The organism is Glutamicibacter sp. NPDC087661, assembly GCF_044743275.1.
In the GTDB taxonomy this organism is placed as follows: domain Bacteria; phylum Actinomycetota; class Actinomycetes; order Actinomycetales; family Micrococcaceae; genus Glutamicibacter.
The window spans coordinates 275,870-331,795 of record NZ_JBIUWE010000001.1 but is presented as its reverse complement, the minus strand read 5'-3'; the positions used below and the strand labels follow the sequence as shown (position 1 = coordinate 331,795).

The 55,926-nt window shown below is 58.7% G+C and carries 61 protein-coding genes and 1 tRNA gene (2 of these 62 only partly in view); 16 read left to right on the top strand and 46 right to left on the bottom strand.

Features of this window, described 5'->3' with window-relative positions:
- The 14 genes from map to ACIOTN_RS01555 all read right to left on the bottom strand — a co-directional run.
- Positions 1–21: the beginning of a type I methionyl aminopeptidase gene (gene map / locus ACIOTN_RS01620; protein ID WP_105657649.1), read on the bottom strand. Its footprint begins 813 nt before the window's first position; only the first 21 of its 834 coding nucleotides appear in the window; its start codon is at positions 19–21; its stop codon lies beyond the left edge, outside the window.
- Between the two features lie 145 nt (positions 22–166).
- Positions 167–739 carry an adenylate kinase gene (locus ACIOTN_RS01615; RefSeq protein WP_105657650.1) on the bottom strand — a complete coding sequence of 191 codons (573 nt, stop codon included), beginning with the start codon at positions 737–739 and terminating at the stop codon, positions 167–169.
- Positions 736–2,040: a preprotein translocase subunit SecY gene (gene secY, locus ACIOTN_RS01610; protein ID WP_105657651.1), complete on the bottom strand. Its 1,305-nt coding sequence runs from the start codon at positions 2,038–2,040 to the stop codon at positions 736–738. The genes ACIOTN_RS01615 and secY overlap by 4 nt, the downstream gene beginning before the upstream one ends.
- 256 nt (positions 2,041–2,296) lie before the next feature.
- Positions 2,297–2,749 (bottom strand): 50S ribosomal protein L15, encoded by a 453-nt coding sequence (gene rplO / locus ACIOTN_RS01605; RefSeq protein WP_105657652.1) that lies wholly within the window; start codon positions 2,747–2,749, stop codon positions 2,297–2,299.
- Positions 2,750–2,751: 2 nt separating this feature from the next.
- Positions 2,752–2,958 (bottom strand): 50S ribosomal protein L30, encoded by a 207-nt coding sequence (gene rpmD, locus ACIOTN_RS01600; protein ID WP_073705901.1) that lies wholly within the window; start codon positions 2,956–2,958, stop codon positions 2,752–2,754.
- A gap of 3 nt (positions 2,959–2,961) precedes the next feature.
- On the bottom strand, positions 2,962–3,639 hold the full coding sequence (gene rpsE, locus ACIOTN_RS01595; protein WP_181148849.1) for a 30S ribosomal protein S5: 678 nt from the start codon (positions 3,637–3,639) through the stop codon (positions 2,962–2,964).
- Between the two features lie 29 nt (positions 3,640–3,668).
- On the bottom strand, positions 3,669–4,040 hold the full coding sequence (gene rplR / locus ACIOTN_RS01590; RefSeq protein ID WP_105657654.1) for a 50S ribosomal protein L18: 372 nt from the start codon (positions 4,038–4,040) through the stop codon (positions 3,669–3,671).
- A 2-nt stretch (positions 4,041–4,042) separates the two neighbouring features.
- Positions 4,043–4,579 (bottom strand): 50S ribosomal protein L6, encoded by a 537-nt coding sequence (gene rplF, locus ACIOTN_RS01585; protein ID WP_105657655.1) that lies wholly within the window; start codon positions 4,577–4,579, stop codon positions 4,043–4,045.
- A gap of 20 nt (positions 4,580–4,599) precedes the next feature.
- A complete protein-coding gene (gene rpsH, locus ACIOTN_RS01580) occupies positions 4,600–4,998 on the bottom strand; it encodes a 30S ribosomal protein S8 (RefSeq protein WP_013349671.1) in 399 nt (132 codons plus the stop codon).
- A 57-nt stretch (positions 4,999–5,055) separates the two neighbouring features.
- On the bottom strand, positions 5,056–5,625 hold the full coding sequence (rplE, locus tag ACIOTN_RS01575; protein WP_038992189.1) for a 50S ribosomal protein L5: 570 nt from the start codon (positions 5,623–5,625) through the stop codon (positions 5,056–5,058).
- Entirely contained in the window at positions 5,625–5,969 is a 345-nt protein-coding gene (rplX, locus tag ACIOTN_RS01570) for a 50S ribosomal protein L24 (RefSeq protein WP_013349673.1), read from the bottom strand. The genes rplE and rplX overlap by 1 nt, the downstream gene beginning before the upstream one ends.
- 2 nt (positions 5,970–5,971) lie before the next feature.
- Positions 5,972–6,343, bottom strand: coding sequence for a 50S ribosomal protein L14 (gene rplN / locus ACIOTN_RS01565; protein ID WP_013349674.1), 372 nt, complete (start codon positions 6,341–6,343; stop codon positions 5,972–5,974).
- 512 nt (positions 6,344–6,855) lie between these two features.
- Positions 6,856–7,773 carry an endonuclease/exonuclease/phosphatase family protein gene (locus tag ACIOTN_RS01560; protein WP_181148850.1) on the bottom strand — a complete coding sequence of 306 codons (918 nt, stop codon included), beginning with the start codon at positions 7,771–7,773 and terminating at the stop codon, positions 6,856–6,858.
- A 145-nt stretch (positions 7,774–7,918) separates the two neighbouring features.
- Positions 7,919–8,383: a VOC family protein gene (locus ACIOTN_RS01555; RefSeq protein ID WP_402734721.1), complete on the bottom strand. Its 465-nt coding sequence runs from the start codon at positions 8,381–8,383 to the stop codon at positions 7,919–7,921.
- Between the two features lie 110 nt (positions 8,384–8,493).
- On the opposite strand from ACIOTN_RS01555, the gene ACIOTN_RS01550 reads away from it, so the two are divergent.
- Positions 8,494–9,282 carry a helix-turn-helix domain-containing protein gene (locus ACIOTN_RS01550; protein ID WP_402734720.1) on the top strand — a complete coding sequence of 263 codons (789 nt, stop codon included), beginning with the start codon at positions 8,494–8,496 and terminating at the stop codon, positions 9,280–9,282.
- Here ACIOTN_RS01550 and ACIOTN_RS01545 read toward each other — a convergent pair.
- The 19 genes from ACIOTN_RS01545 to ACIOTN_RS01455 form a co-directional block, all read right to left on the bottom strand.
- Positions 9,279–9,698 (bottom strand): RidA family protein, encoded by a 420-nt coding sequence (locus tag ACIOTN_RS01545; RefSeq protein WP_402734719.1) that lies wholly within the window; start codon positions 9,696–9,698, stop codon positions 9,279–9,281. The genes ACIOTN_RS01550 and ACIOTN_RS01545 overlap by 4 nt on opposite strands.
- Before the next feature lie 99 nt (positions 9,699–9,797).
- Complete coding sequence (gene rpsQ / locus ACIOTN_RS01540; RefSeq protein ID WP_105657660.1) at positions 9,798–10,085, bottom strand: 30S ribosomal protein S17; 288 nt, start codon at positions 10,083–10,085, stop codon at positions 9,798–9,800.
- A complete protein-coding gene (gene rpmC / locus ACIOTN_RS01535; protein WP_105657661.1) occupies positions 10,085–10,348 on the bottom strand; it encodes a 50S ribosomal protein L29 in 264 nt (87 codons plus the stop codon). The genes rpsQ and rpmC overlap by 1 nt, the downstream gene beginning before the upstream one ends.
- Positions 10,349–10,350: 2 nt before the next feature.
- Positions 10,351–10,767 (bottom strand): 50S ribosomal protein L16, encoded by a 417-nt coding sequence (rplP, locus tag ACIOTN_RS01530; protein ID WP_105657662.1) that lies wholly within the window; start codon positions 10,765–10,767, stop codon positions 10,351–10,353.
- Entirely contained in the window at positions 10,768–11,550 is a 783-nt protein-coding gene (rpsC, locus tag ACIOTN_RS01525) for a 30S ribosomal protein S3 (RefSeq protein ID WP_013349682.1), read from the bottom strand.
- Positions 11,551–11,916 carry a 50S ribosomal protein L22 gene (gene rplV / locus ACIOTN_RS01520; RefSeq protein ID WP_013349683.1) on the bottom strand — a complete coding sequence of 122 codons (366 nt, stop codon included), beginning with the start codon at positions 11,914–11,916 and terminating at the stop codon, positions 11,551–11,553.
- A 59-nt stretch (positions 11,917–11,975) separates the two neighbouring features.
- On the bottom strand, positions 11,976–12,257 hold the full coding sequence (gene rpsS, locus ACIOTN_RS01515; protein WP_013349684.1) for a 30S ribosomal protein S19: 282 nt from the start codon (positions 12,255–12,257) through the stop codon (positions 11,976–11,978).
- A gap of 12 nt (positions 12,258–12,269) precedes the next feature.
- Positions 12,270–13,109, bottom strand: a complete 840-nt coding sequence (gene rplB / locus ACIOTN_RS01510) for a 50S ribosomal protein L2 (RefSeq protein WP_402734718.1) — start codon at positions 13,107–13,109, stop codon at positions 12,270–12,272.
- A gap of 31 nt (positions 13,110–13,140) precedes the next feature.
- Complete coding sequence (gene rplW / locus ACIOTN_RS01505; RefSeq protein WP_013349686.1) at positions 13,141–13,443, bottom strand: 50S ribosomal protein L23; 303 nt, start codon at positions 13,441–13,443, stop codon at positions 13,141–13,143.
- Positions 13,440–14,042 carry a 50S ribosomal protein L4 gene (gene rplD / locus ACIOTN_RS01500; protein WP_105657664.1) on the bottom strand — a complete coding sequence of 201 codons (603 nt, stop codon included), beginning with the start codon at positions 14,040–14,042 and terminating at the stop codon, positions 13,440–13,442. The genes rplW and rplD overlap by 4 nt, the downstream gene beginning before the upstream one ends.
- Positions 14,043–14,046: 4 nt before the next feature.
- On the bottom strand, positions 14,047–14,697 hold the full coding sequence (gene rplC / locus ACIOTN_RS01495; RefSeq protein ID WP_013349688.1) for a 50S ribosomal protein L3: 651 nt from the start codon (positions 14,695–14,697) through the stop codon (positions 14,047–14,049).
- A 20-nt stretch (positions 14,698–14,717) separates the two neighbouring features.
- Entirely contained in the window at positions 14,718–15,026 is a 309-nt protein-coding gene (gene rpsJ / locus ACIOTN_RS01490; protein WP_013349689.1) for a 30S ribosomal protein S10, read from the bottom strand.
- Positions 15,027–15,424: 398 nt separating this feature from the next.
- Positions 15,425–19,171 (bottom strand): hypothetical protein, encoded by a 3,747-nt coding sequence (locus ACIOTN_RS01485; protein WP_402734717.1) that lies wholly within the window; start codon positions 19,169–19,171, stop codon positions 15,425–15,427.
- A gap of 154 nt (positions 19,172–19,325) precedes the next feature.
- The gene (gene tuf / locus ACIOTN_RS01480) at positions 19,326–20,516 is read right to left on the bottom strand and encodes an elongation factor Tu (protein ID WP_105657666.1); all 1,191 of its coding nucleotides are present in this window, start codon (positions 20,514–20,516) and stop codon (positions 19,326–19,328) included.
- A 242-nt stretch (positions 20,517–20,758) separates the two neighbouring features.
- Positions 20,759–22,873 carry an elongation factor G gene (gene fusA, locus ACIOTN_RS01475; RefSeq protein ID WP_105657667.1) on the bottom strand — a complete coding sequence of 705 codons (2,115 nt, stop codon included), beginning with the start codon at positions 22,871–22,873 and terminating at the stop codon, positions 20,759–20,761.
- Between the two features lie 69 nt (positions 22,874–22,942).
- Positions 22,943–23,413, bottom strand: coding sequence for a 30S ribosomal protein S7 (gene rpsG / locus ACIOTN_RS01470; protein WP_096256908.1), 471 nt, complete (start codon positions 23,411–23,413; stop codon positions 22,943–22,945).
- On the bottom strand, positions 23,413–23,787 hold the full coding sequence (rpsL, locus tag ACIOTN_RS01465) for a 30S ribosomal protein S12 (protein ID WP_013349694.1): 375 nt from the start codon (positions 23,785–23,787) through the stop codon (positions 23,413–23,415). Before rpsL ends, rpsG begins: the two co-directional genes overlap by 1 nt.
- Before the next feature lie 592 nt (positions 23,788–24,379).
- A complete protein-coding gene (locus ACIOTN_RS01460; RefSeq protein WP_105657668.1) occupies positions 24,380–28,270 on the bottom strand; it encodes a DNA-directed RNA polymerase subunit beta' in 3,891 nt (1,296 codons plus the stop codon).
- 97 nt (positions 28,271–28,367) lie between these two features.
- A complete protein-coding gene (locus ACIOTN_RS01455) occupies positions 28,368–31,874 on the bottom strand; it encodes a DNA-directed RNA polymerase subunit beta (RefSeq protein WP_105657689.1) in 3,507 nt (1,168 codons plus the stop codon).
- Positions 31,875–32,488: 614 nt separating this feature from the next.
- Between ACIOTN_RS01455 and ACIOTN_RS01450 the strand changes: the two genes are divergently transcribed.
- Positions 32,489–32,986 carry an aminoacyl-tRNA deacylase gene (locus tag ACIOTN_RS01450; RefSeq protein WP_105657669.1) on the top strand — a complete coding sequence of 166 codons (498 nt, stop codon included), beginning with the start codon at positions 32,489–32,491 and terminating at the stop codon, positions 32,984–32,986.
- Here the strand turns inward: ACIOTN_RS01450 and ACIOTN_RS01445 are convergent.
- The 8 genes from ACIOTN_RS01445 to ACIOTN_RS01410 all read right to left on the bottom strand — a co-directional run bounded on the left by ACIOTN_RS01445 (position 32,940) and on the right by ACIOTN_RS01410 (position 38,551).
- Positions 32,940–34,046, bottom strand: coding sequence for an acyltransferase family protein (locus ACIOTN_RS01445; protein WP_402734716.1), 1,107 nt, complete (start codon positions 34,044–34,046; stop codon positions 32,940–32,942). The two genes, ACIOTN_RS01450 and ACIOTN_RS01445, sit on opposite strands and share 47 nt — an antisense overlap.
- Positions 34,047–34,256: 210 nt before the next feature.
- On the bottom strand, positions 34,257–34,631 hold the full coding sequence (rplL, locus tag ACIOTN_RS01440; RefSeq protein WP_105657671.1) for a 50S ribosomal protein L7/L12: 375 nt from the start codon (positions 34,629–34,631) through the stop codon (positions 34,257–34,259).
- 73 nt (positions 34,632–34,704) lie between these two features.
- On the bottom strand, positions 34,705–35,226 hold the full coding sequence (gene rplJ / locus ACIOTN_RS01435; protein ID WP_105657672.1) for a 50S ribosomal protein L10: 522 nt from the start codon (positions 35,224–35,226) through the stop codon (positions 34,705–34,707).
- 557 nt (positions 35,227–35,783) lie between these two features.
- On the bottom strand, positions 35,784–36,488 hold the full coding sequence (gene rplA / locus ACIOTN_RS01430) for a 50S ribosomal protein L1 (RefSeq protein ID WP_105661540.1): 705 nt from the start codon (positions 36,486–36,488) through the stop codon (positions 35,784–35,786).
- A gap of 135 nt (positions 36,489–36,623) precedes the next feature.
- Positions 36,624–37,055 (bottom strand): 50S ribosomal protein L11, encoded by a 432-nt coding sequence (rplK, locus tag ACIOTN_RS01425; RefSeq protein WP_105657674.1) that lies wholly within the window; start codon positions 37,053–37,055, stop codon positions 36,624–36,626.
- Positions 37,056–37,185: 130 nt separating this feature from the next.
- Complete coding sequence (nusG, locus tag ACIOTN_RS01420; protein WP_332498267.1) at positions 37,186–38,043, bottom strand: transcription termination/antitermination protein NusG; 858 nt, start codon at positions 38,041–38,043, stop codon at positions 37,186–37,188.
- Positions 38,044–38,115: 72 nt separating this feature from the next.
- On the bottom strand, positions 38,116–38,364 hold the full coding sequence (secE, locus tag ACIOTN_RS01415; protein ID WP_038992215.1) for a preprotein translocase subunit SecE: 249 nt from the start codon (positions 38,362–38,364) through the stop codon (positions 38,116–38,118).
- A gap of 114 nt (positions 38,365–38,478) precedes the next feature.
- Positions 38,479–38,551 (bottom strand) — tRNA-Trp (locus ACIOTN_RS01410).
- A 268-nt stretch (positions 38,552–38,819) separates the two neighbouring features.
- Between ACIOTN_RS01410 and ACIOTN_RS01405 the strand changes: the two genes are divergently transcribed.
- Positions 38,820–40,019 (top strand): pyridoxal phosphate-dependent aminotransferase, encoded by a 1,200-nt coding sequence (locus ACIOTN_RS01405; RefSeq protein WP_332728387.1) that lies wholly within the window; start codon positions 38,820–38,822, stop codon positions 40,017–40,019.
- A gap of 75 nt (positions 40,020–40,094) precedes the next feature.
- On the opposite strand, the gene ACIOTN_RS01400 is transcribed toward ACIOTN_RS01405, so the two are convergent.
- Positions 40,095–40,763, bottom strand: coding sequence for a response regulator transcription factor (locus tag ACIOTN_RS01400; RefSeq protein ID WP_105656867.1), 669 nt, complete (start codon positions 40,761–40,763; stop codon positions 40,095–40,097).
- A 4-nt stretch (positions 40,764–40,767) separates the two neighbouring features.
- Positions 40,768–42,021 carry a PspC domain-containing protein gene (locus ACIOTN_RS01395; protein WP_332487095.1) on the bottom strand — a complete coding sequence of 418 codons (1,254 nt, stop codon included), beginning with the start codon at positions 42,019–42,021 and terminating at the stop codon, positions 40,768–40,770.
- Positions 42,022–42,147: 126 nt separating this feature from the next.
- Here ACIOTN_RS01395 and ACIOTN_RS01390 point away from each other — a divergent pair, with 126 nt between their 5' ends.
- The 4 genes from ACIOTN_RS01390 (at position 42,148) to ACIOTN_RS01375 (ending at position 45,292) form a co-directional block, all read left to right on the top strand.
- Entirely contained in the window at positions 42,148–43,470 is a 1,323-nt protein-coding gene (locus ACIOTN_RS01390) for a PspC domain-containing protein (RefSeq protein ID WP_402734715.1), read from the top strand.
- A gap of 12 nt (positions 43,471–43,482) precedes the next feature.
- The gene (locus ACIOTN_RS01385; RefSeq protein ID WP_133833616.1) at positions 43,483–43,731 is read left to right on the top strand and encodes a hypothetical protein; all 249 of its coding nucleotides are present in this window, start codon (positions 43,483–43,485) and stop codon (positions 43,729–43,731) included.
- A gap of 35 nt (positions 43,732–43,766) precedes the next feature.
- Positions 43,767–44,009 (top strand): PspC domain-containing protein, encoded by a 243-nt coding sequence (locus ACIOTN_RS01380; RefSeq protein WP_105656871.1) that lies wholly within the window; start codon positions 43,767–43,769, stop codon positions 44,007–44,009.
- 254 nt (positions 44,010–44,263) lie between these two features.
- Positions 44,264–45,292, top strand: a complete 1,029-nt coding sequence (locus tag ACIOTN_RS01375) for a 6-phosphofructokinase (protein ID WP_402734714.1) — start codon at positions 44,264–44,266, stop codon at positions 45,290–45,292.
- A 74-nt stretch (positions 45,293–45,366) separates the two neighbouring features.
- Here the strand turns inward: ACIOTN_RS01375 and ACIOTN_RS01370 are convergent, their stop codons facing one another.
- The 3 genes from ACIOTN_RS01370 to ACIOTN_RS01360 form a co-directional block, all read right to left on the bottom strand.
- Positions 45,367–46,449 carry a YgfZ/GcvT domain-containing protein gene (locus ACIOTN_RS01370; RefSeq protein WP_402734713.1) on the bottom strand — a complete coding sequence of 361 codons (1,083 nt, stop codon included), beginning with the start codon at positions 46,447–46,449 and terminating at the stop codon, positions 45,367–45,369.
- A 2-nt stretch (positions 46,450–46,451) separates the two neighbouring features.
- Positions 46,452–47,066 (bottom strand): FABP family protein, encoded by a 615-nt coding sequence (locus tag ACIOTN_RS01365; protein ID WP_402734712.1) that lies wholly within the window; start codon positions 47,064–47,066, stop codon positions 46,452–46,454.
- Positions 47,067–47,332: 266 nt separating this feature from the next.
- Entirely contained in the window at positions 47,333–48,073 is a 741-nt protein-coding gene (locus ACIOTN_RS01360; RefSeq protein WP_105656875.1) for a hypothetical protein, read from the bottom strand.
- Between the two features lie 126 nt (positions 48,074–48,199).
- Here ACIOTN_RS01360 and ACIOTN_RS01355 point away from each other — a divergent pair, with 126 nt between their 5' ends.
- The 9 genes from ACIOTN_RS01355 to asd all read left to right on the top strand — a co-directional run.
- Positions 48,200–48,868, top strand: a complete 669-nt coding sequence (locus tag ACIOTN_RS01355; protein ID WP_105656876.1) for a response regulator transcription factor — start codon at positions 48,200–48,202, stop codon at positions 48,866–48,868.
- A gap of 52 nt (positions 48,869–48,920) precedes the next feature.
- A complete protein-coding gene (gene mshD / locus ACIOTN_RS01350; RefSeq protein WP_133833613.1) occupies positions 48,921–49,877 on the top strand; it encodes a mycothiol synthase in 957 nt (318 codons plus the stop codon).
- Between the two features lie 84 nt (positions 49,878–49,961).
- On the top strand, positions 49,962–52,178 hold the full coding sequence (locus tag ACIOTN_RS01345) for an RNA degradosome polyphosphate kinase (RefSeq protein ID WP_105656878.1): 2,217 nt from the start codon (positions 49,962–49,964) through the stop codon (positions 52,176–52,178).
- Entirely contained in the window at positions 52,178–53,185 is a 1,008-nt protein-coding gene (locus ACIOTN_RS01340; protein ID WP_402734711.1) for an NUDIX domain-containing protein, read from the top strand. Before ACIOTN_RS01345 ends, ACIOTN_RS01340 begins: the two co-directional genes overlap by 1 nt.
- A 139-nt stretch (positions 53,186–53,324) precedes the next feature.
- The gene (locus ACIOTN_RS01335) at positions 53,325–53,654 is read left to right on the top strand and encodes a GNAT family N-acetyltransferase (protein ID WP_105656880.1); all 330 of its coding nucleotides are present in this window, start codon (positions 53,325–53,327) and stop codon (positions 53,652–53,654) included.
- A 109-nt stretch (positions 53,655–53,763) separates the two neighbouring features.
- The gene (locus tag ACIOTN_RS01330; RefSeq protein WP_105657074.1) at positions 53,764–54,573 is read left to right on the top strand and encodes a thymidylate synthase; all 810 of its coding nucleotides are present in this window, start codon (positions 53,764–53,766) and stop codon (positions 54,571–54,573) included.
- Complete coding sequence (locus tag ACIOTN_RS01325; protein ID WP_332487075.1) at positions 54,570–55,145, top strand: dihydrofolate reductase; 576 nt, start codon at positions 54,570–54,572, stop codon at positions 55,143–55,145. Before ACIOTN_RS01330 ends, ACIOTN_RS01325 begins: the two co-directional genes overlap by 4 nt.
- 7 nt (positions 55,146–55,152) lie before the next feature.
- Positions 55,153–55,380: an NF038396 family protein gene (locus ACIOTN_RS01320; protein WP_105656882.1), complete on the top strand. Its 228-nt coding sequence runs from the start codon at positions 55,153–55,155 to the stop codon at positions 55,378–55,380.
- Between the two features lie 112 nt (positions 55,381–55,492).
- Positions 55,493–55,926, top strand: partial view of an aspartate-semialdehyde dehydrogenase gene (gene asd, locus ACIOTN_RS01315; protein WP_400342041.1) — the 5' end (the start) only. It continues 685 nt past the right edge of the window; 434 of the gene's 1,119 nt are visible here — the first part of the coding sequence; the start codon lies at positions 55,493–55,495; its stop codon lies off the right edge, out of view.

Here is a 55,926-nt window from a genome sequence, read left to right as displayed (position 1 = left end):
TTTCGGCTGTCCTAAAGCCAATGCGATTCCCCTGCCTCAAAGTGTGATGTCCTTGCCGCGTGCCGCTGCCGGCAACCGCAAGGTCCATCAATGCAAAAAGTGCGCAGGGACCGGGCTGCAACATCCATTGTTGCTGCACGGTCCCTGCGCGATGTAACGCTTGTGTCTAGGCGTTGACGTTCAACGCTGCAAGAACACGCTCGGTGACTTCGTCGATAGCGCCCAGGCCGTCGACCTTGCGCACGATGCCGCGTTCCTCGTAGCGCTCCACAACGACGCGAGTCTCGTCGTTGTACAGGCCCAGGCGGTGGCGGATGACCTCTTCGGTGTCATCGGCGCGGCCTTCGATCTGCGCACGCTTCAGCAGACGGGCTACCAGCTCGTCGTCATCAGCGGTCAGCTGCAGCACTGCGTCCAGGGCAATGCCCTTGTTGGCCAGCATCGCATCCAGCGCGTCCACCTGCGCACTGGTGCGCGGGTAGCCATCGAGCAGGAAGCCCTTGGCGACATCGTCCTGGTTCAGGCGGTCTTCAACCATGTTGTTGGTGACCGAATCAGGTACAAAGTCTCCGTTGTCAATGTACTTGCTGGCTTCGAGACCCAGCGGGGTGCCGCCCTTGACGTTGGCACGGAAGATGTCGCCGGTCGAGATGGCGACAATGTCCAAGCGCTCGGAGATCTTTACGGCCTGGGTGCCTTTGCCGGCACCGGGTGGTCCAATAATAAGCAGTCGACTCATCGCAGAAGCCCTTCATAGTTCCGTTGCTGCATTTGAGCATTGATTTGCTTGACGGTTTCCAAACCCACACCAACCATAATCAGGATCGATGTACCGCCAAATGGGAAGCTTTGGTCAGCGTTGAACAGCACGAAGGCAATCAGCGGGATCAACGCAACGAACGCAAGGTACAACGCGCCCGGGAAGGTAATACGGGAAATCACGTACTGCAGGTAATCGGCGGTCGGACGACCAGCACGAATGCCCGGAATGAATCCGCCGTACTTCTTCATGTTGTCGGCGACCTCTTCAGGGTTGAAGGTAATCGCAACATAGAAGTAGGTGAAGCCGATGATCATCAAGGTGTACACCAGCATGTACCACGGCGATGAAGTCGCCGAGTGCTCCTGCAGCCACATCGCCCACTGGGGCAAGGTGCCATCATCGTTCTGGTTGAACTGAACGATCATCTGCGGCAAAGCCAGGATGGAGCTGGCGAAGATCACTGGGATCACGTTCGCCATATTCAGCTTCAAAGGAATATAGGTGGAGGTGCCGCCCACGGTGCGGCGTCCCACGGTGCGCTTGGCGTACTGCACCGGAACACGTCGCTGGGACTGCTCGACGAAGACCACCAGAGCAACAATCAACAAGCCCACCAGCAGCACGCCAATGAAGGTCATGATGCCCTGCGCCTGGAAGATGGCGCCCATCGAGGATGGGAAACCCGAAGCGATGGAGATGAAGATCAGGATGGACATGCCGTTGCCGATGCCGCGCTCGGTGATCAACTCGCCCATCCACATGATCAGGCCGGTGCCTGCGGTAAGGGTGATGATCATCAGCAGGATGACAATCAACGAGTCATCCGGGACCAGCGGAAGGGTACAGCTTGGGAACAGGCTGCCGGTACGGGCCAGGGTGACCAAGGTGGTTCCCTGAAGCAGTGCCAAGGCGATGGTCAGGTAACGCGTGTACTGCGTCATCTTGGCCTGGCCGGCCTGGCCTTCCTTGTGCAGGGCCTCGAAGTGCGGGATCACCACACGCAGCAACTGGACGATAATTGCCGCAGTAATGTACGGCATGATTCCCATTGCGAAAACCGAGACCTGCAACAGGGCGCCGCCGCTGAACAGGTTCACGAATGAATAAAGTCCACCGGTGGTTTCACCCATTGCCAGACACTGCTGAACGTTGCTGTAATCAATGCCCGGAGCGGGAATGAATACACCGACACGATAGATCGCAATGATCCCAAGCGTGAACAGCAACTTGTTGCGCAGATCAGGCGTCCGAAAAACTCGGGCTATGGCGCTGAACAAGCGTCCTCCTGAAGTAAGTGCTTGAGCCTGAGGAAGAGATTCTTCCCAGACCTAACGATTCTAGCGGTCTGTTAGGCAATCCTGCCAAATGCGCCACACGAAATGCACACAAATGTTTGCAGGAATGATCCTAAACCGACTAATCAGCCAAGCAATTATAAGAAATCTTAGAATGTTTCGCCGAGAGAAAAAGAAAGTCCCGGTTCACGTTGATTGCTCAACGCGAACCGGGACCATTCAAAGGCTTGACCCTGTATTAGAGGGTGTTTGCCGAGCCGCCAGCAGCAGCGATCTTCTCGGAAGCGGAAGTCGAGAAGGCGTTAACCTTCACGTCAACCTTAACCGTGATGTCGCCGGTGCCCAGCACCTTGACAGGCTGGTTCTTGCGAACGGCGCCCTTGGCAACCAGTGCCTCGACGGTGACTTCGCCACCTTCTGGGAACAGTTCCGAGATCTTGTCCAGGTTTACAACCTGGAACTCGACGCGGAATGGGTTCTTGAAGCCGCGCAGCTTTGGCAGACGCATGTGCAGCGGAAGCTGACCACCTGCGAAGCCTGCCTTCACCTGGTAACGAGCCTTGGTACCCTTGGTACCGCGACCTGCGGTCTTACCCTTGGAGCCCTCACCGCGACCCACGCGGGTCTTAGCGGTCTTGGCACCCTCAGCTGGGCGCAGGTGGTGAACCTTAAGTGCTTTTTCTTCAGCCATCTCTACTTCGCCTCCTCGACCTTCAGCAGGTGTGGGACCTTGTTGACCATGCCAACAGTCACAGGATCGGCGGTGCGAACAACGGTGTGACCGATGCGCTTCAGACCCAGCGAGCGAACAACGTCGCGCTGGCTCTGGTTTCCACCAATGATGGACTTGACCTGGGTGATTGCCAGCTTGGCATCGCTTGGAACAATGTTCTTAGCCATTGATTAAGCACCTGCCTTCTGGGCCTGGATGTGACGCAGCATTGCTGCTGGTGCAACCTCGTCCAGCGGAAGACCGCGGCGAGCTGCAACAGCTTCAGGCTCTTCCAGAGCCTTCAGTGCAGCAATGGTGCCCTGAACGATGTTGATCTGGTTCTGCGAACCCATCGACTTCGACAGGATGTCGTGGATGCCTGCGCATTCCAACACGGCGCGCACTGGGCCACCGGCGATAACACCGGTACCAGGAGCTGCTGGACGGAGCAAGACAACGCCAGCGGCGGCCTCACCCTTGACCAGGTGTGGAATGGTGGTGCCAACGCGTGGAACGCGGAAGAAGGACTTCTTGGCCTCTTCTACGCCCTTTGCGATAGCAGCAGGAACTTCCTTGGCCTTACCGTAGCCAACGCCGACCATACCGTTGCCGTCGCCAACGACCACAAGTGCGGTGAAGCTGAAGCGACGACCACCCTTGACGACCTTGGAGACGCGGTTGATAGCTACAACGCGCTCAAGGAACTTGTCCTTGTCTTCGTTGCGGCTATCCTTCTGGTCACGACCACGACCGCGGCCTTCGCCACGTCCACGGCCTTCACCACGACCGCGGCCTTCGCCGCGACGGGATCCTGCGTTCTCGGTAGCGGGAGCCGATGCAGTCTCGACTGCTTCAGTAGCTTCAGACACCTGAGTTTCCTTCTTGTTAGTTGCTTCGCTCACAGTGCCAGCCCACCTTCACGTGCGCCGTCAGCAACAGCAGCCACGCGACCGTGGTACTTGTTGCCACCGCGGTCGAAGACAACTGCTTCGATGCCAGCAGCCTTGGCGCGCTCTGCAACGAGCTCACCAATGCGCTTGGACTTTGCGGTCTTGTCGGCATCGCTTGCGCGAAGATCTGCTTCCATGGTCGATGCGCTGGCCAGGGTGATACCCTGCGAGTCGTCTACGATCTGTACGAAGATGTGACGAGCCGAGCGGTTGACAACCAGGCGTGGACGAACGGAGGTACCAACGATGTGCTTGCGCAAACGCTGATGACGACGACCGCGCTGAGCGGACTTGCTCTTGCCCTTGATTCCGATAGCCATGATTACTTACCAGCCTTTCCGACCTTGCGGCGGATGATCTCGCCAGCGTAGCGAATGCCCTTGCCCTTGTAAGGCTCGGTCTTGCGCAGCTTGCGGATGTTAGCGGCAACTTCACCGACGTGCTGCTTGTCGATACCGGCAACGGTGATCTTGTTGTTGCCCTCGACCGAGAAGGTGATGCCCTCAACGGCAGCAACCTTCACTGGGTGCGAGTAGCCCAGAGCAAGCTCCAGCTCGGCACCCTTAGCCTGTACGCGGTAACCGGTACCGTGGATTTCGAGCTTCTTCTCGTAACCATCGGTTACACCAGTGATCATGTTGCTGATCAAGGTACGGGTCAGACCGTGCAGCGAACGAGCCTCGCGGGAGTCGTTCGGGCGGCTGACGGTAACAGTGTTCTCGTCCTTGGCAACGGTGATTGGAGCCTTAACGGTGATCGAAAGTTCACCCTTAGGACCCTTGACGGCGACCAGCTGGCCGTCGACGTTCAACTCAACGTTGGCAGGTACGGAAATCGGAAGACGTCCAATACGTGACATTGTATGTTTCCCCTTTCCCGTTACCAGACGTAGGCGAGGACTTCCCCACCCACGCCCTTCTTTGCAGCCTGACGGTCAGTAAGCAGACCGGAGGAGGTGGACAGGATAGCGATACCAAGACCACCGAGCACGTGAGGCAGGTTGGTGGACTTTGCGTAAACGCGAAGACCTGGCTTGGAGATACGGCGTACGCCAGCGATCGAACGCTCGCGCGATGGGCCGTACTTCAAAGTGATAGTCAGAGTCTTGCCGACTTCTGCTGCTACTTCCTCGAACGAGGCGATGTAGCCCTGTTCCTTGAGGATGTTAGCAATGCGCACTTTCAGCTTGCTCGACGGCATCGACACAGTGTCGTGGTAAGCCGAGTTGGCGTTGCGCAGACGAGTCAGCATATCTGCGACTGGATCTGTCATAGACATGTGGGCTTCAGCCCTTCCTCGTTACGGTTTCCTTAGCGGACCTGTAACGTAGTGAGATTAGTTGTTGGTCTTGAATGGGAAGCCCAGAGCCTTAAGCAAGGCACGGCCTTCGTCATCAGTCTTGGCGGTGGTAACGACAGTGATGTCCATACCACGTACGCGGTCAACCTTGTCCACATCGATTTCATGGAACATCGACTGTTCGGTCAGACCGAAAGTGTAGTTGCCATTGCCATCGAACTGGCGGTCGCTCAAGCCGCGGAAGTCGCGGATACGAGGCAGTGCCAGGGTGATCAGGCGGTCGACGAATTCCCACATGCGATCGTTACGCAGGGTGGTGTGGGTACCGATTGGCATGCCTTCGCGCAGCTTGAACTGTGCGATCGACTTGCGGGCCTTGGTAACCACTGGCTTCTGACCGGTAATTGCGGTCAGGTCGCGTACGGCGCCTTCAATGAGCTTCGAGTCCTTGGCTGCTTCGCCAACACCCATGTTCACGACAACCTTGGTCAGGGATGGTACCTGCATTGGGTTGGCGTAGTTGAACTGCTCCTGCAGGGCAGGGCGGATGTCAGCTGCGTACTTAGCCTTCAGACGTGGCTGGATCTTGGTGGCTGCTTCAGTCATTACAGATCCTTTCCGGAAGCCTTGGCGTAACGAACGCGTACAGTCTTGGACACGCCGTTCTTTTCTACGGTTTCCTCGCGGAAGCCGACGCGGGTTGGCTTCTTGGTCTCTGGGTCAACCACTGCAACGTTGGAAACGTGCACTGGAGCCTCGACAACCTCGATGCCGCCGGTGGTCGAACCGGATTCGGTCTGACCTGCCTTGGTGTGCTTGGTGACGCGGTTAACGCCTTCGACCAGCACGCGGTTGGACTCGGTAATGACCTTCAGGACCTTGCCCTGCAAGCCACGTTCCTTGCCAGCGATGACCTGAACCAGGTCACCCTTCTTGATCTTTGCGCCCATGGTTACAGCACCTCCGGAGCCAGCGAAACGATCTTCATGAACTTCTTGTCACGAAGCTCGCGGCCCACTGGGCCGAAAATACGAGTACCACGAGGATCGGCAGCGTCACCCTTGAGGATAACTGCAGCGTTCTCGTCGAACTTGATGTAGGAACCGTCTGCACGACGGATTTCCTTCTTGGTGCGAACGACGACTGCCTTTACGACGTCGCCCTTCTTTACGTTGCCGCCAGGAATTGCATCCTTGACGGTAGCGACAATGGTGTCGCCAATGCTTGCGTAGCGACGCTTCGAGCCACCAAGAACACGAATGGTAAGGATTTCCTTAGCACCAGTGTTATCGGCAACCTTAAGTCGCGACTCCTGCTGAATCACTTCTTACTCCTGTCGTCTCGCTGGTTCTCATGAATGAGCCTTGCGGAACGGATATGGTCTCCACGATACGTATCGCTTACCCCCACTGGCGCGGGCGCACCGAATGCTGATCCCAAATGCCGGCAGGGCCGAGGCGTAAAATATCGAGGCTGCACTTGCGCGGCCAAACGGATTTGGACCGCACTGCATTATGTCGAAGGTGGATAGTCCCCGGGCATGATGCGCACAGATTCTTAAGTCTAGCCTAGAGTGGCGCGAATCCGAAATGGTGTGGTAAGAGAAAAGCGAGCGTCGTTCGTCACACCAAGGACACCGCAGATTCGCTGAATTTCGGGGTTTTGGTACTGCCATCCAGCTGGGCAACTGGTCGCTTGCGGTGGCATCAGAGTGTCATTCGAGGTAGCCCATGCGCCACAGAAGATAAAAAGCGGCTGAATCGCCAAAAGTGAAATTATTTTTCGGTCAGCCCTGGGCAGCTCCAGCATCCGGCCGTCACCGGCAGGAATCATTGCTCAGCGACGGAATTCGACCGTGGCGCTCACCGCAAGATGATCCGAGCCGTCGATGATGTGAGAAGAAGAGCCCGTGATGGACAGGCCCTTCGCCACGATATGGTCAATGCCGATCAATAGCGGGAAGCTCCGGCTGGCTGGCCAGGTCGCGCGGGGCCAGATTCCATCAGCCTGCGCATACCCGTCCCCCAGGGCACGGAATCCTGGATGGGAGCGAACTGAGTTGAAGTCGCCAGCAAGGATAACGGGATGATCACGCTGCTGATTCGACCAGTCGATGACTGCTTCCAAGCCCTGGCTCCATCGTTGCGCAACGCCAACCGGCGGATAGACATGGATGCCGGCCACCCGCACGATCCCACCGGGTGCCTGCACATCGGCAACCGGCAAGGAGTACCAACCGGTGTCCGCTGAATCCAGATCGGTGGAGCGTTCCTGCAATGGGTACTTTGAGAAAATCACGGTATCCCGTTCTCCCCCGGCGGGTGCCTCTTGGCTCCGATAGCCAAATCCATCCAGCGCGTCCAGCCCTGCGAGTTGCTGGTGCATTGGTTCGCTGGTTTCAACAAGGACGAGAATCTGCGGATCCGTGTCCCTGATCAGTTCAGCGAGCTGCGCCGGATTCGCTCCTGCCTTCAGGGCATTGAACGATAGGAGAACCAGCTCGGAGCTGCCGTTTCCGGTCTGGCCAGCGGGAGAGCTCCATTGCACGTTGGGCAGTGTACCGCAGAGCAGGAACACCAGCACGAACCCGCTGATGAGCCATTGCTTGCGCAGTAGCCCGATAACCAGAACCACTGCCGGGAAGAGCAACAGATATGGCTGGAATGCCTGAAGCTTGGGAATCAATCCTGCACCGGGGAAACCCAGATACGGGAGTATGCCAATAGCTAGGGAAGCAACAAGAAGCGTACCCATAGGCCATCCCAGGGAAGGTTTTCGGGCACGCGTCATCGTCATCATCATCCGAGCCTATTCGAAGCAGATGACAATTCCGGCAAGGACACTTCCGCCTAGGTACGATAGCGGCTCGATGCGATTGCGACTGCCCTTGGCTTCTTCATCACTGCTGCGAGGCCCACTGCGCGACGCGCTGGGCGCTCTCTTCCAGCGACAGGTCTTCCACCCTGGACATGATGGACCAGCGCACACCGAAGGGATCCAGAATCGAAGCGAAGCGGTCACCCGAGACGAAGTTGCCCAGTGGTTCTCGGATACTGGAACCGGCAGCCTCGGCCCTGGCCACCACCTCATCTGCGTTTTCGCAGTAGAAACCCAAGGAATAGCAGGCATTCGGCGCAGCTGGCGGGCTGACTAGTCCGTAGGCCGGCGAAGGTTCCCCGATCTGCAAACGGCCATTGCCGAATGCAATTTCTGCATGCACGACAACGCCTCCCATTTCGGTGGAATCTACCACTGTCGCACCGAATACTTCTTCATAGAACCCCAGCGCTGCCCTTGCGTTGGGCACAGCCAAGAATGGCGTCAGACTGGTGAATCCATGAGGGACACCGGCAGTTGTATGCATTCCCGTCACACCTTGCGTGACTTCATCTTGATTTTCCATGTCCCTAGGCTAGTCTGTGTGGCACGCTGGTTCTTGTAGATATGCGACAACCTGCACGGGTGGTAGAGGCCATGGAATCAGCACCGGATCCGCGAGGCGTTCTCTATCCTGCCCGGCTACCGGCAATCGAGCGATTCTCCCCCGGTCCAGGACTGCAGGAATTGGTCTCCTGGTTTTGGCTGGTGGATTGGAACATCGCGCCCGGACGTACCTCACGGCAAGAACTCCTACCCTTTCCGCAAATGAATCTGGTCATTGAGCCAGAAGGCATTACGCTATCCGGCCCGGCCAGCGGCGCTTCGCACCGCGACCTGGCCGGGAGCAGTTGGGCAGTCTCCGCCATGTTGCGCCCAGCGGCTACGCAGGCTCTCAATGTGTCCCCCGCAGAGTTGCTGGACCAGGAAATCCAGTTCAGCGCACCTGGGCTGCTGGCCTCGATAACAAGGATGAAGACTCAACCCGGCCACGGGAACTCCGGTTCGGCCTGTGCCGAGCTCTTCGATTCGTGGCTCACCGCTCACCTTCCAGCAGCCACAAGTTCTGGCCTCCAAGCTAATAAGCTGCTCGACACCGTCGCAGCGGAGCGCGGAATCGTAAGGGTCTCCCAACTGGCCCATCGCTTGTCGCTCAGTACACGCAGTCTGCAACGGATTTCGGAAAGGTATTTGGGACTGGCTCCGCTGGCGGTGATTCGGCGGTACCGTTTGCAAGAGGCTGCTCATCGGCTGCGCGCAGACACTGCAGTTTCTATCGCTGGCATCGCAGCGGAAATGGGGTATGCGGATCAAGCCCATCTAGCGGCAGACTTCCGCAAAGTCTTGGGCTACTCCCCTGATACCTATCGAAAGGGCCGGACCTAGTCTGGCAGTACCGCCGCCACGGCACTGATTTCAACCAGCGCACCTGGCACACCGAGCTTCGCGACGAAGGCTGCAGACACCAGGGGTGGTTCAGTGGCTGCCAACTGTTCGCCTATGGCTCCATAGACGCTGATGACGTCGGTTCCTTCCACCAGCAGCACGTTCCACTGCACAACATCCTGGAATCCCGCACTGGCCGCCGCCAGTGCGAGCTTGGCGTTTCCCAGTGCCCTGGTCGCCTGCGTTGCGGCATCCCCGGCTCCGATCAGCTGCCCTGTGCCGTCTACAGCGTTCTGCCCGCCAACATAGATAGTCGTGGCACCCGGCGGGACGATGGCTACGTGGCTGAAAGCTGGGGAGTTGACAAGGCCAGCGGGACGCAGTTTCCTGATCTGTTCCATAGTCCAGTGTGGCATTTTATTCACTGCTTTTTAAGACAGAAATGCCCCGAACTCTTCTTGCGAAGTGTTCGGGGCATTCTTCAATCACGAGATCCGTGAAATCGAAGCGAAAGCTTACTTAGCCTTCTCCACGATCTCAACGAGACGCCAGCGCTTGTCAGCAGACAGCGGGCGGGTCTCAGCGATGACAACCAAGTCGCCGATGCCGGCGTCGTTGTTCTCGTCGTGAGCCTTCACGTTCTTGTTGCGACGCATGACCTTGCCGTAAAGGGCGTGCTTAACACGGTCCTCAACGTCTACGACGATGGTCTTCTGCATCTTGTCAGATACCACGTAACCACGGAGGGTCTTGCGGTCGTTACGCTCGGTAGCGTTATCCACACCGTTCTCCTTCTCGCTCATTACTTGGAATCCTTCTTGGTTTCTTCAACCGGAACAACGACATCCTGACGAATGCCCAGCTCGCGCTCGCGCAGCACAGTGTAAATGCGTGCAATATCGCGCTTGATGGTCTTCAGGTTCCCGTGGGAATCCAGCTGGCCGGTAGCCGACTGGAAACGCAGGTTGAACAGTTCTGCCTTGGCCTTCTTCAATTCCTCGTTCAAACGAGCGGTATCGAAGCCGTCCAGGGACTCAATGCTAAGGTCTTTCGAGCCGATAGACATCCCTATTCACCACCTTCACGACGCACGATGCGTGCCTTCATTGGCAGCTTGTGGATTGCAAGACGCAATGCCTCTTTAGCTACCTCTTCACTGACGCCACCGAGTTCAAACATGACTCGTCCTGGCTTTACGTTGGCGACCCACCACTCCGGCGAACCCTTACCGGAACCCATGCGGGTTTCGGCAGGCTTCTTGGTAAGCGGACGGTCTGGGTAGATGTTGATCCAGACCTTACCGCCACGCTTGATGTAACGGGTCATGGCGATACGAGCGGCTTCGATCTGACGGTTAGTCACGTAAGCCGGGGTCAACGCCTGGATGCCGTACTCACCGAAAGCAACGGTGGTACCGCCCTTGGCAGCACCCGAACGCTTTGGGTGGTGCTGCTTGCGGAACTTCACACGACGTGGGATAAGCATTTAAGCCTGTCCTCCTTCCGCAGCCGGAGCTGCAGCGCCCTTGCGATCGTTACGACGACGGCGTTCGCCGCCACGTGGACGGTCGTTGCCGCCACCGCGGCCGCCACGAGCTGGAGCAGCAGCTTGCTGTGCAGCCAGTTCCTTGGCGGTTACGTCACCCTTGTAGATCCAGACCTTCACGCCGATACGGCCGAAGGTGGTCTTGGCTTCGAACTTGCCGAAGTCGATGTTCGCGCGCAGGGTGTGCAGTGGCACACGGCCTTCGCGGTAGAACTCCTTGCGGGACATTTCTGCGCCGCCAAGTCGACCGGAGCACTGAACGCGGATGCCCTTGGCACCAGCGCGCATTGCCGACTGCATTGCCTTCTTCATCGCACGGCGGAAAGCCACGCGGGAAGCAAGCTGCTCGGCGATGCCCTGGGCGACCAGCATGGCCTCCATGTCAGGGTTCTTGACCTCGAGGATGTTCAGCTGAACCTGCTTCTTGGTGAGCTTTTCCAGCTCGCCACGAATACGGTCAGCTTCTGCGCCGCGACGACCAATGACGATACCTGGACGTGCAGTGTGGATATCCACACGTACGCGGTCACGGGTACGCTCGATCTCGACGCGGGCGATGCCAGCGCGATCCATGCCGTTAGACAGCAGGGCGCGGATCTGGACATCTTCCTTCACGTAGTCAGCGTAACGCTGGCCTGGCTTGCTGGAATCAGCGAACCAGTGGGAAACGTGATCGGTGGTGATGCCGAGACGGAAACCGTTCGGGTTAATCTTCTGTCCCATTTAGTTCTCCCCACCCTTCTGCGTGGTTGAAACAACCACAGTCACGTGGCTGGTGCGCTTTTTGATCTGGAATGCGCGACCCTGTGCACGCGGCTGGAACCGCTTCATGGTCGGACCTTCGTCAACAAACGCTTCGCTGATAAACAGCTCGTCCTCATTGAATGCTTCACCTGCGCGGTCCGCGGCGGCACGGGCGTTAGCCACTGCCGATGCGACAACCTTGTATACCGGCTCCGAAGCTGCCTGTGGGGCAAACTTCAAGATGGCCAGTGCTTCGTTGGTCTGCAGACCACGAACAAGGTTGACGACGCGCCGGGCCTTCATAGGCGTTACGCGGATGTGACGCGCAATTGCCTTGGCTTCCATTGCTATCCTTCTCTCGTCTATCGAAGAAGTGCTAAGCGATACTAGTACCCTTGCGGGGCCTAGCGGCGCTTGCCCTTCTTGTCGTCCTTCACGTGGCCACGGAACGTACGGGTTGGGGCAAACTCTCCGAGCTTGTGTCCAACCATCGATTCGGTTACGAACACAGGAATGTGCTTGCGACCGTCGTGTACGGCGATGGTGTGTCCCAGCATGTCCGGGATGATCATCGAACGGCGGGACCACGTCTTGATGACGTTCTTGGTGCCCTTATCGTTTTCAGCAACGACCTTTAGGAACAGGTGCTGATCGACGAAGGGGCCTTTCTTCAGGCTGCGTGGCATGTTTCCAGGCTCCTATCGCTTGTTCTTGCCGGTCTTGCGGCGACGCACAATGAGCTTGTCGCTTTCCTTGTTTGGACGACGGGTGCGTCCCTCACGCTTACCGTTAGGGTTGACCGGGTGACGACCACCGGAGGTCTTGCCCTCACCGCCACCATGTGGGTGGTCAACTGGGTTCATGACAACACCGCGAACGGTTGGGCGTACGCCCTTCCAGCGCATACGGCCGGCCTTGCCCCAGTTGATGTTGATCTGCTCAGCGTTGCCAACTTCGCCGATGGTTGCGCGGCAGCGCACATCAACGTTGCGGATTTCACCCGAAGGCAAACGCAGCTGGGCGTAGCGGCCCTCACGGGCTACCAGCTGGATCGATGCACCAGCGGAACGAGCCATCTTAGCGCCGCCGCCTGGGCGAAGCTCAACAGCGTGAATCACGGTACCAACCGGGATGTTACGCAGTGGCAGGTTGTTGCCTGGCTTGATGTCGGCGCTTGCGCCGGCCTCAATTCGGTCACCCTGCTTGAGGTTGTTCGGTGCGATGATGTAGCGCTTGGTGCCGTCCACGTAGTGGAGCAGTGCGATACGAGCGGTACGGTTCGGGTCGTACTCGATGTGAGCGACCTTTGCCGGAACGCCGTCCTTGTCGTGACGACGGAAGTCGATAACACGGTAGGCGCGCTTGTGTCCGCCACCCTTGTGACGGGTGGTGATCTTACCGGTGTTGTTACGGCCGCCTGACTTGGTCAGGGGACGAACCAACGACTTTTCCGGAGTCGATCGGGTGATTTCTGCGAAGTCGGCTACCGACGAGCCGCGAAGGCCCGGGGTAGTCGGCTTGTACTTACGAATTCCCATTATTAATATTCCTCGTTAAAGTGGTCTCCGCTTAGGAAAGCGGACCGCCGAAGATGTCAATCGAGCCGTCCTTCAAGGTGATGATGGCGCGCTTGGTGCTCTTGCGCGATCCCCACCCGAAGCGGGTGCGCTTGCGCTTACCAGCTCGGTTGATGGTGTTTACGGAGTCAACCTTGACGTTGAAGATCGCTTCAACGGCGTACTTGATTTCCGACTTGTTGGAGCTTGGTGCCACCTCGAAGGTGTACTGACCTTGATCGATCAGACCGTAGCTCTTTTCCGATACGACAGGTGCGATGACCACGTCGTGTGGAGCCTTTGAGAACGCGCTCACTTGGCTTCCTCCTTCTGGACCAGGGCATCGAAGGCAGCCTTGGTGAAGACTACGTCATCCGAAACCAGAACATCGTAGGTGTTCAGCTGGTCGACGTACAGAACGTGCACATTGACGAGGTTGCGAACCGAAAGGGCTGCAACATCGTTGGCGCGATCGATGACGACAAGCAGGTTCTTGCGCTCGGTGAGCGAACGCAAGGTAGCCAGAGCATCCTTGGTCGAAGGCGTTTCGCCAGCAACCAAGTTCTCAATCACGTGAACGCGATCGAAGCGTGCGCGATCAGACAGGGCGCCGCGCAGTGCAGCAGCCTTCATCTTCTTCGGGGTACGCTGCGAGTAATCACGTGGGGTTGGACCGTGGACAATGCCACCGCCGGTCATGTGCGGAGCACGGATCGAACCCTGACGGGCGCGGCCGGTACCCTTCTGCTTGAACGGCTTGCGACCTGCACCCGAAACCTCGGAGCGGTCCTTGGTCTTGTGGGTACCCTGGCGGGCAGCAGCAAGCTGTGCAACGACAACCTGGTGCAGCAGCGGGACGTTGGTCTGTACGTCGAAGATCTCTGCAGGCAGTTCGACGTTAAGTGCCTTAGTCATTTACTTATGCTCCCTTCACGGCGTTGCGTACGAGAACGACGCGGCCGCGGGCGCCTGGAACGGCACCCTTGATCAGCAGGAGGTTCTTCTCAGCGTCGATAGCGTGAATGGTCAGGTTCTGAGTGGTAACACGCTCAGCACCCATGCGACCAGCCATCTTCTGTCCACGGAAAACGCGACCTGGGGTCGATGCGCCGCCGATGGAACCTGGCTTACGGTGGTTCTTGTGAGCACCGTGCGATGCGCCAACACCGTGGAAGTTGTGACGCTTCATAACGCCGGCGAAGCCCTTACCCTTCGAGGTGCCTACGACGTCGACCTTCTGGCCGGCTTCGAAGACCTCTACGGAAAGTTCCTGGCCTGCGGTGTACTCGGCAGCGTCTGCAGTGCGCAGTTCTACCAAGTGGCGACGTGGGGTGACGCCAGCAGCCTCGAAGTGACCAGCCAGTGGCTTGGTGACCTTGCGAGGATCGATCTGGCCGTAGCCGATCTGAACTGCGGTGTAGCCATCGCGCTCTTCGTTGATGAGCTTGGTGACAACGTTGCTATCAGCCTGCACGACGGTGACAGGGATCAGGTTGTTGTTCGAATCCCAAACCTGGGTCATGCCGAGCTTCGTGCCCAGCAGGCCCTTGAAATTACGGGTTGCGGTCATAGTTTTCTCGCCACCTCCCCTTAAAGCTTGATTTCGATGTTGACATCCGCTGGCAGGTCGAGACGCATCAGCGAATCAACAGCCTTCGGGGTCGGATCGACGATGTCGATCAGACGCTTGTGCGTGCGCATTTCGAAGTGCTCACGGCTGTCCTTGTACTTGTGTGGCGAACGGATAACGCAGTACACGTTCTTCTCCGTTGGCAGCGGCACTGGGCCGACTACGGTTGCGCCTGCGCGCGTGACCGTCTCAACGATCTTCCGGGCCGAAACGTCAATGACCTCGTGGTCATACGACTTCAGCCGGATGCGGATTTTCTGTCCCGCCATGGCGTCATGCCTCTTTCTGTTAGCACTATCTAAAGTTTCTGTGCCTATATACGGGTCCTTGCAGACCGGCACGCCTTGCTCTGCGGCTGAATCCGGATCAGATCCGGGTTCCTCACCCGCAGGAGGCTCCGACCCCCGCGCTCGGGCGTGTCGTGAAATTTTCAGTCACAACACTCCCACAAAGTTTTCACTTTATCGAAGGGCCTTATAGTTTGAAGCAGTCGTATCGATCCCGAACCCCAGGCATTATCCTGCGTGAGAGTCGATCCCGGTCGTTCAAACCAGACCGGTTACCCCATAAATGGGGACCGGGTTGCATTGAAGCAACTTATCTAGTCTGACAGGTCGGCAACGATCGCGCAAATCTTTTATGCCTATCCGCGCCCGTGATCTTGACCTCACACCTGGCGCGGCCCGTCCTGCCCGGACGGCTCCTGCCCCGCGGGGATCGGTGGATCAACAGGGTTTTGCGGCCTCACCGGCAGCGAATTCTGCTTGTCGACCTTCACCAGCTTGAAGACCGCGGCCGCAATCAGCCCCAAGCCAATGACCACCAGCCAGAGGAATGCCAAATCGCGCAGGAACCACAAGGCGGACAAGGTGATAGCCGCCGCACCCCACCAAATGAACAGCCGCTCCCCCAGCTTCAAGCCCCAGGCCACCAATCCACCGAAGAAGACCAGGCCGATCGCCTGCGCAACACCATTGGATTGGACCAGTGCGGCGAGCAAGGCCAGGCTGCCGGCCACCGAGGCGGCCAGCAGGTATGTCCTCTCCAATCGCGCGTTGGCCCTGATATTGCGCCACGCGACCAGCACTACTGCAACAATGCAGGCGTAGGCCGCCAGGTTGCTGGCCCGCGGTGTGCCAAGGATCTGGGCATAGCTGCCCAGCGCCAGCAGCGCTCCCACGAGGATGAAGCCGTCCACCGCGTAGGGCACCAGCCGCCGCGGAAGTTCAAAGAGCCGCACCAGCACCGTAACGCCGAAGACCAGCAGCGCTCCGCCGGCCACCTGCCAAATCGCACCGCCATCCAGATGGGCGATGCCACCGGCCAGCAACAGGGCCAGGAGCATTGCCGCGAAGTACAAGCGCGAGGCGCTGCCGGGCGGATCGGCATGGAGGTAGCCGAATTCCGGATAGCCGGGAATTGGGTCCTTCATTCGCCCGTGGAAGATTGCCAGCAGGTACAGCGCGAGGCCCGCGCCAACTAGCGCCCATGCGGCATCCATCGGTGCTAGCACCACTGCCCCACCGGCTTGCCGCACCTCGAAGACTGCACGCAGGATAGCGACGCACAGCATGATGGCGGCTCCGGCCGCGTACCAGGCGCTCTTTCGCGTGTGCACCAGCAGGATGAAGCCGAGGGCCAGCAGCAGGTGCGCACCCACTGCCCACCACGACCCCGCCTGCCACGCGTCGGCCCACGCCGCCGGAAGGAAGATGGCCAGGCCCAGGGCTATCGAGTACGACTTGTTGGCGCGCAACCGCCATTCAAGCACGAGTGCCGCCAGGCTCAGGGCCAGCAGCATGGCGCAAGCAACCTGGGAACTCCACCACGTAGAGCGGACCCATCCGGTCGCATCTTCCATGGCCAGTGCCGGAATGCTGATCAGCAGGATCAGTGCCAGGATCGGGGCAAATAGATAGAGCTGTCGCTTGGCCACCGTCAAGCTGGTCTCGGCCTTGAACGCGGCCAGCCCGTGCAGCCCGAAGAATAAGCAGGCCAAGAGGATCGTTCCCCGATCCATGCCGCCCGCGAACTGCCCGTAGGCCAGCGTCGCCACTGGAATGCCAGCCAGCAGTCCCACTGCCATCCAGCGCAATTCCCGGCGCAGTGCTTTGCCGTCGCGGATGCTAGCCAGCAAGCGGAGCAGCTGCGGGACGGCTATCGAAACCAGCAGCAGGCAGAACCGGCCGTGGATGTCGAATTCCATGCTGTAGGCAATCCACCACACCATGGAACTGAAGAGCACTTGGGCCAACGCTGCATAGAGGATCTTCCACCGCGCATTGGTGCTGCGGCGCAAGCTCCAGATGAAATAGCCCAAGGTTGCCGCCCCGATGAGGATTGCCAGCGGCCAGATCTCCTTGCCGAAGCTGAGCGCATAAAGCCCGATCAGCAGGCAGGCCGCAATGACATTGATCGGCTGTTCCAGCTCGGGGCGCTGTGCAGGAACATCGCGAAGCCGCCAACCCGAGGCAATGACCAGGCCAACTGCGAGCACAAGGCCAGTGATGAACCACGCCAGGCCGCCGATACCCAGGAACACCACGGTGCTTTCGCTGGCGTAGGAATAGTCGCCAGCGGTTGTCAGCAGGCGCAGGCTGAAGAGCAGCACCACGCCAAGCAAAGCCGAAGCGCCCACCCGTCCCAGCCGGTGCCCCTGCGCCATGCCGGAATCCAGCACGGCCCGGCTCGCCAGATTCGCCGCCCACAAGATGAACAGCACGAAGAGCACCGCAATCAACGGGGATGAGCCGTCAGGATTTCCATAGTCCCCAGCCGTGAGCTCATCAAGCGCAGCACCAAGCACGCCTGCGCCAACCAGGGTAACGACCCAGCGCGCATGGAGCGTCATTTCCCTGCGCAGGTTCCGGGCGTTGCGCTGAGCCAGCGAAAGCCCGAGCAGGGCCAGGGCGAATACCACCAGCGGGCGCCAACTGTGGTTCTGCATATCTACCAGCGCCACCAGGGGAAGAACCGCGATGACTCCAACTTCCAGCTTGGCGCTGCGCAGCAAGCCGGGAATGCCCAGCGCCATGAAGATCGGAACCGCGATGTAGCTGAGCACGAAGGTCTCGAAGCCCTGCGCGTAGAGAAACGCGCCGATCACCGAAGCCACCGCTAAGCACCACAGCACCGCACGTTCACTTTGCAGGTGCCTGCGCGCCAATCCCAGCCTCTGCTGGTAGCCGGTGGAGCAGAGCAATACCGCTACGGCTTGGAGCCCGAAGGCGAAGGCGAGCACCAGCCAGCTGCTCGTTGCGGAGAAACCGAGGTAGTTGCAGCCGGCCACGAGCATCGCCATGAAAGCAGCGCGGGCAGCGTAGGTGCGCAGCAGCCGCAGGTTGGGCAACAGCCTGACACTGAGCAGCAACTGGGCGGTGAGCAACGCGAAGATCCAGAACAAATCCCGGCTGGCGAGCATCTCCAAGAGGATCACCGACAACGCAAAGACAAACGCAGGCAGCAGCTGCGCGGTGCCGTGCAGGGCCCGGAAGAAGATTGAGTGGCGGATCCTTTCGCTGCGTACCGCCAAGAGCATCAGCGCAATAGAGAGCACCAGCAGGATCAGCATGTAGTACAGGACGCCACGCTGCATCGCGGCCGCGCCGGCCATGGCGGTGCTGACCAGAATCAGCACGGCAACCCACGCCAGAACACGGGACTTGAACGTCAGTGTTGCGTAGCCCACGGCTAATGTGCCGATGGCTGAGAAAACCAGCCAGGTCGCCGGGCCGGATATGTTCACCGTGCTGTAGGTAGCGATGGCGCACAGCGGCAACAAAGCCAGCCCGGTGCCGGCAAAGGCGGCTCCTGCCGGACGCAAGGACGGTTTCACTGCGAAGGTGACCAGGCCTCCGCCGTAGAAAGCGGCAGACAGCAGGAATAAGGCGATGAGCTTTGACAGTGGCGGAAGCGCGAAGCTCAGGAAGAGTGCGCCGGCGGCAACGATCATCAGGGCCGCGACGTACAGCGTGATGTTGATGTTGCGCAGTTCGCGCTCGCGTTTGGTGAGCACCTTGATTGGCTTAACCGGTGCAGCAGGCTGGAGGGTGGCCGTGGGGAGCGGCGCGCGGTACGCGCGGGCAGCACCGGCCGCCGCTGGCTGGAGGTATGGCTGGCTGGAAGGTGCCATCGATGCGGCCGGCGCTGCATCTTTGCGGCTTGCAGGCTGCGCTTCGAGCGGCTGTGCGGGGACCCCCGGCGCTTGGGCAGCAGCCGGTGCCGAGGCACCCGGCGGCCCGGGTTGCCCCAGGTACTTCACTGCCTCGTCGTAGCCTTGCTGCCACGCTTCGCCCAGCGCATCAAGCTGCTGCTGGCTTTGTGATTTATCCCGACTCCCCTGGCGCCGGCCGAGGCCGAAGGCCAATAGGACCAAGATGATAGAAACGATGATCCAGCCCATCATTGATGCCACTCCCCCACTTAGCGAATTGTCGCGCCCTCCAATTAGACCACCTTCTAGATATATTCACTAGCTGGGGCTCGTATTTAACGAAAAAAATCCCCCAGCACAAAAGTGCTGGGGGATTCTTTTCAGTTCACTAGGGAACTACCTCATCAAGTAGAGACTACTTGGTGATGGTGGTTACCTTGCCCGAACCAACGGTGCGGCCGCCTTCGCGAATTGCGAAGCCGAGGCCCTCTTCCATGGCGATTGGCTGGATCAGCTCAACCGACATTTCGGTGTTGTCGCCAGGCATAACCATTTCGGTGCCCTCTGGGAGGGTGATAACGCCGGTTACGTCGGTGGTGCGGAAGTAGAACTGCGGACGGTAGTTCGAGTAGAACGGGTTGTGACGTCCGCCTTCGTCCTTCGACAGGATGTAGACGTTAGCTTCGAAGTTGGTGTGTGGGGTGATCGAGCCTGGGGCTACGATAACCTGGCCACGCTCAACATCGTCGCGCTTCAGACCGCGAAGCAGCAGACCACAGTTCTCGCCAGCCCATGCTTCGTCGAGCTGCTTGTGGAACATCTCGATACCGGTAACGGTAGTCTTCTGGATTGGGCGGATGCCAACAATCTCAACTTCCGAGTTGATAGCCAGGGTGCCACGCTCGGCGCGACCGGTAACAACGGTACCGCGGCCGGTGATGGTGAAGACGTCTTCAATTGGCATCAGGAATGGCTTGTCGCGGTCGCGAACTGGGTCTGGAATGAAGCTGTCAGCTGCATCCATCAGTTCCTCGATAGCTGCAACCCACTTTGCGTCGCCTTCCAGAGCCTTCAGGCCCGAAACGCGGATCACTGGAGCGTCATCGCCATCGAAGCCCTGCGAGGACAGAAGTTCGCGAACTTCCATCTCCACGAGCTCGAGCAGCTCTTCGTCATCAACCATGTCCGACTTGTTCAGTGCAACCATCAGGGTTGGAACACCAACCTGGCGGGCCAGCAGAACGTGCTCGCGGGTCTGAGCCATCGGGCCATCGGTAGCGGCAACAACGAGGATTGCGCCGTCCATCTGAGCAGCACCGGTGATCATGTTCTTGACATAGTCAGCGTGACCTGGAGCGTCTACGTGTGCGTAGTGGCGCTTCTCGGTCTGGTACTCGATGTGCGAGATGTTGATGGTAATACCGCGCTGGCGCTCTTCCGGTGCCGAGTCGATGTTAGCGAAGTCGCGCTGTTCGTTCAGGTCTGGGTACTTGTCAGCCAGAACCTTGGAGATTGCCGCGGTCAGAGTGGTCTTACCGTGGTCAACGTGACCGATGGTACCAATGTTGACGTGCGGCTTGTTGCGCTCGAACTTTGCCTTTGCCACAAGTTCCTCCTAGAAACATTTACAGAAGACATTCTTCGTCTGCGCGGTTCGCAAACGAACTAGAAATAGTCTACTGGGGGCTTGGATAATTTAGGAAATTCCGGTCCTCTGCGGGGCCTGCATTGTGATGCAAATCCCTCGTTGGCCGTTTGCGGTGCCGGCTCCGTTTTTCAACAGAACCGGCCCGCGATCGGCCACTTCCCCGCTAAGGGGGTCACGGCCAGGTTTTTATACCGAGACGATTACTCGCCGCGGGACTTCTGGATGATCTCGTCGGCAACTGCCTTCGGGACCTCAGAGTAGCTGTCGAAGGTCATCGAGTAAACTGCGCGACCCTGGGTCTTCGAACGCAGGTCACCAATGTAACCGAACATTTCCGACAGTGGCACACCAGCGCGGATGACCTTGACGCCAGCAGCGTCGGACATCTCGCTGATCGAACCACGACGGGAGTTCAGGTCGCCGATAACGTCGCCCATGTACTCTTCCGGGGTACGGACTTCAACAGCCATCAGCGGTTCAAGCAAAACAGGGTTAGCGCGGCGTGCGCCTTCCTTGAATACCTGCGAACCAGCGATCTTGAAGGCCATTTCCGAGGAGTCAACATCGTGGTAAGCACCATCGATGAGGGTAGCCTTGACACCGACCAGTGGGTAGCCTGCGAGGATACCGTACTGCATTGCGTCCTGGATACCAGCGTCAACGGATGGGATGTACTCACGAGGAACACGACCACCGGTCACGGCGTTCTTGAACTCGTAGGTGACGCCGTCAACAACTTCTAGAGGCTCGAACGAGACCTGGACCTTTGCGAACTGACCCGAACCACCGGTCTGCTTCTTGTGGGTGAAGTCAACCTTCTCCACAGCCTTCTTGATGGTTTCGCGGTATGCAACCTGTGGCTTGCCAACGTTTGCTTCCACACGGAATTCGCGCTTCATGCGGTCAACCAGAATGTCCAGGTGAAGCTCGCCCATACCGCCAATGACGGTCTGGCCGGTGTCTTCGTTCAGGGACACGGTGAAGGTTGGATCTTCCGCCGACAGCTTCTGGATAGCGGTCGACAGCTTTTCCTGGTCACCCTTGGTCTTTGGTTCGATGGCCACAGAGATCACGGGATCCGGGAAGCTCATCGATTCGAGAACGATTGGGTGGGCTGGATCACATAGGGTGTCACCGGTGGTGGTGGCCTTCAGGCCGATCACAGCGTAGATGTGACCTGCGTGGATCTCGTCTACCGGATTCTCCTTGTTGGAGTGCATCTGGAAGAGCTTGCCTACGCGTTCCTTCTTGCCCTTGGTGGAGTTCAGCAGCTGTGCGCCGGACTCTGCCTTGCCGGAGTAAACGCGGATGAAGTTCAACTGGCCGAAGAACGGGTGAGCGGCGATCTTGAACGCAAGTGCCGAGAACGGTGCGTCCTCCGAAGGCTCGCGGGTCAGCTCAACTTCTTCGTCCTTCGGATCGTGACCGATGGTGGCGCCAACGTCCAGTGGGTTCGGCAGGAAGTCGATGACTGCATCCAGCATTGGCTGAACGCCGCGGTTCTTGAAGGCCGAACCACAGAATACTGGGTAAGCTTCCGAGTTCACGGTCAGCTTGCGGATGCCAGCCTTGAGTTCCTCAACGGAGATTTCTTCACCTTCGAGGTACTTCTCCATGAGCTCTTCGGATGCCTCAGCGACATCTTCAACCAGCTTGGCGCGGTACTCTTCAGCACGCTCAACCAAGTCGGCAGGGATTTCGCGGGTTTCGTAAGCAGCGCCCATGGTGACGTCACCCTTGGAGTCGCCTTCCCAAACGAATGCCTTCATGGACAGCAGGTCAACGACACCGGTGAACTCGGACTCGGAGCCGATTGGCAGCTGCATAACCAGCGGCTTGGCACCAAGGCGCTGGATGATGGTATCTACGGTGAAGTAGAAGTCAGCGCCCAGCTTGTCCATCTTGTTGACGAAGCAGATACGTGGAACGTCGTACTTGTCAGCCTGGCGCCAAACGGTCTCGGACTGAGGCTCAACGCCTTCCTTGCCATCGAAGACGGCAACGGCGCCATCGAGCACGCGCAGCGAGCGCTCCACCTCAACGGTGAAGTCAACGTGGCCCGGGGTGTCGATGATGTTGATCTGGTTCTTGTTCCAGAAGCAGGTAACAGCAGCGGAGGTAATGGTGATACCGCGCTCTTTTTCCTGTTCCATCCAGTCGGTGGTCGAAGCACCGTCGTGGGTTTCACCGAGCTTGTGGTTCACACCCGTGTAGAAAAGGATGCGCTCAGTAGTAGTGGTCTTACCGGCATCGATGTGAGCCATGATGCCGATATTGCGGACCTTGTTAAGGTCAGTAAGCACGTCCTGTGCCACGTTGTCTCCCTATAAGGTGAGGCCGGAATTGCTGGGCATCGGTTGATGCCCAGCTTTTCCGAGCGGTTCTTACCAGCGGTAGTGTGCGAAGGCCTTGTTGGACTCGGCCATCTTGTGAGTGTCTTCGCGACGCTTCACAGCGGCACCCAGACCGTTCGATGCGTCCAGGATCTCGTTCATCAAACGCTCGATCATGGTCTTCTCGCGGCGAGCCTTCGAGTAGCCAACCAGCCAGCGCAGAGCCAGTGCGGTTGCACGGCCTGGCTTGACCTCAACAGGAACCTGGTAGGTAGCGCCACCGACGCGGCGGGAACGAACCTCGAGGGCTGGACGGATGTTGTCCATAGCCTTCTTGAGGGTCGAAACAGCGTCGGCGCCGGACTTTGCTGCGGCACCTTCGAGTGCACCGTAAACAATGCGCTCTGCAGTGGACTTCTTGCCGTCTACGAGAACCTTGTTGATCAGCTGGGTGACCAATGGGGATTCGAAGACTGGATCAGAAACTAGTGGGCGCTTTGGCGCCGGACCCTTACGAGGCATTACTTACCATCCTTCTTTGCACCGTAGCGGGAACGAGCCTGCTTACGATCCTTCACACCCTGGGTATCCAGAGCACCACGAACAATCTTGTAGCGAACACCTGGAAGGTCCTTTACACGACCACCGCGAACGAGCACGATGGAGTGTTCCTGCAGATTGTGTCCGACACCTGGAATGTAAGCGGTCACTTCGACGCCACCGGCAAGGCGCACACGTGCGACCTTACGCAGAGCCGAGTTTGGCTTCTTCGGGGTGGTGGTGTACACACGGGTGCACACGCCACGGCGCATTGGGTTGCCCTTAAGGGCAGGGGCCTTGGTCTTGACGACCTTAGGCGAGCGGCCCTTGCGGACCAGCTGCTGAATAGTAGGCACTTTCGTGTCCTTCCATTGTCTAAGTTCTTCGGCAACACGACGAAAACGCCTAAGCCTAGAAAAGTTTTAGCGCTTCGCAATGTAGCTAGCTGCTTGCTTTACCGCGCACTCAGAATCAAAAGTCCCTAGGCGTGCGAAAGTGTGGCATTCGTTGCGCAACCTACCCGCAACCCGGACGGAGTCCATTTTGCCACACATAAAACAATTGATCTCAGTCTAGCATTAATCCACCGAGCCACCATGTACAGTAAGCTATCTCACCGACCAGGCCACTCTTGGCCCCCGCCGCCATCGAGACGGTTTGGGTAGTGACCACCATATCGACCCCAGCTGAACGCCACGGGACCGCCAGATGAAAACCACCTGAATCCGCGGATGTCCGCTGCCGGCTTGCCAGCGGATCCGCATCAAGGCGAATACTAGTTCCTAAATCTCCCAGTGGATTCATCGACTACTATTTTCACCCCGTGTTGCGCGCAGGCCCCGGAACGCAGACCACTGGGAACTGTGGCGGTTAAACGCCCAATGCCTGCCCGCACAGTGTGCGGGCAGGCATTGGGTCAAACTACCTTACGGTGACAGTGCTCCCGGTTTAGCGGAAGTCCGAGCCGTGGTCGTAGTCGTCCATCGAGATGGCACGGAATTCAGGCGACAGCCCGCCTTCCAGCGCATCGTCGTACAGGCCCGAAGAGAAGGCCGAGGTGCCGGTGAACAAAGTTGCCTTTGCTTCATCGGTTGGCTCGACGTTGACCTGGGTGTAGCGATCCAGACCGGTACCGGCCGGGATCAGCTTACCGATGATCACGTTTTCCTTCAGACCGCGCAGTGGATCTTCCTTGCCTTCCATCGCAGCCTGGGTCAGGACGCGAGTGGTTTCCTGGAAGGAAGCAGCCGACAGCCACGAATCGGTGGCCAGCGATGCCTTGGTGATGCCCATCAGCTCGTCACGGCCGGCAGCTGGACGCTGGCCTTCCGAAACGGCCTTGCGGTTCGCAGCGGTGAAGCGCGAACGATCGGCCAACTCGCCTGGCAGCAAGTCGGTCTCGCCGGACTCGATGACGGTGACGCGGCGCAGCATCTGGCGGACGATGACTTCCACGTGCTTATCGTGGATGCCTACACCCTGGGACTGGTACACATCCTGGACCTCGCGGACCAGGAACTTCTGTGCCTCACGTGGGCCGAGGACTCGAAGAACCTGCTTCGGATCCAAGGTACCGCTGGTGAGCTGGGTGCCGGCAACGATGCTTTCGCCCTCTTCAACCAACAGGCGAGCACGGCGCAGAACCGGGTAGGCCTGCTTCTCGTCGCCGTTGTCTGGAGTAACTACAACACGCAGCTGCTTCTCGTCGTCTTCGATCGACACGCGACCGGCAACCTCGGACATCGGAGCCACACCCTTAGGGGTACGGGCTTCGAACAGTTCCTGGATACGAGGCAGACCCTGGGTGATATCGTCAGCCGACGCTACACCACCGGTGTGGAAGGTACGCATGGTCAGCTGGGTACCAGGCTCGCCGATGGACTGCGCGGCGATAATGCCAACAGCCTCGCCGATGTCCACGGTCTTGCCGCTGGCCAGCGAACGGCCGTAGCACAGAGCACAGGTTCCAACAGCCGAGTCGCAGGTCAGCACGGAGCGAACGCGGATTTCATCCACGCCTGCAGCGTACAGCTCGTCGATCAGCACGTCGCCGACATCCGAACCGGCGGTAGCCAGCACGGTGCCTTCAGCGTTCTTGACGTCGGTAGCCAGCGTACGGGTGTATGCCGAGTTCTCCACGGTCTCGTGCTTGACGCGGATGCCGGCAGAGTTATCTGCAATGGCAACGGTCAAGCCGCGCTTGGTGCCGCAGTCCTCTTCGCGAACGATAACATCCTGCGAAACGTCCACCAGACGACGGGTCAGGTAACCCGAGTTAGCGGTCTTCAGCGCGGTATCCGCCAGGCCCTTACGGGCACCGTGGGTCGCGATGAAGTACTCCAGAACCGACAGGCCTTCACGGTAGGAAGACTTGATCGGGCGAGGAATAATTTCACCCTTAGGGTTGGACACCAGACCACGGATACCCGCGATCTGACGCAATTGCAGGTAGTTACCACGAGCCTTGGAAGTCACCATTCGGTTAATGGTGTTCAGCTCTTCCATGCCGTTCTTCATTGCCTCGGCAACCTCGTCGGTAGCCTTGGTCCAGATGTCGATCAGGTCCTGGCGGCGCTCGGTATCTGCAATCAGGCCCTTGTCGTAGGAAGCCTGGACCTTGGCGGCCTTTACCTCGTAAGGAGCCAAGATGGCTGCCTTATCCATGTTCGAGGTAATGTCCGAGATCGCCACGGTGACACCCGAGCGGGTCGACCAGTAGAAACCGGCGTCCTTCAGGTTATCCAGGGTAGCTGCGGCAATGATCTTCGGGTAGCGCTCTGCCAGATCGTTGACGATCTCCGAGAGCGCATCCTTGCCCGCTACGGTGGCTACCCATGGGTAGTCCGCAGGCAGGGTGTCGTTGAACAGCACCTGGCCAAGCGAGGTATCCAGCAATGCCGGGGTACCTGGCTCCCAGCCCTCAGGGGCTGGCTGGTCTGCGGAAGGAACGAAGTTCTCCACGCGGACCTTGATCGGTGCGTTCAGGTGCAGTTCGCCCAGATCCTTGGCCATGATGGCCTCGGATACGGTAGCGAACACGCGGCCGGCGCCCTTTTCGGTTGCACGCTTGGTGGTCAAGTGGTGCAATCCGATGATCATATCCTGCGAAGGCTGTGCCACTGGGCGGCCATCGGAAGGCTTCAAGATGTTGTGCGAGGACAGCATCAAGATACGGGCTTCAGCCTGTGCTTCAGGGCTCAGCGGCAGGTGAACTGCCATCTGGTCACCGTCGAAGTCAGCGTTGAACGCGCCGCAAACCAATGGGTGCAGCTGCAGGGCCTTGCCTTCGATCAGCTGTGGTTCGAAGGCCTGGATACCCAAGCGGTGCAGGGTAGGTGCACGGTTGAGCAGTACCGGGTGCTCGGTGATGATCTCTTCGAGAACATCCCAAACCTGCGGGCGGTAACGCTCGACCATGCGCTTAGCCGACTTGATGTTCTGTGCGTGGTTGAGGTCAACCAGGCGCTTCATCACGAAAGGCTTGAACAGCTCCAGGGCCATCTGCTTTGGCAGACCGCACTGGTGCAGCTTCAGCTGCGGGCCGACAACGATGACCGAACGGCCCGAGTAGTCAACGCGCTTGCCCAGCAGGTTCTGGCGGAAACGACCCTGCTTGCCCTTGAGCATGTCGCTCAGGGACTTCAGCGGGCGGTTGCCTGGACCGGTCACCGGACGGCCACGACGGCCGTTATCGAACAGCGAGTCAACAGCTTCCTGCATCATGCGCTTTTCGTTGTTCACGATGATCTCTGGCGCACCGAGATCGAGCAGGCGCTTGAGGCGGTTGTTGCGGTTGATCACGCGGCGGTACAGGTCGTTCAGATCCGAGGTAGCGAAACGGCCACCGTCGAGCTGGACCATCGGGCGCAGTTCTGGCGGGATCACCGGAACGGCGTCAAGGACCATGCCCTTAGGCGAGTTGCCGTTGACAAGGAACGCGTTGACGACCTTCAGGCGCTTGAGCGCACGAGCCTTCTTCTGGCCCTTGCCGTTTTCGATGATGGTCTTCAGCTCTTCAGCTTCAGCCGCCAGATCGAAGTTCTCAAGGCGCTTCTGGATAGCTTCCGCACCCATGGAGCCTTCGAAGAACAGTCCGTACTTCTCACGCATGGTGCGGTACAGGCCTTCGTCGCCTTCGAGGTCGGCGACCTTCAGGTTCTTGAAGCGCTCCCAGACCGCACGCAGGCGCTCGGCTTCGGCCTTGGCGCGCTTGTCGATCTGCAGAACAGTCTTCTCGGCCAAGGTGCGGGCCTTGTTCAGCTCGGCATTCTTGGCGCCGTCAGCTTCCATGCGCTCCAGCTCGGCTTCCAGGTCGGCTGCAACAGCCTTCTTGTCAGCTTCCGAGTTGTTCGCAAGGTTGCGCAGTTCCAGGTCGTGCTGGGCCTGCAGGTTAGGCATTTCGGCGTGGCGGCGTGCTTCGTCGACACCGGTGATCATGTAGGCAGCGAAGTAGATGACCTTTTCGAGGTCCTTCGGAGCCAGATCGAGCAGGTAGCCCAAGCGCGATGGAACGCCCTTGAAGTACCAGATGTGGGTCACAGGAGCTGCCAGCTCGATGTGGCCCATGCGCTCACGGCGTACGTTCGCGCGGGTCACCTCGACGCCGCAACGCTCGCAGATGATGCCCTTGAAGCGCACGCGCTTGTACTTGCCGCAGTAGCATTCCCAGTCGCGGGAAGGGCCGAAGATCTTTTCGCAGAAAAGACCGTCCTTCTCCGGCTTCAGGGTGCGGTAGTTAATGGTTTCCGGCTTCTTGACCTCGCCGTAGCTCCATCCACGGATTTCATCCGCGGTGGCAAGGTTGATTCGCATGAGGCCGAATGAGGAATCGCTGGACATATGGTCCTTTTCTCTCTTCTGTGGTGTCTGAAGTCGATACGAATGAGGGTGGGAATTTGCCGCCGCTGCCTGCAGGTCCTGCAGGCAGGGCGCCAGATTACACTTCCTCTACGGAGTTCGGCTCCGACCGTGAAAGGTCGATGCCCAGCTCTTCAGCGGCGCGGAACGATTCCTCGTCCGACTCACGCATTTCGATAGTGTTGCCGTCGGTACCGAGTACCTCGACGTTCAAGCACAGCGACTGCATTTCCTTGATGAGCACCTTGAACGATTCTGGAACACCAGGCTCTGGAACGTTCTCGCCCTTGACGATAGCTTCGTAGACCTTCACGCGGCCGTGGATATCATCCGACTTGATGGTCAGGATTTCCTGCAGCGTGTAAGCGGCACCGTATGCTTCCAGTGCCCAAACTTCCATCTCGCCGAAGCGCTGGCCACCGAACTGGGCCTTACCGCCCAGTGGCTGCTGGGTGATCATGGAGTATGGACCGGTGGAACGGGCGTGGATCTTGTCGTCCACCAGGTGGTGGAGCTTCAAGATGTACATGTAGCCCACGGAAACCGGATCCGGCAGCGGGTCGCCGGAGCGGCCGTCGAACAGCTTCGCCTTGCCGGAGTTGCCAATCAGGCGCACACCGTCACGGGTCTTGCTGGTCGAATCCAGGATGCCGCGGATTTCCTCTTCGGAAGCGCCATCGAAGACCGGGGTTGCCACGGTGGTGGAACCGGACTCGCGTGGCAGGTTCGGCAGATCGCGGACCCATTCAGGCTCGCCTTCGATCTTCCAGCCCTGCTTGGCAGCCCAACCCAGGTGGATTTCCATAACCTGGCCGACGTTCATACGACCTGGCACACCTAGCGGGTTCAGGATGACATCCAGCGGGGTGCCGTCTTCCAGGAATGGCATGTCTTCCAGCGGCATGATGCGCGAGATGACACCCTTGTTACCGTGGCGACCTGCGAGCTTGTCGCCGATCGAGATCTTGCGCTTCTGGGCAACGTAGACGCGGACCAGCTGGTTGACACCAGGGGAAAGGTCATCGTCGTTGTCGCGGTCGAAGATGCGAACACCAATGACGGTGCCGGACTCGCCGTGCGGAACCTTCAGCGAGGTGTCGCGCACTTCGCGCGACTTCTCACCGAAGATGGCACGCAGCAGGCGCTCTTCCGGGGTCAGTTCGGTCTCGCCCTTAGGGGTGACACGGCCTACCAGCACGTCGCCGGCCTCGACCTCGGCACCGATGTAGACGATGCCGCGGTCATCGAGCTGGGAGAGGATGTCTTCCGAGACATTCGGGATGTCGCGGGTGATTTCCTCGGCACCGAGCTTGGTGTCGCGGGCATCGACTTCGTGCTCTTCGATGTGAATCGAGGTGAGTACGTCGTCGAAGATCATGCGCTGGGAGAGGATGATCGCATCCTCGTAGTTGTAGCCTTCCCAGGACATGAATGCCACGAGCAGGTTCTTGCCCAGCGACAGCTCGCCGGAGTCGGTCGAAGGACCGTCAGCGATGATCGACTGGTATTCCAGGCGGTCGCCTTCGGACACGCGAACGCGCTGGTTGTAGGCGTTGCCCTGGTTCGAGCGGGCGAACTTCATGATCGGGTACATCGACTCGGTGCCGTCATCGTTCATGACGACAACCAGGTCAGCAGATACCTCGGTGACCACGCCTGGCTTGGCGGCGACAACGGAGTCGCCGGCGTCAACCGCGGCGAACTTCTCCATGCCGGTACCCACCAGCGGACGCTCGGACTTCAGCAGCGGCACAGCCTGGCGCTGCATGTTGGCGCCCATCAGTGCGCGGTTGGCATCGTCGTGCTCGAGGAATGGAATCAGCGCGGTTGCCACCGAAACCATCTGGCGCGGCGAAACGTCCATGAAGGTCACTTCAGCGGAATCGACGATGACTGGCTCGCCGCCACCGCCCTTTTCGCGAACCAGAACGGTCTCTTCAACGAAGCGGCCGTTCTCATCCAGAGGCGCGTTGGCCTGTGCGATGTAGTGCTGCAGCTCGTCATCGGCGGTCAGGTAGTCGACCTCGTTGGACACGACGCCATTGGCGACGCGGCGGTACGGGGTTTCGATGAAGCCGAAGGAGTTGATGCGTCCGTAGGTAGCCAACGAACCGATCAGGCCGATGTTCGGGCCTTCCGGGGTTTCAATTGGGCACATGCGTCCGTAGTGGGACGGGTGGACGTCTCGTACTTCCATGCCTGCGCGGTCACGGGACAGGCCGCCCGGGCCCAGAGCCGACAAGCGGCGCTTGTGGGTCAGGCCGGCCAGCGGGTTGTTCTGGTCCATGAACTGCGAAAGCTGCGAGGTTCCGAAGAACTCCTTGATGGCAGCCACAACAGGGCGGATGTTGATCAGGGTCTGCGGGGTGATCGCCTCGACGTCCTGGGTGGTCATGCGCTCGCGCACAACACGCTCCATGCGGGACAGGCCGGTGCGGACCTGGTTCTCGATCAGTTCGCCCACGGCGCGGATGCGGCGGTTGCCGAAGTGGTCGATGTCGTCGACGTTGACAGGAACGTCAACGATCTCGCCCTTGCGGGTGCCCTGAACAGTCTTCTCGCCTGCGTGCAGCGCAACGAGGTAGCGGATCATCGCTACCAGGTCGTCCAGCGAGAGCACCGAAGCGTTCTCGGCGTTGACCGGAGTCTCCACGCCCAGCTTGCGGTTGATCTTGTAGCGGCCAACCTTTGCCAGATCGTAGCGCTTAGGCTCGAAGTACATGTTCTTCAGCAGTGCCTGGGCGGCCTCAACCGTAGGAGGCTCGCCTGGACGCAGCTTGCGGTAGATGTCCAGCAAGGCTTCGTTCTGATCCTTGATGCTGTCCTTTTCCAAGGTTGCGCGCATCGAATCGTACTGGCCGAACTCGGACAGGATCTGCTCTTCGCTCCAGCCAAGGGCCTTGAGCAAGACGGTGACCGACTGCTTGCGCTTGCGATCAAGGCGTACGCCGATCTGGTCGCGCTTGTCGATTTCCAGCTCGAACCATGCACCACGCGATGGGATGATACGTGCCGAGAAGATCGTCTTGTCACTGGTCTTGTCCGGCGTGGACTCGAAGTACGCACCTGGGGAGCGAACCAGCTGGGACACAACGACACGCTCGGTGCCGTTGATGATGAAGGTGCCCTTTTCGCTCATCAGCGGGAAATCGCCCATGAACACGGTCTGCTGCTTGATTTCGCCGGTTTCATTATTCATGAATTCGGCCTTGACATACAGCGGTGCCGCGTAGGTGGCGTCGCGGTCCTTGCACTCTGCGATCGAGTACTTAGGATCAGCGAACTCCGGATCCGAGAAGCTCAAGGACATGGTGTCCTGGAAGTCCTCGATTGGGGAGATTTCCTCGAAGATTTCTGCCAGGCCCGAGGTGTTGGGCACGCTGAAGTCACCAGCGGCTTCTGCCTTGGCCAGGCGCTCTACCCAGTTCTGGTTGCCGACGAGGCGGTCAAAGCTCTCGGTCTGCAATGCCAGCAGGTTAGGCACTTCAAGGGGTTCGTGAATCTTTGCAAAAGAAAGTCGGCCAGCGTATGCAGCATCGCGAGCCGAACTAGCGGTTTGGTTGTTAGGGTTGCTCGAGGCGACCAAGATGGATCCTTCCAAAGACCGTCAGGTTTCCGAACGCTTACCGTGCTAAGGTTCCTGCCATAGGACAGTTCCTCTTTTTTCGTCCGCACGAACCCACCGCTATATGAAGGCCGCGCGCGCAAACAGCAAGGCGCAAATTTCTACTCTACCGGAGGAAAATCCGGTTGTCGATACTCGGTGCAGAAATTCGTGCTATAGTTTTCGCCCCCACTTTCGCGCGGGCTGCCACTCAGGTTTCCAAGCACCGCGCCAGCGCGCAACCCGGTCGTACCGCGCACCGAAAAGTGCATGCATTTTCCCAACTGATACCCTTGTTTTCGCGGATTCTTGCGAATTGCCAAAGGTCTTGGCCCGCTGAACGCAGTCTCCGGATTCCGGGCATCAGGCAACGTTATGCTTTCTGTCACATTCTCCTCAGCAGGCATCAGAAACCCCAATTTTTCTCCGCTTCAGCCGCATGGCGAACGTTCTTGGAGATTTTTTTCCGGGTATCCGGGAGGCTTGAAGCTACACGCTCCCCCAGCAGATATAAGCCTTTGCGACCTCGTGTGTCCGGTGGCTTCTTCTTTCGCCACTAGCTATGATCGAGCAAACATCCACGGTTAGGAGACGAAGTGAATAAGCTGCAGTCAGATGAAGCACTGACTCGAGTTACCCTGGACGCCTCGCGCCGGAACATCCCAATCGAGATTGTGCCGCGCGACAAGGTCCGCTCGCTGGAAGAGGCTGCGGACGCCTTGGGAATCTCGGCCTCGGCCTTGCTCAAGACGCTGGTTATCAAACGCACAGACGGCACCTTTGTCTTCGCGCTGATCCCCGGCGGGCGTAAACTGGACTGGGCGAAGCTGCGCGGAGTCATGGGCGTCAATAAGCTCTCCCTGCCATCTTCAGATATCGCTTGGGATGTCACGCACTACGAGAGCGGAACCATTACGCCTTTTGGCTCGCACACGGTACTGCCTGTCTACATCGATGCCAGCGTCTTCGAAGAGCCCGTATCGGAACAGATAGGACTGGGCAGCGGGGACCGAGCCCATGGACTGCTGGTTCGCGCCAAGGATTTGGTTAGCGGATTTGATGCCACGATTGCTGATATTTCGACTCCGGAATAACCAGCCCTGGCTTAGCCAATGCCTTCTTGGCCCAGGCCTGCGACTCGGTCAATCCCTTGATCGTCGCGTTGCGCAGCGGCAGACCCAGCGGCTGCTCGACGAAGCGTGCCACCAGGTAGGCAATTCCTAGCATCAGCACCAGCAAACCGGCCAGCAGCACGTACTTGTTCACGAAACCGTGCAGCTGGTTGATTAGCCACCAACCCCACAACTGGTGCACGAGGTACAGCGGGTAAGTCAATGAACCGGCCACAGCCAGCCATTTGCCCTGGACGTTCTTGAGCGGAGTCAGGGTGCACACCGCCAGCAGAGCTACGCACAGGACGGTCAGCAGCTGGAAATGCCAGGCCGGGATATCCATCCCGGAGAGCAAGTCCGCGTCACTGCGCCCCTTGATGCCGGTGAAAAATGCGGCGATGGCAGTATTGCCTGCGACCATGGACCACCGCAGAATGCTGTGGCCGCTTTGATAGATCAAGAAGAGCACCATGCCGGCTGCGAACAGGGCCGCATACTGCCCGGCAATCCATTCCTGCAGCTTATCCAAGCTTGTGAAATGCAGATACAGGCCCAGAGCGGGCCAAATGGCAGAGAGCAAGAGGATGTGCTTGTTCTTCACGAAGCCCATGGACAAGAGCGCTGCGAGCAACACGTAGAAACGCAACTCGACCCAAAGTGTCCAATAGACACCGTCCATATCGGTGACGCCGAATCCAGCCTGCATCATGCTCAGGTTGGGCAGAATATCACTGGCCGAGCGTCCCTCGTTGCCGGAAGGCCAGATCCCAAGCGAGAGTACTGTTGCTGCGAGTACCGCGAGCCAGTAGGCCGGGTAGAGGCGGCCCACACGCGAGCCGATGAAACCAATGACGTTCTTTCCCTGGAGGGACGTCAGGATAACGAAGCCCGAGATGAGGAAGAATAGCTGTACACCCAGCTGTCCGTAACGGGTGAATTCGGAGAGTACTGGCCAGAACTCTGCGGCCTGCCTCCCCCAGTGATCATGTCCCCATGCGGTGTAGTGGTACAGGACGACAATTAGCGCAGCTGTAATCCTCAATGCGTCTAGGAGCCCTAGCCGCGGTGCTGGTTTCTGGTTCTGGGTAGCTACGGTTTTTGACACATTTTCACTGTAAACAATGAACTTGAATAAACGCTGTTAATAGAAACGTTATAAAACAATTGCTATGGACTTCCCAGCTTAACGACCAAAGGCCCACAGACTTTCGTCTGTGGACCTTTGGCAATAAGTTGCGAGTGACCGCTGTACTTACTTAACGGTGACGGTAGCGCCGGCAGCTTCCAGAGCTTCCTTAGCCTTCTCGGCAGCGTCCTTGGCAACACCCTCAAGCAGAGCCTTTGGAGCAGCGTCAACGAGCTCCTTAGCTTCCTTCAGGCCCAGGGAAGTCAGTGCGCGAACTTCCTTGATAACTGCGATCTTCTTGTCGCCGGCCGACTCGAGGACTACGTCGAATTCGGTCTGCTCTTCAGCAGCAGCTTCGCCGCCTGCAGCTGGACCAGCAACTGCAACAGCAGCAGCGGTTACGTCGAAGGTCTCTTCGAATTCCTTAACGAACTCGGACAGTTCGATGATGGTCATTTCCTTGAATGCGGAAAGCAGCTCTTCGTTGCTGAGCTTCGCCATGGTGGGCGTCCTTTCGGTTTTTGGCCTTGAGGGCCGATGAATTTGGGTTTACGTTGCGAGAGAACTCGAAAGCTTAGGCTTCTGCCGGAGCTTCCTCGGCAGCTTCGCCACCGTTCTCGTCGAGCTTTGCACGCAGAGCTTCGACAGCGCGGGCAGCAGCGGAAGCTGGAGCCAGCAGCACTGCTGCAACGCGGGCGAGCTGAGTTTCGCGGGATTCCAGCGCAGCCAAAGCAGCGATGCCGCTCTGGTCCAGTGCCTTACCTTCGAACCAACCGGTCTTGATGACCAGCTTTTCGTTAGTCTTGGCGAATTCCGTGAGGCTCTTAGCGGCAGCAACTGCATCGCCCTTAATGAAGGCGATTGCGGTTGGACCAGAAAGCTGTTCATCGAAAGCATCGATGCCAGCGTTCTTCGCTGCGATTGCGGTCAAGGTGTTCTTTACGACTGCGTACTTGGTCTCCTGACCAAGCGAGCGGCGCAGATCCTTGAGCTGTGCAACGGTAAGCCCACGGTATTCGGTCAAGACAGCCGCCGACGAATCATTGAATTCCGCGGTGATTTCTTCAATCGCTGCAGTCTTGCTTGGGGTTGCCATAACACTCCTTCCGGGGATTTGTTCGGTACCGTTTCAAAACCGGCGAGGCCATAAAAATAGCCCCGCGCAGGAGCACAGGGCGTTTCAACTTATTCAAAGTCAAAAAATCTATGTAACCTGCGTTGGTCATCCTTGCGGATCTTTAGGAGCAGTTGGAAACCAAATGCTCGACCGACGGTCTTCGGTATTTCTAGTTTATAGGAGCACTCCAGCCCACAGCAAATCGAAGCCGGAGCCAATCTCATGATCCTGGTCACTAGGGGAATTAAATTAGAATGGCGGGACTCATTTACCAACGCTTGGGGAACGCTAGTAGTAAGTCCCGCCGATACAAAAGTTTTGGGGAAACTTTCGTATCTCATCCGCGTAGGGCCTTGGGGGATCCATACGCGGATGACCGAGATACTCGGTAGTCAAAGCTTATCATCGGCTACAGGCTGGTACGAAACATGAATACGCTTTCCAGCAGCCGTGGCCATCGCGCAGATTCCTCGCTTAAAAAGGAAGGGAGCATGCCGATTATCGGCATGCTCCCTCAAGCTAGTTAGCTACTAGACTTAGGCCTCAACGCGGGTTACGTTCGCGTCAACAGGAATACCTGGACCGAAGGTGGTAGCGATGGTTGCCTTCGAGATGTAGCGACCCTTCGAAGCCGAAGGCTTCAGGCGCATAACCTCTTCCAGAGCTGCTGCGTAGTTCTCGGTCAGCTGCTTTGCGTCGAACGAAACCTTGCCAATGATGAAGTGCAGGTTCGAGTGCTTGTCGACGCGGAAGTCGATCTTGCCGCCCTTGATGTCGGTTACAGCCTTGGCCACATCCATGGTCACGGTGCCGGTCTTAGGGTTTGGCATCAGGTTACGAGGACCCAGTACCTTACCCAAGCGGCCAACCTTGCCCATCAGGTCAGGGGTTGCAACTGCTGCGTCGAAGTCGGTCCAGCCGCCCTGGATCTTTTCGATCAGGTCGTCCGAGCCAACGAAGTCGGCGCCAGCTTCGCGAGCTGCTTCTGCCTTGTCACCGTTAGCGAAAACAACCACGCGGGCGGTCTTGCCGGTGCCGTGTGGAAGGTTTACGGTACCGCGAACCATCTGGTCAGCCTTACGTGGGTCAACACCCAAGCGGAAAGCAACCTCAACGGTCGAGTTGGTCTTATCGCCTGCGGTCTCCTTAGCCAGGGCAATTGCCTCGGCTGGAGCGTAGACGTTGTTGTCGGCATCGATCTTAGCCGCGGCGGCTACGTATGCTTTGCTGCGCTTTGCCATCTGCGTTTTCTCCTTATGCAGTCGTGGTCATATGGACCGCGCGGGGTCCTGCCACGGGCGAATCGATCAGATGACCGTTTCGCCTTAGATTGAATTCTTGAGTGCTATCCAGCGTGTGAACAGCGGAAGGCGGGATTAGCCTTCTACGGTCACGCCCATGGAGCGGGCGGTGCCGGCGATGATCTTGGCTGCAGCAGCCAGGTCATTTGCGTTCAGGTCAGCCATCTTGGTGGTGGCGATTTCCTCAACCTGAGCCTGGGTCAGGTTAGCAACCTTGTCGGTGTGCGGAACACCCGAACCCTTTGCAATGCCAGCTGCCTTCTTGATCAGCTCAGCTGCAGGAGGAGTCTTGGTGATGAAAGTGAACGAACGGTCTTCGTATACGGTGATCTCAACTGGAACAACGTTACCGCGCTGCGACTCGGTCGCTGCGTTGTAAGCCTTGCAGAATTCCATGATGTTGACGCCGTGCTGACCAAGGGCTGGACCGATTGGAGGAGCTGGGTTAGCAGCACCTGCCTGGATCTGCAGCTTGATGAGTCCGGTGACCTTTTTCTTTGGGGCCATGTCGGGTCCTTCTTACTCTTGCGTTTCCCGTGGCACAGGAGCGTGGCACGGGGATCTGGCTATCGTGGCGCGACAGCCAAGCGTACCCTCGCATCGATAAGCGACCGATGCGGGGCACGAAGACTTAATACTACTGGATCTTGGTGACCTGGTTGAAGTTCAGGGTCACTGGGGTTTCACGTTCGAAGATCGAAACCAGTACAACCAGCTGTGCGGCATCCAGCTTGATCTCCGAGATGGTTGCCGGCATCGTTTCGAACGGTCCGTCATTGACGATAACCGATTCGCCGACTTCGAAGTCCACGGTGACCTCAGTAATTGGAGCACGGCCTGGCTTGGACGCCGATGGCTGCTCTACTGGATCAACGATGGTGTGCTCCAGCATGGAGAACACTTCGTCAAGGCTCAGTGGGTTTGGATCGTGGGCGTTGCCAACGAATCCAGTGACACCTGGAGTGTGTCGAACAACACCCCACGACGCGTCAGTCAGCTCCATGCGGACCAGGACATAGCCCGGGATGCGCACGCGGCGAACGATCTTGCGCTGAGTGTTCTTGACCTCGACGACCTCTTCCATTGGAACCTGGATATCGAAGATGAACTCATCCATGTCCTGGGTCTGGATACGGGTCTCAAGATTGACCTTCACGCGGTTTTCGTAACCAGCGTAGGTGTGAATGACAAACCAGTCACCTGGAAGACGACGGAGCTTAGCGCGGAATTCTTCCTTGAGCTTGGCTACGTTGTCTTCGCCCTCGGCTTCTTCAGCTTCGTTGTCTTCGCCCTCGGCTTCTTCAGCTTCGTTGTCTTCGCCTTCAGCTTCTTCAGCTGCGCCTTCGATTACCTGAGCGTCTTCAGCGTCCTGTGCTGGTGCTTCGGTTGGGTCGACGTCAGCTTCTACAGCTGGCTCAACCTGATCGCCGGCGGCTTCAACGAACTCGTTTTCGACCTCGTCATTAATCTGCGGTTCGAGTTCCTTGTCGGACACTGCAGCTCCTGCTTTCTTTGACTGAATGACACTAAATTGCCTCGGGGTAATCATACCTCCGAGGCAACAAAATTACTGTTCGACCTTGTTGGTGAACAGGAGGATCGACCCCTGCCCAAAGACGAAGTCCAGGGCCGTCACGATCAGCATCACCACGACCACGAAACCGACAACAACCAGGAAATAATTCACTAGTTCACTGCGGGTCGGGGTGACGACCTTCTTAAGTTCTGCGATTACCTGGCGGAAAAACAAGAAGATCCGGGCAAAGAAACCCAACTTCTGTCCACCCTTACCGGAGCTGAGAGCAGATTCGGTCATGTTCTTCCTCGTTTCAAAAATTTGGCCAGTTGAAACAATCACGGTGTGCCATAGTCTATTCGACTGCAACACACCGTGATGAGATAATTCGCTAAGCGATAAATCGCTATTGCGCAGGGCAGACAGGACTCGAACCTGCAACCTGCGGTTTTGGAGACCGCTGCGCTACCAATTGCGCCACTACCCTTCGGAGCTTTTTACCGCTCCCACCTAGAACATCTTAGCGGATAAAACATTCAGCTTCGTCCGTTGCGATGTCTCGGCAACGAGAAATAACTTTACGCAACGAAATCGGAAATGTCGAACTGACAACCTCCGGTGTGGCGCAGAACGCATTCCCGCGCCCCGTTGCGCACCTTATTGTGTCATTTTCAAAATTGTGATGCTGAAGTGCAAGGTTGCGAACTAAACTGAGGTGTAACAGCTGTCCCCATAGACTTCAGGACGAATCCCCAATGTCTCGCATTTCTCGCCGCATCGGCGCAATTTCCGAATCCGCGACTCTCGCAGTAGATGCCAAGGCGAAGGCTCTTAAAGCAGCAGGTCGACCAGTAATCGGTTTCGGTGCCGGTGAACCCGACTTCCCAACCCCTGGCTACATTGTCGAAGCAGCAGTCAAGGCGGCCCAGGATCCAAAGAACCACCGCTACTCCCCTGCAGCCGGCCTTCCCGAGCTGCGCGAAGCAATCGCCGCCAAAACCATGCGCGATTCGGGCTACGAGCTCAAGGCCAATCAGGTTCTGGTCACCAATGGCGGCAAGCAGGCGGTGTACAACACCTTCGCAACCCTGCTTGATCCAGGTGACGAGGTCATCGTTCCGGCTCCGTACTGGACCACCTATCCCGAAGCCATCCAGCTCGCCGGAGGCAAGGCCGTATCGGTCTTTGCCGGCCCGGAGCAGGGCTACAAGGTTACCGTCGAACAGCTCGAATCCGTACTGACCGAACGCACCAAGGTGCTGCTGTTCGTTTCTCCTTCGAACCCCACCGGTGCCGTATACACCCCGGAGCAGGTCCGCGAGATCGGCCAGTGGGCTGCTTCCAAGGGGCTGTGGGTTGTTACCGATGAGATCTACGAGCACTTGACCTACGGCGATGCAACTTTCAGCTCCATCGCGACCTTGGTCCCAGAGCTCGAAGACCGAGTTGTCGTCCTCAACGGCGTGGCAAAGACCTACGCAATGACCGGCTGGCGCGTGGGTTGGATGGCAGGTCCGCTGGATGTCATCAAGGCCGCCACCAACCTGCAGTCCCACGCCACCTCGAACGTTTCCAACGTATCGCAGCGAGCCGCCCTGGCTGCTGTTGCCGGGCCGCTGGATGCCGTGAACGACATGAAGGTTGCCTTCAACCGTCGCCGCTTGGCCATCGTCGAATCACTGAACGCGATTGACGGCCTGCACTGCCCTACTCCGGAAGGCGCGTTCTACGCGTATTCGGATGTTCGAGGCCTGCTGGGTCGCGAAATCCGCGGCGTAGTGAACAACACCAGTGCAGAACTTGCTGCTTTCATCCTGGAACAGGCAGAAGTTGCCGTCGTTCCAGGTGAAGCATTCGGCCCTTCCGGCTATATCCGCATGTCATATGCACTGGGTGATGCTGACCTCGAAGAAGGCGTCGCACGGATGGCCAAGCTGCTGGGCGAAGCCAAGTAGAAAAACCGCGCCGCCAAAGAAGCCGGGCAGTCCATGATGGACTGCCCGGCTTCTGTGCTTTTGCCGCAGTGCCGTTTAGAGGATCTTGCGGTCCACAGCCCAACGGGTAAGTTCGTGGCGGTTGGATAGCTGGAGCTTGCGCAGCACATTGGACACATGCGATTCCACGGTCTTTACCGAGATGAACAGTTCCTTGGCTACTTCCTTATAGCTATATCCCCGGGCAATCAAACGCATGACTTGCAATTCGCGGTCAGAGAGCAAATCCAGCTCCTCATCGATTTCTGCCACCGGACCGCTGCTGCCAAAGGCGTCCAGGACGAACCCGGCCAAGCGTGGCGAGAACACGGCATCTCCCCCGGCCACGCGACGTACTGCATCGGAAATTTCGGCCCCGGAAATGCTCTTGGTGACATACCCGCGAGCACCGGAACGGATGACCGTCACTACGTCCTGTGCTGCGTCGGAAACGCTCAATGCCAGGAAACGCGTGGATCCCAGCAGCCCGGTGCACCCCTTGAGCACTTCGGCCCCGCCCCCGCCGCGGCCACCGGGCAGGTGCACATCCAGGAGCACCACATCCGGTTGCTGTTCGGTGATCACCTCGATGGCTCCCTCCACGGTGCCAGCTTCCCCGACAATCTGGATGTCCTGGGCCAAATCGGCACGTAAACCGGAACGGAAGATGGCGTGGTCATCCACCAGCACTACACGGTAGTTCTCGGTGGTGTTCTCAGCGTTCATGTTTCTATTCTTCCTCCATGTTCAGTGGCATGCTCAGCTGCACCTCAGTTCCGGATTCACCGCTCCGGATATGCGCCATGCCGCCTGCGCGTTCCATGCGGCCAATGATTGATTCCCTGACGCCGTGCCGGTCCGCCGGTATTCCATCTACTTCGAAACCGGTGCCGCGGTCACGCACATACACTTCTACTTGTTCGGCCGAGCATTCGATGAATACCGAAATCTTGCCCTCGGCATGCTTCGCTGCGTTCATCATCGCCTCGCGGCTAGCGGCCACCAGTGCCTGCTGCCCGGCAAAGCCCTGAGCATTGCCTACGGATATGACTTCTACATCACGCAGTAGCAGCTGTTCGATGTGGCTTGCCTCGTGCTGGATCTCAACGATTACATCTTCATCATCAAGGTCATGGTTGCCGTACAGCCATTGGCGCAGTTCACGCTCTTGGACACGTGCCAAGGTTCTCACCGCCGCTGGGTCTTCACTGCGTTTTTGAATCACTGCCAAGGTCTGCAAGACCGAGTCGTGCAGGTGGGCCGCGAACTCTGCACGTTGGGCCGCCGCCTGGCGCGAGCTCCGTTCAGCGATGAAATCGCGCCACAGCCGAGTACCCCAGGGAAGCAAGACCACGACTGCGCCGACAATGATCGCCAAGGCCGCCCACAAGCCGCCGAGCAGGTCTGCGGCTCCGACAGTATTGCCCAGCAGGGCCAGCAGACCGCCGATGACCAGGACCAGGCCAAAAGCCAGGCGCAGCAGGAAAGGCAATGACGGGCGCTTCTTGTGCTCGGTGATACCTTCATCGAACTGGATCCAAGCCAGCACAATACCGGCAATCACGCCCAAGGTAGGCCAGATCAGATCCCAGCGGATATTCCAGCCGGTCCACTGTCCATAAGCCAAGACGGCGAGCGCCAGCAGGCCCGCACCGATCAGCGTGTCACGCCAGGTGGAGTTCCTTTCCCAACCTTCGCGTGGACGGAAGATGCCTTGCTGCACCCGGTTCATTTCTTCAGCAAGGCTGCGTGATCTGGTGCCCCAGGAGCGAAGCTCGTCAGCGTGCGCCTCTTCGGCGCTCGGGACGAATACCCAAAGCCACGCGTAGAGCAGAATGCCGATGCCGCCCAGTGCGGACAATCCCAGGAACCCAATACGCACGTACCCCAGCGGGATGCCCAGGTGCTCCGCGAGGCCGCCGCAGACGCCGGCGATTAGCCGGTTCTCGCTGCGCACCATCAAACGCCGTTCAGGACTTTCCATAGTTCTAAGTCAAGCACGTTCTTGTCGTTTCTTCCCGGTTGATCACCGGATCTAGGGGCACCCCTAGGGGAAGTTCAGGGTATCCCCTCATAGCGCGGGACCCCTGCCACACGAGAACATTGGACTATGAACAACGAAGGCTCTCAACGTCGTCGCGGCTTTTACGACCAGCTGCGCAAATCACCGATCACTCGCCAGGACTCGCAGTGGCTCGGTGGCGTTGCAACTGGTGTCGCCGATTATTTCAAGGTCGATGTAGTGCTGATCCGCGGCATCTTCGTGGTGCTCGGTGTCCTAGGCGGCTTGGGCATGGTGCTCTATGGACTGGCTTGGGCGTTGCTTCCTGATGCGGGAGGCAAAATGCATCTGGAAAGTGCCGTGAACCGGAACTGGACCAGCGGCATGACTGGCGCGGTGATCATCTTTGCGCTGGGCATCTTCCCTGCTCCCTGGTTCTTGGATTCGCTGGCACCGGTCCTGTGGCCCCTGGCTATTGTTGCGGCTATCGCATTCATTATCTTCAGCAGGAAGAACACCCGGTTTGCGCGTCCGGACCAAGCCCGCAATCCGGCAGCGACCGGTGACAGCTCTGCTGCCTCGCCAAGGGCTGCCGAGAAGAGCACCGCGTTGGAGCATCCTTGGCGTGAGGACGGCACCCAGAGTTTCAATGCGAGCGTAGCTAGCGGGTTCGGGACGAACTACCCGGATGCGCCGATGAAGGAGCACCCCATGAATTCAGGTGATTCTGGCCCAGCGGGCCAGTACGAAAATAGCTATTCGCCGGATCCCGCATACACGAAGGCCTACAGTGCCAAGGCGAATCGCAAGCCGATCAGCCGCCCGATTCCGGGTTGGCTTGGCACCACCGTCTTCGGCGTTACCGTGCTGGTGGTCGCCGTGGTCATGCTGGCCGACTACCTGGATATCGTGGCCTTGCCTGGTTCGGGCTGGACCGTGGCCTTGGCTTGCGGCCTGTTGCTTGTTGGCATCACCATTGTCCTAGCGGCCATCTCCGGGCGAACCAGTGGAGGCCTGTTGGGTTTGGCCATTCCATTGCTGGTCCTGACGGTGATCTTCTCTGCTACGTCATTCGAGGAATCTGCCCGCGGGTTCGTTCGATCGGCTACCGGCAGCGACAGCCAATACAGCGCTGTTTTCAGCAGCTCAACGGTTGACCTGACCCATCTGGGCAGTATCACCAAACCCACCACGGTGGAGATCGATTCGGTCTTCTCCAGAATGGATCTGCTGCTGCCGGACAATGTTCCGGTGAAGATCGAGACCGACGGCGCATTCCTTTCCGGAATGGATATGGAACTGCCGCAGGACCGGCGGTCCTTGCCGGGAAATGCACCAATGCTGACCATTGAAGTAGACGGAGTTTTTTCCTCGTTCTCCACGACCGTGGATGATCCCAGCATCCTGAACCCCAGCAACACGGATTTCTAAGGACTGAGCCCCATGAATACTTCTTCTACTCCCGCTAGGAAATTCCCTACCGGAACCTTGGTCTTCGGCCTGATTCTGATCGTTGTCGCCCTGGCATCGCTCAGCCGTCTGGTCTTGCAGTGGAGCTTTGACATGCCGCTGTTCTTCATCGCTATCGTCGCCTTGGCCGGCGTAGCCATGATCTTCTCCGGATTGGCATCGGCTGGCAAGGCCCGCAAATCCGAAGCCGAACCACCGGTTCCCACCGACCCCAATCTCTAAGCCTCCAAGCTTTTCCAACAATTAGGAGTTCTCTGATGGACGCATTCTTCAACTCGCTTCGTTCCATGCCGCTTCGTCGCGGGCCAGGCCGATTGGCCGGTGGCGTCGCCGGGGGCATCGCCGACAAGTTCGGGTGGGATGTCACCTTGGTGCGTATCGCCCTACTGCTTTCGTTCTTGCTTCCGGTAATGGGTGTTGCCGCATATATCCTGGCGTGGATCCTGATCCCAGCGCAGGACAACACCATCATCTTGCAGAACTGGCTTCGCAAATTCTAAATACCGTTCCCGGCTGGCCTGCTCGGGAACGATGCTTGGCATCGCTATCCGGCTAGGGCGAGGCTCGTGCACTTCCGTGACATGAGACTCGCCCTAGTGGCTTTAAGCACGTACAATGGCACGCAGAGTAGATGCTCAATGGCGCGCGGATATTGACTGAAATCCGAATGGAACTCTTTGCTGTTACAGCGTTATCACGGGGCCTGCACGCTCCAGCTGTCGCACAAGGCTTTCCCATTACTAAGCGAGGGCCAATGCGCATTGGAATCATGACCTCAGGCGGCGACTGCCCCGGTCTGAACGCCGTCATCCGCGGTGCGGTACTGAATGGCATCAAAAGCTACGACGACGAATTCGTCGGTTTCCGCGACGGCTGGCGCGGCGTCAAGGAAGGCGACTTCTTCCACCTTCCGCGAACCGCTGTGCGTGGCATCGCCAAGCAAGGCGGCACCATTTTGGGCACCTCACGCACCAATGCGTTTGAAGGTGAACTTGGTGGCGCGGAGAACATTTCCAAGGTTCTCAAATCCAATAGCATCGATGCGATGATTGCCATCGGCGGGGAAGGCACCTTAGCTGGCGCCCAGCGCCTATGCGAAGCCGGCCTTCCTATCGTTGGCGTTCCCAAGACCATCGATAATGACTTGGACGCCACGGATTACACCTTCGGTTTCGATACCGCTAACCAGATTGCGGTCGAAGCCATTGACCGCCTGCGCACCACCGGCGATTCCCACCACCGCTGCATGGTGGCCGAGGTAATGGGCCGCCACGTAGGCTGGATTGCACTGCACGCGGGGATGGCATCCGGTGCGCACGCGGTGCTCATCCCGGAGGTTTCCACCACCATGGAGCAGATCTGCCAGTGGGTGAACGAAGCCCATGAGCGCGGACGCGCCCCGTTGGTGGTTGTGGCCGAAGGCTTTGTGCCAGAAGGCACGGAAGAAGCGTTCTCGGTACGTGGTCTCGATTCCTTCGGACGCGCCCGCCTTGGCGGCATCGGGGAGATGCTCGCCCCGGTCATTGAGGAACGTACCGGCATCGAAACGCGTGCAACCGTGCTGGGACATATTCAGCGCGGCGGCGTCCCCACCGCTTTTGACCGTGTCCTGGCCACCCGTTTGGGAATGGCTGCGGTGGATTCCATCCATGCCGAGGCGTGGGGCACCATGGTGGCGTTGCACGGCACCAAGGTGCTGCGCGTACCGCTGCGTGCCGCACTGAACAACCTCAAGCGTGTCCCCATGGAACGCTACGAAGAGGCCGCCGTGCTCTTCGGCTAGGCCTGGAGATACACCAAGGGCGTGGGTTGGAATGCTGTTCACAGCATTCCAACCCACGCCCTTCTCTTTGGCCTTTAGCCTTGCGGCGGGGTTCTCAGGAACCCGGTAAAGCGCCCAGCGACCTGGCCGGCGTCGGTCGCCACAATGACTTCCTGCGTTGCCGGGTAGCTCGTTTCGCCGTCCACCACGGACAGAACCGCTTCCGGGTCAACGTTGCGCTTGACCACGGCCAAGGCGATTGGCCCGGCTTCATAGTGCAAAGTCGCGGAAGTGATCCGGCCAACCGTGCGCTCCCCCAGCTTCACTTCGGCGCCGGTGGCAGGCAGCGTGTGCATGGAACCGTCGAGGTCCAAGAAAACCATGCGACGAGGCGGGTGGCCGATGTTGTGCACCCGGGCAATTGTTTCCTGGCCTTTATAGCAGCCCTTGTCCATGTGCACCGCGGTACGCAGCCAATCCAACTCGTGGGGAATGGTCTTGTCGTCTATCTCGGCACCGAAGCGCGGCTCCCACGCGGCGATACGCAAGGCCTCGACAGCCATCATGCCTGACAGCTCTTCGTCAGCTACTGCGACGGCAAGCTGCTCCAACTCCACGATATGCAAGAACCACGGACGTTCCTTGCCCGGGTGATCCTCACGGGAATAGGCCCAACCACCGTCGGTGATTCCGGGCCATGGGTTCTCCCAGACCAGGCTCCCGGCAGTGCCAATCTTGCGGGTAGCCGCCAATACGCCGTAGCTCTCGGAAAGATCATTGACCTCAACGCGCAGCATGAAGCGCATTGAGTTCAGGAACTGCGCCAACGCTGCTCCGGCACCAGGTTCAACGATCAGCAGCAAGCGATCTGCGGTGGCCAGCACCTTCATTTCGTGCTCAATGCGTCCTTGAACCGAAAGCAGCAGCGTCTGGGTGCTGTCTCCTGGCTTCAGGCTGGAAATGCGCTGGCTGCTGAGCGTATCGAGCCAACTCTGGCGGTCTTCGCCGCGGATCTCCACGACATCGAAGTGGCTCAGATCGGCAATTGCCTGGCCCTCAGCGAGTTTGCGAGCTTCGCGGGTAGGAGCGCCGTAGTGGGCTGCGACGCCGGCATCTACGCCGCCAGCTGCCACTGCAGCAGCACGGTCCAGCAGGACCGAACGGTATTCAGTGGCCATGATTAGTGCACCGTGCCTTCCGAGGTGACACGCTTGAGCGCCGCCGAGGCGTGCGCTTGAAGATCCATATTGCCCTTGGAAACATCCCAGCGCCAGAACAGCTCGCCATTGACCAGACCGTAGATCCGGGTTGAGGACGCGTAAGCTTGGGCGTTCTTGCTGCGCAGCAAGCTCTCGGTGGCCAGCTGAATGCGTGGTCCATTAATCAGGCCGTAATACAGCTCTGAGATGCCGTCTGGTCGGACAATTTGCGCCTGGATCTTGAAGCCGTCTTCGGTATGCAGCTTCTGCACATCGTCGGCCGAACGCAGTACCGGGAAGATGTCACCGGGTTCCATGCCAGGACCGGCATCGGCTTCCTGCTGTTCACGGTCCAAGGACCAGAAGCCGGTTTCAACGGCTAGGATCCGCAGCTTCGTGCCATCGGCTTCGGTCAGCCAGGCTTCACTGCGGTATTCAAGGTACGGCCCGCCAACGTCACGGAAGGTGACTTGCTGCCAGAAAAACTCGTCCTCGGCTTCGCCTTCGCCAAGACGGCCAGCACCTTCCCAGGTGCCGATGAGCCATGCCAAAGGTACAAGTTCCGGGGTGAGGTCCGTAGGTAGGTCAAAAGCCATGGACTACTCGCTCCTAAGTCAGTTAGTGATGAAATGAAAACAGCGCACACGTTGTTGTGTGCGCTGTTTCTACTTCTGGCCCTGGAAGAGGCGCTTCACTACCAAGCCTGCGAACCCAGCCATTCCGAGACCGGCGATCACTACAAGTGCCTGGAAGAAAATTTCGATTGCAAGGTAATTTTCATTCATGGCTTCATCTTAGCGCGGGAGGCAGGAGAACTTCGACACGCGTGACGCAGCTAGCATCATATTTGAACCGCTCACCGCTAAATGAAAGCCAGCACTTCCATCGCGTACCAGCTGACCGCACCGCTCATCAGCAAGATGGCGCAGGCAAGGCCAAGGATTCCACTCATGTTTCGTACGCTGCGGCTGACCAAGGCCAATGCCCGTAATGAACCCACCAGCAAGCCGGTCAGCAGTCCCAGGGTCGCCCCTTGGTACCAGAGCATATCGATTGGCAGCGCGCTGGAGGCCGCGCCCAATGCGGCAGCGACCACAGGCGCCAGAATCATGGTCATCCGGTTTGGCAGGCGGGTAACGGCAACCGCACCAGCCCCAAGCAGAGCGACCACGGTTGTGACGGCCAGCCCAAAGCCGTAGGGCACATAAGCACTAGCGGCCCAGGCGGAACCCAGCACGCCCAGGACTATGCCGGTCACGCCAGAAACCACACCGGCCAGCCGGCCTTCGGCTTCTGCCCCGCGCAATACCTGGCTGATAAATACCAGAAGCACGCCAACGGCGATTGCTTCGACACTATGTGACATCACCGACCCGCCTGGCATGAACATGGTCGAAGCCGTAGCCGCCAAAGAGCACAACGCCAAGATGATGGTGATCGGCCATGGCGCATCAGAGCGGACCATTCGTGGCCAGGTATAGGCGAAAATCAGCTGCAAGACCGCGGTGAGCACACCCATCAGCCAGCTCATCGAATCCAGACTTGCAACAACGACAAGCAGTGCCGCTGCAACGAGTCCACTGAATAAAACCTTGATTCTCAAATTCTGATTCCTGACGGTAATGTGTCCGCACTTGCGTGTTCACATGCGTGCTTCAACTGATTCATTCCTTATACTGTGACACGTAAAAGTGATTTTTTCGCAACTATCTGGCAGGAGGAAGACCGATTGGCTCACCTACTGCTATTAAGTAATCATGCCGAAAATGCCGCTGAAGTTCTTCCGGCACTCGAACTGTTATTGCACGAGATTTCTTTCTTCCCTGCAACAACGGAGTCGCTGAGCCAAATCCCTGAGTGCGACGCGGTCATCCTCGATGCCCGTACAGATCTCATTCCGGCGCGCTCCCTGGCGCAGTTATTGCACGCCAATTTGAATCTGCCCTTGCTGCTGGTTGTCAGCGAAGGCGCACTGGGCATTTTGAACTCGGATTGGTTTGCGACTGATTTCCTGTTGCCTTCCGCCATCCCTGCCGAGCTTGATGCACGCATCCGCCTGATGCTCTCCGGAGCCACGGTTCCCGCCCCCGCACCGGTGGCCGCTGAAAGCACTTCGGGCCTGCGCATCGATGAGTTGAGCTACACCGCCCGTATCGATAACCGCATGCTGGACCTGACATACAAAGAGTTCGAACTGCTCAAGTACCTGGCACAGTTCCCCGGCCGAGTCTTCACCCGCGAACAGCTGCTGCATGAAGTGTGGGGATACGACTACTACGGAGGCACCCGTACCGTAGACGTGCATGTGCGACGTTTGCGCGCGAAACTCGGCACCGATCATGAACAGCTCATCGGAACGGTGCGCAACGTCGGCTACCGCTTCCACACCGAATCATAACTTTCAGATAACTCCTACCCACTTCGCACATTTTACGACTATCGTGAAATGCATGAGCGAACTGCCACAGAACACTGTTTCCATCCAGCACGTCCCCGGTGAGCTTGATGAACGGGCGCTATCCGACGTGCGCCAGCTAGCCCTCGATGCGCAGAAAGCCGATGGCAACCCGCCGTTGAGCGACCAGACCCTGGTGGCATTGGCAGCCGATGAGCCTAGCCAGAATCTGCTTGCCCTGCTGGCTGAAGCCGGCGAAGGCGCGGAGTCGACGTTGGCCGGCGTTGCCATCGCGGTTCGGGAATCCCCGGATCAGCCTTGGGTCCTGGAACTGGTAGTCCACCCCGAGCATCGCCGCGCTGGCATTGGCCGGGCCCTGCTGGGCAAGCTCGGTGAGCTACTGGATCTCTCGAAGATCCAGGCGTGGGCGCACGGCGACCACGATGCAGCCAAGAAGCTGGCCGCAGGTGTGGGCCTGGACCGCGTACGCGAGCTGTTCCGGATGCGCCGCGAAGGCACCGATTACCTTGAAGAGCCTGCGATTGATCGCCGGATTACGGTCCGCACCTTCCGTGTTGGCGAGGACGAGCCGCAATGGCTGGAAGCTAACGCCAAGTCCTTCGTGCATCATCCCGAGCAAGGTTCGCTGACCCTCAATGACCTCGAAGCGCGCATGTCCGAGGACTGGTTCGACCCATCCGGCTTCTTCTTGGCCTTTGACGCGGAGGAGAATCTGCTCGCCTACCACTGGACCAAAATCCATCCTGCTACCGCAGACGCGGTCCGCCCCACCGGCGAGGTTTACGTTGTCGGCGTCGTTCCCGAAGCGCAAGGACTAGGCCTGGGCCGGTCCTTGACCACCACCGGCATCAACTACCTGCTGGAACTGGGCGTCGATGCGGTGATCTTGTACGTGGATGCCGATAATGAAGCTGCAGTTAAGCTCTACCGCTCGCTGGGCTTCACACTTTGGGATGCGGACATTATGTACGGTCCGCAGAAGATAGACTAGGGGTACCGGCAGTCCCTGATTTATCGCGACTGCCGCCAGCGGTGTCTTTAGCGTCCACTTGCAGGAAAGAAGTGAGTTCAGCCGATGAATAGCTACCCCAAGGAAACTGGTACTCAACTACGTGATGTTCCTTCCTCGAAGGTCAATGAAGATCGTATAGAGCCAGCAGATTCGCTACCGGATCTGCATCCTGATGGCGGATTCAAAAATGAGCGTTTCCTTGACCGTGAGCTCAGCTGGCTGCATTTCAACGCCCGCGTTCTGGAGCTGGCCGAAGACACCGATCTGCCCTTGCTTGAACGGGTGAACTTCCTGTCCATCTTCGCCTCGAACCTTGATGAGTTCTTCATGGTTCGCGTTGCCGGGCTGAAGCGCCGCATCCACGCTGGACTGGCGGTGCCGGCGGCTAACGGAATGAACCCGGTAGACCAGTTGGAGTTGCTGCTATCCTCGGCCCACGCGCTGCAGACCCGCCATGCCAAAGTCTTCGCCGACTCGGTATACCCCGATTTGGCCGAGCAGGGTATCCGCATCACCACCTGGGAAGACCTCTCGGCATCCGAGCGTGACCTGCTTTCCAAGTGGTTCGTTTCCCAGGTATTCCCGGTACTCACTCCGCTGGCGGTTGACCCTGCTCACCCATTCCCGTACATCTCCGGGCTGTCGCTGAATCTGGCTGTGGTGGTCCGCAACCCGCTGACCGGCAAGGAACTATTTGCCCGCTTGAAGGTGCCAGACACCATCGCCCGCCTGATCAGCATCGACGGCACCCGCGCGGCGCACTCTTCGTTGCGTACGGCCCGGTTCATCCCGCTCGAAGCACTTATTGCGGTGCACTTGGAGCTGTTGTTCCCGGGGATGGAAATCGTCGAGCACCACTTCTTCCGTGTCACCCGCAACGAGGACCTGGAAGTTGAAGAGGACGATGCAGAGAACCTGCTGCAGGCGCTGGAGAAGGAATTGCTGCGCCGCCGCTTCGGTCCTCCCGTTCGCCTGGAAGTCGCCAATGACATCAACCCTGAAATCATGGAGCTGCTCACCCGCGAGCTCGGTGTTGAAGAGGACGAGGTTTTCAAGCTTCCCACCCCATTGGACCTGCGCGGTTTGGGCGTTATCGCGTCGCTGGACCGTTCAGAGCTTCACTACACCAAGCATGTTGGCCATACCTCGAACTACCTGAACGAGTCAGAAACTGCCAAAGCCGCCAATGTGTTCGCGGCCGTTCGGCGCCGCGACATCCTGCTTCACCATCCCTATGATTCCTTCTCCACCAGCGTGCAGGCCTTCCTGGAACAGGCCGCAGCTGATCCGAAGGTCATGGCCATCAAGCAGACCCTGTACCGCACCAGCGGCGACTCGCCCATCGTCGATGCGCTGATTGATGCGGCCGAAGCTGGCAAGCAGGTTCTGGCCCTGGTAGAAATCAAGGCCCGCTTCGACGAGCAGGCCAACATCTCTTGGGCGCGCAAGCTGGAACAGGCGGGCGTGCACGTGGTCTACGGCATCGTGGGCCTGAAAACCCACTCCAAGCTCTCCTTGGTGGTTCGCCGCGAAGGCGACAAGCTGCGCCGCTATTGCCACATCGGCACCGGCAACTACCACCCGCGCACCGCGCGGTATTACGAAGACTTCGGCCTGCTCACCTGCGACGACGAAGTTGGCGAGGATATCTCCAAGCTGTTCAACCAGCTTTCGGGCTACGCCCCGCGCTCGACCTACAACCGCCTGCTGGTTGCTCCGCGCTCGGTACGCACCGGCTTGCTGGCGCATATCGAGAAGGAGATAGTCAACGCCGCGGCCGGCAAGCCGGCAAAGGTCGTCATCAAGGTCAATTCCATCGTGGATGAAGCCATCATCGATGCGCTGTACCGGGCCAGCCAGGCAAGGGTCAAGGTGGAAGTCATCGTTCGCGGCATCTGTGCCCTGCGCCCGGGAGTGCCGGGACTGAGCGAGAACATCGAAGTACGTTCCATCTTGGGCCGGTTCCTTGAGCACAGCCGCGTGTTCATGTTTGAAAACGGCGGAGATCCACTGGTGTACATCGGCTCCGCCGACATGATGCACCGCAACCTGGATCGTCGCGTGGAAGCCCTGGTCTCGCTGCGCAACCAGGAGGACATTGATCGCATGATCACCCTGCTGGCCCGCTACATGGACGACAAAACCGCTTCGTGGCACCTGAACTCCGATGGCGACTGGATTCGCCATTACCAGGACGAGGATGGCAAGGCGCTCTCGGACGTCCAATTCTGGTTAGTTGAAGAACATGCCCGCCGACGAAACAGTGGACGTAATAGCTAGTGACCGAACCAGAGCTGCGCGATACCCGCACCAGGGCTCGTGACATCATCCGTTCTGCAGATGCCGAGGAAATCCGCCTTGGCGAATACGACATCGTGGCCGCCGGGGCAATCCCCTGGCGCGTGAAGGACGGCAAACTCCAAGTTCTCCTGATCCACCGCCCAAAGTACGATGACTGGTCCTGGCCCAAGGGCAAACTGGATCAGGGTGAATCCATCGCCGAGTGTGCGCTGCGCGAGGTCCGCGAGGAAATCGGGTTGCGCATCACCTTGGGCATCCCGCTTTCAGCCACCGCCTACTCCGTGGGCCAGAAAACCAAGGTTGTCTACTATTGGGCAGCCAAGACCGATGCGCAGACGGTAATTGAGCCTGATGGCGCGGAATGCGACGAGGCTCTTTGGACCAGTCCCAAGAAGGCTGCCAAAATGCTGTCCATTGCCACGGACAACCAGCCGCTGTCCGATCTGGTCCTGGCCTATGAAGCCGGCGTGCTCGATACGCACCCGGTGCTCATTGTCCGCCATGCCAAGGCCAAGCCTCGTGGCAACTGGACTCGTGCCGAAGGAGACCGCCCGCTGGCGGCGACGGGGCGACGCCAGGCGCAGGCAGTTTCCCGGATGCTCGAAGCATGGAAGCCGATGCACGTGGCCTCTTCCCCGTGGATGCGGTGCGTCCAGACGATCACTCCCTATGCCGCCTTGCACGCCTTGAAGCTCAAGAGCATTAAAGCCCTGACCGAACATGCGGCGACACGCAATCCGGAGCGGGCACGCAAGGCCGTGCAAAAACTCTTCGACAAGTACCGTTCCCAGGTGATTTGCACCCATCGCCCGGTGCTGCCCTTCGTGTTGGAGGTTCTTGCCCAGAACTCCACTGACGAACTGGCCATGGCCCTGCCGGACCAGAATCCCTATTTGGAACCGGGGTCCCTGATCGTTGCGCAGCAGGTCCAATCCGGCAGCCCGCGAATTGTCTCCTTTGAGATTCATACGCCGTACCACGATTAGCCTGATGCGGCTGAAGCCCGGCATTGCATGCCGGGCTTCAGTGTTCTCTCAGGGCGTGGCACCAGCCGTTGCATCTGCCTCCGATTAGGGATAAGACTATGAATAGGAGACACGTCACAGCCAAGAATGAGGTAATGCCATGACTGCCCAGCAACCGAACCAGCCAGTCGAGAAGATTGTGCACCATGGACTGCGTTTGGATCACGATGCCAGCCGCGGCCGCTATTCGCTGTGGCACGGTTCCACTTTTGTCGGTTTCCTCGGCTACTACGAAGAAGATGGCATCGCCACCATCCAGCACACCATAGTCAATGAGGAATTCGGCCGTCGCGGATACGCTCGCGCGCTGGTGACCTTGGTTCTGGACAAGTTCCGCGACAAGGGGCTGAAGATCATTCCGGAGTGCAGCTACGTCCAGGACTACCTGCGCCGCTACCCGGAGTATAACGACATGGTGGCTGCGAGCTAGGCACGAGTGCGAGCAGCATCATCAATGCGCTTAGTTCCAGGAGCTTTCCGTTTGATCTAAACTGGGACGTGTGAATATGCCAGCGCCGACCACCAGCACGACAGGTAAGATGACGACTCCAATCGCAACCCCTTATGAAGATCTGCTTCGAGACGTGCTGGAGAACGGCGCCTCCAAGGAAGACCGCACCGGAACTGGAACGCTGTCGGTATTCGGCCGCCAGATCCGCTTCGATCTGAAGGATTCTTTCCCGCTGGTCACCACCAAACGCGTGCACTTCAAATCCGTGGCAGCAGAACTCTTGTGGTTCCTGCGCGGCGAATCCAATGTGAAGTGGCTGCAGGACCAGGGCGTGCGCATCTGGAATGAATGGGCTGACGAAGCCGGCGAACTCGGACCGGTCTATGGTGTCCAGTGGCGCAGCTGGCCAACTCCCGATGGCGGCCACATTGACCAGATCTCCCAGCTGGTCGACTCGCTGCGGAACAATCCGGACTCCCGCCGCCACATCGTCTCGGCGTGGAATGTCGCAGAGATCCAGAATATGGCGTTGCCTCCATGCCACGTGTTCTTCCAGTTCTACGTGGCCGAGGGCAAGCTCTCCTGCCAGCTCTACCAGCGCAGTGCAGACATGTTCCTGGGCGTACCGTTCAACATCGCTTCCTACGCACTGCTCACGCGCATGCTTGCCCACCAGCTCGATCTGGAGCCAGGCGAGTTCATCTGGACTGGTGGCGACGTGCATATCTACACCAACCACTTGGAACAGGTCAAGGAGCAGCTCTCCCGCGATCCCTACCCATACCCGACGCTCAGCTTCAATTCCAAGCCCGAGTCGATCTTCGACTACACGCTGGAAGATTTCAGCATCAATGACTACCAGCACCACCCGACGATCAAGGGAGCCGTAGCGGTATGACTCCCAAGCCTCGCCACGCACACGACGTTGAACCGCTGGTTGGCGCCATTTGGGCCCAAGCCGAGAACGGCATTATTGGCGCTGACGGCGCCATGCCATGGCACGTTCCCGAGGACCTGGCCCATTTCAAGCGCACGACCGCTGGCCATCCAGTGATCATGGGTCGTGCCACATGGAATTCCTTCCCGGCGAAGTTCCGTCCATTGCCAGGACGCACCAACATCGTGCTGACCACGCAGGCTGATGCCCACGCGCAGCTGCGCAAGGATGGCGCACTCCCCGTCTCCAGCTTGGAAGAAGCCATCGCGTTGGCACAGCGCAGCGCCGGCGGCGAAGAAGTATGGATCATTGGCGGCGGAAAGGTCTATGCCCAGGCACTGGCGCTGCTGGACGTCGCGGTGATTACCAAGCTCGATGCCTCCCCTGCTGGAGATACCTCCGCACCGAAGCTCACCGCTGACTTCGCTCTGGGCGCATCCGATCCGTCCCTAGATTCGGAAGCTGCCCACTGGCACACTTCCTCCACCGGTACCCGCTACCGCTTTGAAACCTGGCTTCGCCAAAAGGATTAGAACGACCATGAAAAAATACATCGGAGAGCTCAAGCAGCACCCCGAAGCACTCTTCATTCTCGGATACATGCTCTTCCCGCTGCTGGCCTTGGTGGTGGCCGTACTCGGCTTCTTCATGGTTCTCGGCGGCCACAAGGTATTCGGCCTGATCATGCTGCTGGTCCCGACGCAGATCTTTATCTTCTCCGCCATGTGGGCGATCAAGAACCGCAAGCTGCTGCTTGAGGAAAAGTAAAACTTTCGCTGGACCGAGTCACACCTGAACCCTGCTGGGGCTTGGGTGTGATTCTGCTTTAACTGGTGTAACGAACCGGGCTCTGCCGGATAAACGCCCCTACCATGGATACATGACTTCATCTGTTGGTTTTGTAGGTTACCGAGGCATGGTTGGTTCCGTGCTGATGCAGCGCATGCTCGACGAGGGCGATTTCGTCCAGATTGACCCGGTATTTTTCTCGACTTCCAATGCCGGCGGCAACGCCCCGGCATTCGCTGAGGGTGCTGGGCCGCTGCAGGACGCGTTCGATATTGAAACGCTGTCCAAGTTGCCGATCATCGTCACTGCCCAGGGCGGGGACTACACGACCAAGGTCCACACCGAGCTTCGCAAGTCCGGCTGGGACGGCCTGTGGATCGATGCGGCGTCCTCGCTGCGCATGAATGATGATTCGGTCATCGTTTTGGACCCGGTCAACCGAGCCGTGATCGATGAATCCCTGGCCTCTGGCGTCAAGGACTACATCGGCGGCAACTGCACCGTCTCGTGCATGCTCATGGGCTT

Excerpts from the sequence above, each read along its gene's own strand:
- rplP (WP_105657662.1), bottom strand. The coding sequence starts at position 10,767 with ATGCTTATCCCACGTCGTGTGAAGTTCCGCAAGCAGCACCACCCAAAG.
- ACIOTN_RS01320 (WP_105656882.1), top strand. The coding sequence starts at position 55,153 with ATGAAAAAATACATCGGAGAGCTCAAGCAGCACCCCGAAGCACTCTTC.
- secE (WP_038992215.1), bottom strand. The coding sequence starts at position 38,364 with ATGACCGAATCTGCTCTCAGCTCCGGTAAGGGTGGACAGAAGTTGGGT.
- ACIOTN_RS01345 (WP_105656878.1), top strand. The coding sequence starts at position 49,962 with ATGAATAGCTACCCCAAGGAAACTGGTACTCAACTACGTGATGTTCCT.
- rpsC (WP_013349682.1), bottom strand. The coding sequence starts at position 11,550 with ATGGGACAGAAGATTAACCCGAACGGTTTCCGTCTCGGCATCACCACC.
- rplL (WP_105657671.1), bottom strand. The coding sequence starts at position 34,631 with ATGGCGAAGCTCAGCAACGAAGAGCTGCTTTCCGCATTCAAGGAAATG.
- ACIOTN_RS01375 (WP_402734714.1), top strand. The coding sequence starts at position 44,264 with ATGCGCATTGGAATCATGACCTCAGGCGGCGACTGCCCCGGTCTGAAC.
- rplF (WP_105657655.1), bottom strand. The coding sequence starts at position 4,579 with ATGTCACGTATTGGACGTCTTCCGATTTCCGTACCTGCCAACGTTGAG.
- ACIOTN_RS01400 (WP_105656867.1), bottom strand. The coding sequence starts at position 40,763 with ATGAACGCTGAGAACACCACCGAGAACTACCGTGTAGTGCTGGTGGAT.
- rpsS (WP_013349684.1), bottom strand. The coding sequence starts at position 12,257 with ATGCCACGCAGCCTGAAGAAAGGCCCCTTCGTCGATCAGCACCTGTTC.
- rplJ (WP_105657672.1), bottom strand. The coding sequence starts at position 35,226 with ATGGCAACCCCAAGCAAGACTGCAGCGATTGAAGAAATCACCGCGGAA.
- mshD (WP_133833613.1), top strand. The coding sequence starts at position 48,921 with ATGAGCGAACTGCCACAGAACACTGTTTCCATCCAGCACGTCCCCGGT.
- ACIOTN_RS01555 (WP_402734721.1), bottom strand. The coding sequence starts at position 8,383 with ATGCATACAACTGCCGGTGTCCCTCATGGATTCACCAGTCTGACGCCA.
- ACIOTN_RS01385 (WP_133833616.1), top strand. The coding sequence starts at position 43,483 with ATGAATACTTCTTCTACTCCCGCTAGGAAATTCCCTACCGGAACCTTG.
- rplO (WP_105657652.1), bottom strand. The coding sequence starts at position 2,749 with ATGGCTGAAGAAAAAGCACTTAAGGTTCACCACCTGCGCCCAGCTGAG.
- rplA (WP_105661540.1), bottom strand. The coding sequence starts at position 36,488 with ATGGCAAAGCGCAGCAAAGCATACGTAGCCGCCGCGGCTAAGATCGAT.
- ACIOTN_RS01365 (WP_402734712.1), bottom strand. The coding sequence starts at position 47,066 with ATGGCTTTTGACCTACCTACGGACCTCACCCCGGAACTTGTACCTTTG.
- ACIOTN_RS01390 (WP_402734715.1), top strand. The coding sequence starts at position 42,148 with ATGAACAACGAAGGCTCTCAACGTCGTCGCGGCTTTTACGACCAGCTG.
- ACIOTN_RS01325 (WP_332487075.1), top strand. The coding sequence starts at position 54,570 with ATGACTCCCAAGCCTCGCCACGCACACGACGTTGAACCGCTGGTTGGC.
- ACIOTN_RS01560 (WP_181148850.1), bottom strand. The coding sequence starts at position 7,773 with ATGGGTACGCTTCTTGTTGCTTCCCTAGCTATTGGCATACTCCCGTAT.
- rpsQ (WP_105657660.1), bottom strand. The coding sequence starts at position 10,085 with ATGAGCGAGAAGGAGAACGGTGTGGATAACGCTACCGAGCGTAACGAC.
- ACIOTN_RS01330 (WP_105657074.1), top strand. The coding sequence starts at position 53,764 with ATGACGACTCCAATCGCAACCCCTTATGAAGATCTGCTTCGAGACGTG.
- ACIOTN_RS01405 (WP_332728387.1), top strand. The coding sequence starts at position 38,820 with ATGTCTCGCATTTCTCGCCGCATCGGCGCAATTTCCGAATCCGCGACT.
- rplK (WP_105657674.1), bottom strand. The coding sequence starts at position 37,055 with ATGGCCCCAAAGAAAAAGGTCACCGGACTCATCAAGCTGCAGATCCAG.
- rplD (WP_105657664.1), bottom strand. The coding sequence starts at position 14,042 with ATGACTAAGGCACTTAACGTCGAACTGCCTGCAGAGATCTTCGACGTA.
- rplE (WP_038992189.1), bottom strand. The coding sequence starts at position 5,625 with ATGACTGAAGCAGCCACCAAGATCCAGCCACGTCTGAAGGCTAAGTAC.
- rpsJ (WP_013349689.1), bottom strand. The coding sequence starts at position 15,026 with ATGGCGGGACAGAAAATCCGCATCCGGCTGAAGTCGTATGACCACGAG.
- ACIOTN_RS01550 (WP_402734720.1), top strand. The coding sequence starts at position 8,494 with ATGGAATCAGCACCGGATCCGCGAGGCGTTCTCTATCCTGCCCGGCTA.
- rplV (WP_013349683.1), bottom strand. The coding sequence starts at position 11,916 with ATGGAAGCCAAGGCAATTGCGCGTCACATCCGCGTAACGCCTATGAAG.
- ACIOTN_RS01380 (WP_105656871.1), top strand. The coding sequence starts at position 43,767 with ATGGACGCATTCTTCAACTCGCTTCGTTCCATGCCGCTTCGTCGCGGG.
- rpsH (WP_013349671.1), bottom strand. The coding sequence starts at position 4,998 with ATGTCTATGACAGATCCAGTCGCAGATATGCTGACTCGTCTGCGCAAC.
- ACIOTN_RS01335 (WP_105656880.1), top strand. The coding sequence starts at position 53,325 with ATGACTGCCCAGCAACCGAACCAGCCAGTCGAGAAGATTGTGCACCAT.
- ACIOTN_RS01460 (WP_105657668.1), bottom strand. The coding sequence starts at position 28,270 with ATGTCCAGCGATTCCTCATTCGGCCTCATGCGAATCAACCTTGCCACC.
- ACIOTN_RS01545 (WP_402734719.1), bottom strand. The coding sequence starts at position 9,698 with ATGCCACACTGGACTATGGAACAGATCAGGAAACTGCGTCCCGCTGGC.
- ACIOTN_RS01370 (WP_402734713.1), bottom strand. The coding sequence starts at position 46,449 with ATGGCCACTGAATACCGTTCGGTCCTGCTGGACCGTGCTGCTGCAGTG.
- rpmD (WP_073705901.1), bottom strand. The coding sequence starts at position 2,958 with ATGGCTAAGAACATTGTTCCAAGCGATGCCAAGCTGGCAATCACCCAG.
- ACIOTN_RS01615 (WP_105657650.1), bottom strand. The coding sequence starts at position 739 with ATGAGTCGACTGCTTATTATTGGACCACCCGGTGCCGGCAAAGGCACC.
- rplR (WP_105657654.1), bottom strand. The coding sequence starts at position 4,040 with ATGGCTATCGGAATCAAGGGCAAGAGCAAGTCCGCTCAGCGCGGTCGT.
- rplB (WP_402734718.1), bottom strand. The coding sequence starts at position 13,109 with ATGGGAATTCGTAAGTACAAGCCGACTACCCCGGGCCTTCGCGGCTCG.
- rpmC (WP_105657661.1), bottom strand. The coding sequence starts at position 10,348 with ATGTCTATCGGCTCGAAAGACCTTAGCATTGAGTCCCTGGACGGCTTC.
- rpsG (WP_096256908.1), bottom strand. The coding sequence starts at position 23,413 with ATGCCTCGTAAGGGTCCGGCGCCAAAGCGCCCACTAGTTTCTGATCCA.
- rplC (WP_013349688.1), bottom strand. The coding sequence starts at position 14,697 with ATGACCGCAACCCGTAATTTCAAGGGCCTGCTGGGCACGAAGCTCGGC.
- ACIOTN_RS01395 (WP_332487095.1), bottom strand. The coding sequence starts at position 42,021 with ATGGAAAGTCCTGAACGGCGTTTGATGGTGCGCAGCGAGAACCGGCTA.
- rplX (WP_013349673.1), bottom strand. The coding sequence starts at position 5,969 with ATGGGCGCAAAGATCAAGAAGGGTGACCTGGTTCAGGTCATCGCTGGC.